Annotated in this window: 36 protein-coding genes, 3 tRNA genes, 9 rRNA genes and 1 pseudogene (2 of these 49 only partly in view); 21 read left to right on the forward strand and 28 right to left on the reverse strand. The window is 49.4% G+C overall.

The features are described 5' to 3' along the window. Window positions 1-485 carry the 5' end (the start) of a diaminopimelate decarboxylase gene (gene lysA / locus ACZ5R2_RS01485; RefSeq protein WP_464900477.1) on the reverse strand. It extends 769 nt beyond the left edge of the window, so the window shows 485 of its 1,254 coding nt (coding positions 1-485); its start codon is at window positions 483-485; the stop codon falls past the left edge of the window. Between the two features lie 88 nt (window positions 486-573). Then, entirely contained in the window at window positions 574-690 is a 117-nt protein-coding gene (lptM, locus tag ACZ5R2_RS01490) for an LPS translocon maturation chaperone LptM (RefSeq protein ID WP_464900478.1), read from the reverse strand. 74 nt (window positions 691-764) lie between these two features. Between lptM and cyaY the strand changes: the two genes are divergently transcribed. Beyond that, entirely contained in the window at window positions 765-1,079 is a 315-nt protein-coding gene (gene cyaY / locus ACZ5R2_RS01495; protein WP_464900479.1) for an iron donor protein CyaY, read from the forward strand. A gap of 12 nt (window positions 1,080-1,091) precedes the next feature. Here the strand turns inward: cyaY and ACZ5R2_RS01500 are convergent, their stop codons facing one another. Then, window positions 1,092-3,623 (reverse strand): class I adenylate cyclase, encoded by a 2,532-nt coding sequence (locus ACZ5R2_RS01500; protein ID WP_464900480.1) that lies wholly within the window; start codon window positions 3,621-3,623, stop codon window positions 1,092-1,094. Between the two features lie 333 nt (window positions 3,624-3,956). Between ACZ5R2_RS01500 and hemC the strand changes: the two genes are divergently transcribed. From hemC to ACZ5R2_RS01520, 4 genes are read left to right on the forward strand one after another with little or no spacing between them, the layout of a single operon-like run. After that, on the forward strand, window positions 3,957-4,892 hold the full coding sequence (gene hemC / locus ACZ5R2_RS01505; protein WP_464900481.1) for a hydroxymethylbilane synthase: 936 nt from the start codon (window positions 3,957-3,959) through the stop codon (window positions 4,890-4,892). After that, entirely contained in the window at window positions 4,892-5,638 is a 747-nt protein-coding gene (locus ACZ5R2_RS01510) for a uroporphyrinogen-III synthase (RefSeq protein WP_464900482.1), read from the forward strand. The genes hemC and ACZ5R2_RS01510 overlap by 1 nt, the downstream gene beginning before the upstream one ends. Beyond that, entirely contained in the window at window positions 5,631-6,863 is a 1,233-nt protein-coding gene (locus ACZ5R2_RS01515; RefSeq protein WP_464900483.1) for a uroporphyrinogen-III C-methyltransferase, read from the forward strand. Before ACZ5R2_RS01510 ends, ACZ5R2_RS01515 begins: the two co-directional genes overlap by 8 nt. Continuing rightward, a complete protein-coding gene (locus tag ACZ5R2_RS01520; RefSeq protein WP_464900484.1) occupies window positions 6,863-8,041 on the forward strand; it encodes a heme biosynthesis HemY N-terminal domain-containing protein in 1,179 nt (392 codons plus the stop codon). The genes ACZ5R2_RS01515 and ACZ5R2_RS01520 overlap by 1 nt, the downstream gene beginning before the upstream one ends. A 128-nt stretch (window positions 8,042-8,169) precedes the next feature. On the opposite strand, the gene ACZ5R2_RS01525 is transcribed toward ACZ5R2_RS01520, so the two are convergent. Further along, complete coding sequence (locus tag ACZ5R2_RS01525) at window positions 8,170-9,177, reverse strand: glycosyltransferase family 2 protein (protein ID WP_464900485.1); 1,008 nt, start codon at window positions 9,175-9,177, stop codon at window positions 8,170-8,172. 83 nt (window positions 9,178-9,260) lie between these two features. Between ACZ5R2_RS01525 and ACZ5R2_RS01530 the strand changes: the two genes are divergently transcribed. The 3 genes from ACZ5R2_RS01530 to ACZ5R2_RS01540 are packed head-to-tail and all read left to right on the forward strand — an operon-like array spanning window position 9,261 to window position 12,321. Beyond that, window positions 9,261-10,175 carry a lysylphosphatidylglycerol synthase transmembrane domain-containing protein gene (locus ACZ5R2_RS01530; RefSeq protein WP_464900486.1) on the forward strand — a complete coding sequence of 305 codons (915 nt, stop codon included), beginning with the start codon at window positions 9,261-9,263 and terminating at the stop codon, window positions 10,173-10,175. Between the two features lie 6 nt (window positions 10,176-10,181). Further along, window positions 10,182-11,639, forward strand: coding sequence for an ArnT family glycosyltransferase (locus tag ACZ5R2_RS01535; protein ID WP_464900487.1), 1,458 nt, complete (start codon window positions 10,182-10,184; stop codon window positions 11,637-11,639). Next, the gene (locus ACZ5R2_RS01540) at window positions 11,623-12,321 is read left to right on the forward strand and encodes a phosphatase PAP2 family protein (protein ID WP_464900488.1); all 699 of its coding nucleotides are present in this window, start codon (window positions 11,623-11,625) and stop codon (window positions 12,319-12,321) included. The genes ACZ5R2_RS01535 and ACZ5R2_RS01540 overlap by 17 nt, the downstream gene beginning before the upstream one ends. Before the next feature lie 767 nt (window positions 12,322-13,088). Here the strand turns inward: ACZ5R2_RS01540 and ACZ5R2_RS01545 are convergent. From ACZ5R2_RS01545 to trxA, 19 genes and pseudogenes are all read right to left on the reverse strand, one after another. Continuing rightward, window positions 13,089-13,165: transfer RNA gene (locus tag ACZ5R2_RS01545), tRNA-Asp, on the reverse strand. A gap of 56 nt (window positions 13,166-13,221) precedes the next feature. Then, a 5S ribosomal RNA gene (gene rrf, locus ACZ5R2_RS01550) occupies window positions 13,222-13,338 on the reverse strand. A gap of 128 nt (window positions 13,339-13,466) precedes the next feature. Further along, a 23S ribosomal RNA gene (locus tag ACZ5R2_RS01555) occupies window positions 13,467-16,353 on the reverse strand. A gap of 309 nt (window positions 16,354-16,662) precedes the next feature. After that, a tRNA-Glu gene (locus tag ACZ5R2_RS01560) sits at window positions 16,663-16,738 on the reverse strand. A 62-nt stretch (window positions 16,739-16,800) separates the two neighbouring features. Further along, window positions 16,801-18,352: ribosomal RNA gene (locus ACZ5R2_RS01565) — 16S ribosomal RNA — on the reverse strand. A gap of 397 nt (window positions 18,353-18,749) precedes the next feature. Further along, a 5S ribosomal RNA gene (gene rrf / locus ACZ5R2_RS01570) occupies window positions 18,750-18,865 on the reverse strand. Window positions 18,866-18,989: 124 nt separating this feature from the next. Further along, window positions 18,990-21,877: ribosomal RNA gene (locus tag ACZ5R2_RS01575) — 23S ribosomal RNA — on the reverse strand. Window positions 21,878-22,222: 345 nt separating this feature from the next. Then, window positions 22,223-23,790 (reverse strand): 16S ribosomal RNA (locus ACZ5R2_RS01580). Between the two features lie 419 nt (window positions 23,791-24,209). After that, window positions 24,210-24,326 (reverse strand): 5S ribosomal RNA (gene rrf / locus ACZ5R2_RS01585). A gap of 124 nt (window positions 24,327-24,450) precedes the next feature. After that, window positions 24,451-27,338: ribosomal RNA gene (locus tag ACZ5R2_RS01590) — 23S ribosomal RNA — on the reverse strand. Window positions 27,339-27,722: 384 nt separating this feature from the next. Then, a tRNA-Val gene (locus tag ACZ5R2_RS01595) sits at window positions 27,723-27,798 on the reverse strand. 112 nt (window positions 27,799-27,910) lie between these two features. Beyond that, window positions 27,911-29,462 (reverse strand): 16S ribosomal RNA (locus ACZ5R2_RS01600). The 16S, 23S and 5S rRNA genes sit together here with 3 tRNA genes alongside, the layout of an rRNA operon. 499 nt (window positions 29,463-29,961) lie before the next feature. Beyond that, window positions 29,962-30,675 carry an NAD(P)H-flavin reductase gene (gene fre / locus ACZ5R2_RS01605; protein ID WP_464900489.1) on the reverse strand — a complete coding sequence of 238 codons (714 nt, stop codon included), beginning with the start codon at window positions 30,673-30,675 and terminating at the stop codon, window positions 29,962-29,964. 29 nt (window positions 30,676-30,704) lie between these two features. Then, window positions 30,705-30,911: a 2Fe-2S iron-sulfur cluster-binding protein gene (locus ACZ5R2_RS01610; RefSeq protein ID WP_464900490.1), complete on the reverse strand. Its 207-nt coding sequence runs from the start codon at window positions 30,909-30,911 to the stop codon at window positions 30,705-30,707. A gap of 59 nt (window positions 30,912-30,970) precedes the next feature. Beyond that, window positions 30,971-31,408 (reverse strand): hypothetical protein, encoded by a 438-nt coding sequence (locus ACZ5R2_RS01615; protein WP_464902403.1) that lies wholly within the window; start codon window positions 31,406-31,408, stop codon window positions 30,971-30,973. Between the two features lie 24 nt (window positions 31,409-31,432). Next, window positions 31,433-32,815, reverse strand: a pseudogene (gene ubiD / locus ACZ5R2_RS01620) (4-hydroxy-3-polyprenylbenzoate decarboxylase); the annotation flags it as partial. A gap of 61 nt (window positions 32,816-32,876) precedes the next feature. Continuing rightward, window positions 32,877-33,869, reverse strand: coding sequence for a hypothetical protein (locus ACZ5R2_RS01625; protein WP_464900491.1), 993 nt, complete (start codon window positions 33,867-33,869; stop codon window positions 32,877-32,879). A gap of 108 nt (window positions 33,870-33,977) precedes the next feature. Further along, window positions 33,978-35,237, reverse strand: coding sequence for a transcription termination factor Rho (rho, locus tag ACZ5R2_RS01630; RefSeq protein WP_438461222.1), 1,260 nt, complete (start codon window positions 35,235-35,237; stop codon window positions 33,978-33,980). 202 nt (window positions 35,238-35,439) lie between these two features. Further along, window positions 35,440-35,766 (reverse strand): thioredoxin TrxA, encoded by a 327-nt coding sequence (trxA, locus tag ACZ5R2_RS01635; RefSeq protein WP_438461223.1) that lies wholly within the window; start codon window positions 35,764-35,766, stop codon window positions 35,440-35,442. Between the two features lie 109 nt (window positions 35,767-35,875). On the opposite strand from trxA, the gene rhlB reads away from it, so the two are divergent. Together rhlB and gppA are read left to right on the forward strand one after the other, a co-directional pair. Continuing rightward, on the forward strand, window positions 35,876-37,201 hold the full coding sequence (gene rhlB / locus ACZ5R2_RS01640) for an ATP-dependent RNA helicase RhlB (protein WP_464900492.1): 1,326 nt from the start codon (window positions 35,876-35,878) through the stop codon (window positions 37,199-37,201). Between the two features lies 1 nt (window position 37,202). Then, window positions 37,203-38,699 (forward strand): guanosine-5'-triphosphate,3'-diphosphate diphosphatase, encoded by a 1,497-nt coding sequence (gene gppA, locus ACZ5R2_RS01645; RefSeq protein ID WP_464900493.1) that lies wholly within the window; start codon window positions 37,203-37,205, stop codon window positions 38,697-38,699. A gap of 71 nt (window positions 38,700-38,770) precedes the next feature. Here the strand turns inward: gppA and ACZ5R2_RS01650 are convergent, their stop codons facing one another. The 3 genes from ACZ5R2_RS01650 to recQ form a co-directional block, all read right to left on the reverse strand. Beyond that, entirely contained in the window at window positions 38,771-39,442 is a 672-nt protein-coding gene (locus tag ACZ5R2_RS01650) for a 7-cyano-7-deazaguanine/7-aminomethyl-7-deazaguanine transporter (RefSeq protein WP_464900494.1), read from the reverse strand. Window positions 39,443-39,634: 192 nt separating this feature from the next. Further along, window positions 39,635-39,958, reverse strand: a complete 324-nt coding sequence (locus tag ACZ5R2_RS01655; protein ID WP_464900495.1) for a DUF3630 family protein — start codon at window positions 39,956-39,958, stop codon at window positions 39,635-39,637. Beyond that, window positions 39,951-41,786, reverse strand: coding sequence for an ATP-dependent DNA helicase RecQ (recQ, locus tag ACZ5R2_RS01660; RefSeq protein WP_464900496.1), 1,836 nt, complete (start codon window positions 41,784-41,786; stop codon window positions 39,951-39,953). The genes ACZ5R2_RS01655 and recQ overlap by 8 nt, the downstream gene beginning before the upstream one ends. Before the next feature lie 167 nt (window positions 41,787-41,953). Here recQ and rarD point away from each other — a divergent pair, with 167 nt between their 5' ends. Then, complete coding sequence (gene rarD / locus ACZ5R2_RS01665; RefSeq protein ID WP_464900497.1) at window positions 41,954-42,856, forward strand: EamA family transporter RarD; 903 nt, start codon at window positions 41,954-41,956, stop codon at window positions 42,854-42,856. Then, window positions 42,853-43,515: a LysE family translocator gene (locus ACZ5R2_RS01670; RefSeq protein ID WP_464900498.1), complete on the forward strand. Its 663-nt coding sequence runs from the start codon at window positions 42,853-42,855 to the stop codon at window positions 43,513-43,515. Before rarD ends, ACZ5R2_RS01670 begins: the two co-directional genes overlap by 4 nt. 669 nt (window positions 43,516-44,184) lie before the next feature. Here the strand turns inward: ACZ5R2_RS01670 and uvrD are convergent. Next, window positions 44,185-46,359 carry a DNA helicase II gene (uvrD, locus tag ACZ5R2_RS01675; protein ID WP_464900499.1) on the reverse strand — a complete coding sequence of 725 codons (2,175 nt, stop codon included), beginning with the start codon at window positions 46,357-46,359 and terminating at the stop codon, window positions 44,185-44,187. Window positions 46,360-46,622: 263 nt separating this feature from the next. Here uvrD and ACZ5R2_RS01680 point away from each other — a divergent pair, with 263 nt between their 5' ends. From ACZ5R2_RS01680 to ACZ5R2_RS01695, 4 genes are all read left to right on the forward strand, one after another. Then, a complete protein-coding gene (locus tag ACZ5R2_RS01680; protein ID WP_438461232.1) occupies window positions 46,623-46,883 on the forward strand; it encodes a BufA1 family periplasmic bufferin-type metallophore in 261 nt (86 codons plus the stop codon). A gap of 88 nt (window positions 46,884-46,971) precedes the next feature. Beyond that, window positions 46,972-47,865 carry an MNIO family bufferin maturase gene (gene bufB / locus ACZ5R2_RS01685; protein WP_464900500.1) on the forward strand — a complete coding sequence of 298 codons (894 nt, stop codon included), beginning with the start codon at window positions 46,972-46,974 and terminating at the stop codon, window positions 47,863-47,865. A gap of 1 nt (window position 47,866) precedes the next feature. After that, a complete protein-coding gene (locus ACZ5R2_RS01690; RefSeq protein ID WP_464900501.1) occupies window positions 47,867-48,622 on the forward strand; it encodes an HvfC/BufC N-terminal domain-containing protein in 756 nt (251 codons plus the stop codon). 11 nt (window positions 48,623-48,633) lie between these two features. Then, window positions 48,634-49,089 carry a DoxX family protein gene (locus ACZ5R2_RS01695; protein ID WP_464900502.1) on the forward strand — a complete coding sequence of 152 codons (456 nt, stop codon included), beginning with the start codon at window positions 48,634-48,636 and terminating at the stop codon, window positions 49,087-49,089. A 146-nt stretch (window positions 49,090-49,235) separates the two neighbouring features. Here the strand turns inward: ACZ5R2_RS01695 and prlC are convergent, their stop codons facing one another. Beyond that, entirely contained in the window at window positions 49,236-51,278 is a 2,043-nt protein-coding gene (prlC, locus tag ACZ5R2_RS01700) for an oligopeptidase A (protein WP_464900503.1), read from the reverse strand. 193 nt (window positions 51,279-51,471) lie between these two features. On the opposite strand from prlC, the gene ACZ5R2_RS01705 reads away from it, so the two are divergent. The 5 genes from ACZ5R2_RS01705 to ACZ5R2_RS01725 all read left to right on the forward strand — a co-directional run. Next, complete coding sequence (locus ACZ5R2_RS01705; protein WP_464900504.1) at window positions 51,472-52,311, forward strand: 23S rRNA (adenine(2030)-N(6))-methyltransferase RlmJ; 840 nt, start codon at window positions 51,472-51,474, stop codon at window positions 52,309-52,311. Window positions 52,312-52,650: 339 nt separating this feature from the next. Continuing rightward, the gene (gene gorA, locus ACZ5R2_RS01710) at window positions 52,651-54,009 is read left to right on the forward strand and encodes a glutathione-disulfide reductase (RefSeq protein WP_464900505.1); all 1,359 of its coding nucleotides are present in this window, start codon (window positions 52,651-52,653) and stop codon (window positions 54,007-54,009) included. Window positions 54,010-54,104: 95 nt separating this feature from the next. Beyond that, entirely contained in the window at window positions 54,105-55,424 is a 1,320-nt protein-coding gene (locus tag ACZ5R2_RS01715) for a tyrosine-type recombinase/integrase (RefSeq protein WP_464900506.1), read from the forward strand. Next, entirely contained in the window at window positions 55,417-57,153 is a 1,737-nt protein-coding gene (locus ACZ5R2_RS01720) for a hypothetical protein (protein WP_464900507.1), read from the forward strand. The genes ACZ5R2_RS01715 and ACZ5R2_RS01720 overlap by 8 nt, the downstream gene beginning before the upstream one ends. Continuing rightward, window positions 57,153-57,671 carry the 5' end (the start) of a hypothetical protein gene (locus tag ACZ5R2_RS01725; RefSeq protein ID WP_464900508.1) on the forward strand. Its footprint extends 1,542 nt past the window's final position, so only the first 519 of its 2,061 coding nucleotides appear in the window; its start codon is at window positions 57,153-57,155; the stop codon falls past the right edge of the window. Before ACZ5R2_RS01720 ends, ACZ5R2_RS01725 begins: the two co-directional genes overlap by 1 nt.

The following is a 57,671-nucleotide window of genomic DNA, read 5'->3' on the forward strand; positions in this document are numbered from 1 at the left end:
TACGGGTGAGTATTGGCATCGACATCAGGGTTAATCCGCAGCGAGATCGGCGCAATCAGAGACAGCTCTCCCGCCACTTTGTTCAGTCGCTCCAGCTCTGGCTCGGATTCAACATTAAAACACTTGATCCCAAGTTCTAATGCGCGCTTCATCTCGGCTTCTGTCTTACCGACACCAGAGAACACGACCTTTTTAGGATCACCGCCCGCTGCGACCACACGCTCTAGCTCACCACCAGAGACGATATCAAAGCCTGAGCCAAGGCGTGCCAGCACGTTCAAAACACCTAAGTTAGAGTTGGCTTTAACCGCATAACAGACCAAGTGTGGGTGATCGCCCACCGATTTATCAAACGCATTCCAATGGCGCTCGAGAGTGGCGCGTGAGTATACGTATAGAGGGGTTCCGTGTTGCTCTGCGAGAGAAGTCAATGCGACATCTTCTGCCCAAAGCTGGCCATCTCCCTGATAGTTGAAGTAATCCAAGTTTGTTTCCCTTAATCTGACCGATGGTTTTATCCTGGTGTTTTCACATCCAGAGCATCTAAGTGCGTGTTGTGCAATTATCCAGTGATTATTGCGCTTGTTCGTTTTGCGTATCGTCTTGTGGCAATGTTAGCGCGCCAGATTGACCGCACCCAACAAGAGCCAGAGACGAGAGCATAAAAATAACTGCCAAGAAGTTTTTCATAATGCTTGTCGTGATTATTTTTTCGATGCCCCCTATAATCGCACCACAATTAAGAAAAGCAATAGGATGGACCGATGAACGAGACTGAATTTCATCAACTCGCCGATATTCAAATGGAAACCATTGAGGAGATGATTGACGACTCTGGTGCTGACATCGACTACGAGACGTCAGGCAATGTCATGACATTGGAATTTGAAGACCGCAGCCAGATCATTATTAATCGCCAAGAGCCAATGCGCGAGATATGGTTAGCCTCAAAATCTGGAGGGTTTCACTTCCAGTGGTCAGGTGAGGCCTGGATGTGCTCTAAGACAGGCCAAGAGCTAATTGCAATGGTCAAAGCCGAGTGCGAAAAGCACGCTGGCGAAGATATCGACTGGGATTAAGACAGCACGCTTCTAAGCGCTGGCCACTTTGCGTGAGCGCTTGGAATCGCTGTTACGATACGGTATGACGTAGCTTTCACCCTCAGTTGGGTGCACCACTTCATAGTACTGCGGCAGATTAAAGTTGATCAGCTTAGAAGAGATCGAACGCTCATCTTTGACCGAGGTGTAGAAGCTGTTCACACTGGCGATCAACTCATCTTTTTCACCGACCAGCTTTTGATAAACCTCTACCTGATTCGACTCATCTAAGACATAGATATTAAAGCCACTAGACGCGGTATCCTCAAAGAAGAACTGCACCAAGCCTTCACTTGCGTAACTATCGATGATGTTAGGCATCTGATAATCACGCTCTTTATCCAGCTTAAGCAGAGGCGAGCCCTTGAGCTTGTTGCTCGATATAGTGCGGTAAAAGTCGATCGAGTTCTCGAGCTTCTCTACCGACACACCACGTCGTTCAAAAAACAGGCCGTACATCTGATCAGCGATACGCAACCCTTTAAAACTACGACGCTTTTGTTGCTCGGTTGGCTTGAGGCGCATATCAATACACTCCGCCAACAACTGATAGACTGAATTACGGATCACGCCGCGCAGATGCTTACTGTAACAGAACACATCGATTGACTTAGGTCGAATCGCATCATGATGCATCTTGCCGAGCATGGTCTTAAGGGCTTCGAGCATCGCCATCTTACCTTTGAAGTGCAAGGTACGAACCTCGTGCCAAGAGTTGCGGTACACCAAATCAACACTGCCGACCAAACACTCATGCTGCTGACCAAAGCTGAACACATTCATGTTCTTGAAGTCATTACGGAAGGTGCGGTTACCTAACGTCGCCGTTGGATCTTGCTCAAAATTAATGAACATCGCGAGCTGATTGATTTCACACGGGCTCGCCAGCGCATCCATCGATGGTCTGGTGGCATTGAGTGAGAAGGTGTTACGCAGATCGCCCACCATTTGATAAAACTTGTCGATATCAATGTCGGCTTCGCGCACCACGGCATTAAGACGAGTAGACTCAGTGATCAAGCCGTTAAAGAACGACCAAGCCACCAGCTTACTAAGGTATTGGTTGTGCTCAAGCTTCGGCTGACCTATCAAGCGATGCGCCACCAGCGGCTGTTTGTACAGATACCAGCCCTCAGGATTACTCTGGCCCGGACAGACCTCAATAAAAGTGAGATCAGACTCGTGCAAGTCCGGAGAGATCTGCGGATTCAACAGGGTGACCTTACCCGGCAATACCTCAAATGCGGCGTAAAGTTTACGCGCCAAGATACTGATGTCTTGTGGGCTAATAGCCGACGTGATGTTGTTACGGCGGGCAAACTGGATAAGATTGCGGTAACTTTGCATCAAGGCATCAAGCAGCGAGTGGTGCACGACTTTAACCTGTTCAACCTTCCAATTACGGCGATCGTCCAGCTCTTGGATTTTATCCTGTGGCCACTCCCAAGCGTTGACCATCTCAGCCAGCGCCTCTCGACGCCAGGGCACCGATGCCGCACCTACTCCAGGCTCTCTAGAGAGCTTTTCGTGGGTTTTTAGGTAGAAACAACGACGTACGAGATCTAGACGGTCGTGATCGCCAATCCGCTCAAGATAGCGTGTTACCTTCTCGAGCATCAGATAATACGAATCCATCCCATAGAGATCGGGATCTTGGGCAAAGAAACGACGCTTGCTGTCCAAACTCAAGAGCTGAGTATGTGGATACTCCCATGAGTACGCCTCAAGCAAGATCGACTTAAGAACCGATTTGTATGGGGAATCAATACTTTTATACAACTGCCACAGATTAGCACCAAAGTACTCTTCGGCAGGAATGCCATTAAGCTGACCAAAATCAATCCACTCTCGGCAGTCAATGTATTTTTGAACGCAGAGCTGTTTGACATACTCGTCATAACAGTCTTCCATCTCCGGAGGCACAATCTGCCACAACAGGCGTTTACCGGCGAGCCTAACTGCTGAACGATAAAACTCATCAAGTAGTAGCATATGTTGCGACGAACCACAGTTGTCCCCGGTCATCTCCTCCGAATGGTTATGGAGAAAACGCTGTTCGTCCATCAAGAAGAAGTTCGCTTCTACCCCTTGGCCTTTTGCCCACTCGGTGATCAGCAAACACTTGTTGGTCAGAGATTCACGCTCTGTTGCCGACATCGTCGACGAAATACACACCCAAATATCGAGATCACTTGAGGTACTTTGACCAATCGATGAGGTACTGCCCATCGTATACAAAGCCTCAATCGCCGGCTCAATGGCGTTGGTCAACGAGTGACCCAGCTCAAGCTCTGTACGCTCAACGTACTTCTGTTGATTCTCATCGAGAGTAAGCCCGAATATACCGCAAGGTGTGTGGTCTGAATAGAAGCCAGGGAGAATAGGGTGGTTAAAATGCAGGAGAGTCGGAATGAGGTTAAAAACTTGCTGACAAGGCACATTCATTAACGACAGCGCACGCTCGATGCGTTGCTGGTTGAGGAGATCCAGTCTGTTAATCAGCTTGGTGGTGTATGCCTGCAAGGGACTGTCCTTGGTTAGTAATTTGATTTCTCACTTTGTCGGACTTTTGAACAAAAGAACCTTCAAAACGTGATCAATCTAACACTTTTTTCCGTTTAGGTAAAGAATATCGCCAGCTAATGCAGCGTTTCATATGAAATTTAGCCGTCGCCCACTCTGGCATCTCAGGTCTCAGTTGCCAATTATTTTTCGTTTCCTGCACGTGATCTTGGTCACGTAATTTAATTGATCCAACCTATGAGCAACATTTCACCTTTTTTGATGACATTCAAAGCGGTCACATTGTAGCGATTAATGATAGGATAAACCACATCTAAGCTAATGAGAACACAGATGAATACCAACACCCCGATTCGAATTGCAACGCGCAAGAGTCCGCTTGCGCTATGGCAAGCGCACTATGTGAAAGAGGCGTTAGAGGCTGCACACCCTGGTCTGGTAGTGGAGCTGGTCACTATGGTGACCAAAGGTGACGTGATTCTCGATACCCCATTGGCCAAAGTGGGGGGCAAAGGGCTATTTGTCAAAGAGCTTGAGGTCGCGATGCTTGAAGGTCGTGCCGACCTCGCCGTTCACTCAATGAAAGACGTCCCGGTTGACTTCCCACCAGGCCTGGGCTTGGTGACGATCTGTGAGCGTGAAGACCCACGTGATGCCTTTGTCTCCAACCACTATGAATCAATAGAGCAACTGCCCGCCGGTGCCACTGTTGGAACCTGTAGTCTACGTCGTCAATGTCAGCTTCAAGAAGCGCGCCCTGATTTAATCATCAAGGAGCTGCGCGGCAATGTCGGCACTCGTTTGGGCAAACTGGACGCCGGTGACTATGATGCGATCATTCTTGCCGCAGCAGGCCTGAAAAGACTCGAGCTTGAATCGAGAATTCGTGCCTACATCGAACCGGAGCAATCGCTTCCAGCCGTTGGGCAAGGTGCTGTTGGCATCGAATGCCGCCTGGATGATGAGCGCCTCCTAGGCCTGCTCGAACCACTCAATCATGCCGATACTCACACACGAGTGGCTGCAGAGCGCGCGATGAACCTCACGCTCGAGGGTGGCTGCCAAGTCCCAATTGGCAGTTATGCTCTATTGGAGGGCGATCAATTGTGGCTCAGGGCCCTAGTCGGCGAGCCGGATGGGTCTAAGATTGTGCGTGGTGAGATTCGCGGTCATCGCAGTGAGGCTACCCAACTGGGCACGACCCTCGCCAAACAATTGCTGGATGATGGCGCGAAAGCAATCTTAGAGCGCTTGTATCAGGAGAGTTGATGGAATCTGTGCTCATTACCCGGCCCGATAAACCTGGGCGAGCATTAACAGCACACCTCAATCAGTTGGGCATTTGTGCCCAACACTTCCCCCTGATCGCGATTCAAGCCCGAGACCTCGCTGAGCCTCTTGAGCCTGCGCTTCATCGTGCAGACATCATTATCGCCGTCAGCCAGTACGCCGTTCACTTTAGTGCCCCCCACATCCAGCAATGGCCAGCAAGTTGTGAGTATCTTGCTGTGGGAACAAGCACGGCAAAACAACTCGCTCGAGTTTGTCACTGCTCTGTGACCACTCCAGATATTCATGATAGCGAGCACTTACTTGCACTGGCAAATCTTTCTCAATCACAAGTCAGCGGTAAGAATATTATTATTTTGCGTGGTAACGGCGGACGAGAACTATTATTTCAACAGCTAGCAAGTCGAGGGGCTGTTGTAGAATATCGAGAAGTTTATCAGCGTAAACTTCTCTATTTTGATGCAGAATTAACCATCACAGAGTGGAAAGATAATCAAATACAACATGTAGTTATCACAAGCACCGAACAGCTAAACCATCTATTATCTATGTGCAAGGGACACAAAGTCTGGTTGCAGCAGCGTCACCTCTATGTACCCAGTGAGCGCATTGCAACGCAAGCATCACAGCTGGGCTTTCGCTCGGTAACCTGTACCCATGGTGCATCCAATAGTGTCATCAGCCGTGCTCTTCAAGCTCAGATTAAGGAAAATGACAATGACTAAGAAAAACAATGAGCCATCAGAAGCAGGAAAGAAGTCATCCCCACTCGACTCCGCTTCGACTGACTCCCCAAAAGACACTGAAACCATGCAAGACAGTGTGGCAAAGAGCAGCGACAGCTCAAGCAAGGCAGCGCCACAGCCCGAGCCTGAAGCAAGCGTAGAGTATGTGCAGCCATCGACACCACCATCCGATAAACCGAAGAAATCTGGCAATACTCTGGCCGTCCTAGCAATCATTATTGCCTTGGGCGTGGGCGCCGCTGGTTTTTATAAGTTGCAGCAGCAAGGTGAAAACTACCAGGCTGAGATCGCCGCATTGCGAGCGCAACTGGACGCCAAACAAGGCGAGCTGTCTCGAACCCTAGAGGCAACCAAAGCCAGCACACTTGAACAAGCCGCTGAGCTGAGTAACCGTGCCGACGTAGCCATTGAACAGCAACAAAATAGTATTGAGAGCCTTCAAGTAGCGCTTGCCGATGTCAAAGGCCGTCGGCCCAATGACTGGCTGCTCGCTGAGGCTGACCACCTAGTCAAGCTAGCCGGACGCAAGCTGTTTCTAGAAAAAGACGTCAACACTGCTACTCGATTGATGGAAACCGCCGATCAGCGCATTGCTGCGCTCAACGATCCAAGCCTAGTCCCGCTTCGCCAGCAGCTTGCGACGGATATCACCGAGCTTAAGGGGATCCCACTGATCGACCGAGATGGTCTGGTCTTGCGCCTTACTGCACTGCAGCAACAAGTCGACGGATTGCCACTCGCCAACGCCATCTTGCCAGAAGCGCCCATTGAGGAACCGCTGACTGTTTCAACCGATATCAATGACTGGCAAGAGAACCTGAAAAACTCACTTAAATCATTCAGCGAAAACTTTATCACCTTCCGCAGTCGAGATGGCAGCGTGATCCCACTGCTCTCACCACAGCAGCACTTTTACCTAAGTGAGAACATCAAAGGCAAGCTCGAAACCGCGATTCGTGCGGTGTACCTAGAGCAAGGTGAGGTCTATCAGATCTCGCTTGAGAACGCCCGTGAGTGGAGCGCGACCTTCTTCGATCAAGAAAATCACCAAGTCAAGCAATTCCGCCAGTCCCTAGCAGAGCTAGCAGAGCAAGAGGTGAGTGTCGACTACCCCACCAAGCTTGCCTCACAACAGCCATTGGAAGACATCATCCGCGATCGCCTGCGTCGTGAAGTAAGTGGTATCGGTGAGGAGGAGAAGTAATGTTTAGAATGGTGTTTCTATTTGTTATCCTCGGCGCTGGCCTATTTGTTGGTACTCAGTACGCGGGCCATCAAGGCTATGTATTGATCTCATTTGCGAATAAAACCATCGAGATGAGTGTCACCACCTTGGTGGTGTTTATGGTGATTGCGCTTGCGGCGCTATTTTTTACCGAGTACGTATTAAAGCGTGCCTTGCGCGCAACATCCAATACCTGGAACTGGTTTAGCTTACGTAAACTCAAGCGCTCTCGTCGCTACACCAATGAGGGCATCATCAAGCTGCTTGAAGGGGATTTTAAACTCGCCGAAAAGAAAGTCCTGCGCTGGGCCAGTCACCACGATATGCCGATGCTCTGCTACCTCGTCGCGGCAGAGGCTGCGTTCAATCAAGGCCTGACAGAGAAAAGCCAACAGTACCTTGCCAAAGCCGCTGAGCAAGAAGAGTCTGATTTAGCGGTTGGTCTCACCCGTGCCAAGCAGAATATTCGCAGCAAACACTTTGAGCAGGCTTTCGATACCCTGAGTTCGCTAAAAGCTCAGTATCCTAACAATGCTATGGTGTTGGATCTACTCAAGTCGGCCTACGTGGAGCTGAAGTTATGGCAGCCACTGATCGACATCATCCCAAGCCTAACCAAGGTCAACGCCATCTCTAGCCAAGATGCTCATCATTACACCATCATGGCGCAATCAGGCCTGATTGAAGATGTGGCTCAGCAGCAGGGCAGCGAAGGCTTATTGGCGCACTGGCAAGGGCTGGCGAAGAAGACCAAAACCGAGGTTGAATTGGTTGTCGCCATGGTCAAGCAACTCATTGAGCGCAAAGCCGACTATGAAGCGTTTGGACTGGTTAAAGACACGCTGAAAAAGCAATCGAGCCCAGAGCTGTACCAGCTTATTGCTGATATGAACCTGAGTGATCGCCACCCGGCTCGCCAATTCCTAAGTGGCATTGTCAAAAAGCAGCCGGAGAATGCCGACGCTCACAGTGCGCTTGGCCAACTCTACCTGCATGATCAACAGTGGGCTGAAGCGCAGAAACACTTTGAACTTGCACTCGCCAAGCGCTCCAGTGTTTCCGATTATGCCTATCTTGCCGAAGCTCTTGACCAGCAAGACCTCAATCAAGCTGCGCGTGATGTCTCACGCAAGGCGCTGACCTTAGTCAAGGCATAAGAAGCCCACCGCTCCATTAAGCAAAAAGCCGATATCATTCTAGATATCGGCTTTTTTCAGCTCACTCTATTGCGACGTACCGGCAGTGATTAACGCGGTACTCGGCACTAGAGCAACGTCATAGACAATTATTCTTGAGTTGGCTGCTCACGCTCAACTTGAATCTCAGTAAACTCATACGTCGATTTGTCTGAAGACTCATAATAGGTGCGACTCAAGATCTCAGCAAGCACACCGGTAGTCACAAATTGAATCGCCATCATGATCAGTAGTACTGCGACAGTCAGCATTGGACGGTCGCCGATCGCTTCACCTAGGATAAACTTATCCCACGCCAGCACCATCATCATCAAGCTACCAATGGTACCAAAGCCGAGTCCGATAGGACCGAAGAAGTGCGCCGGGCGCGCGCGAAAGCGCATAAAGAAAACCACTGACAACAAATCTAGGATCACGCGGTAGACGCGTGAGATGGTGTACTTCGACTCACCAAATTGACGCTCATGGTGGTTAACTTCCACCTCTTCGATTCGGTCAACAGGCACATGACACGCAACCCAAGCAGGAATGAATCGGTGCATCTCACCATACAGTTTCACCTGACGGATCACGCTGCCACGATAAACCTTTAGGCTACAACCGTAGTCGTTCAGCTTAACGCCGGTTACTTTACCAATCAGCCAGTTCGCGACTTTCGATGGGAACTTACGCATCAATAGCTTATCTTTGCGATCTTTACGCCAGCCGACCAAAAGGTCGAGATCTCGCTCAATCAAACGCTCAACCATGCGCGGAATATCCGCAGGGTCGTTTTGCAGGTCACCATCAAGGGTCACAATGTAATCGCCCGTTGATTGCTCAATACCCGCTTGCATTGCAGCCGTCTGACCAAAGTTGCGCTGAAGCGCGATAATACGCAAGTGATCTGGGTTGTTTTTCTGCTCTTCGATCGCAACTTGCAGAGTTCGGTCTGAACTGCCGTCATTGACTAAAAGTAACTCCCAGTCGAACGGAACCTCAGCCAATGCCTCATTCATTGCTTCAACCAGTGGGCCAACACTCTCTTCTTCATTGTAGATAGGTACAACCACACTCACCTTATAGCGGCTCTGGGTCAGCGAATTAGTCTCGTGCATAATAGTCTGCTCTCAATACGAAAATCTGGTATCATCCGAAAAGTTTTGGCTACTATAACCCAAATAGGCGTGTGAGCATACCTATGATAAAACGATCGACTTTACTATCAGTAGCGACCTTTGTTTCGGTTGCTATCGTGGTACAGCTGGTTTGGGGATGGGATACTTTGTTATCGTCGTGGCAAGCCATACCAATGGGTCACCTTGCTGCTTTTATCTCCCTCTACTGGTTTACCTACCTTCTTCGAGCCTATCGCATCCGCATCTACTTCGCGAAATCAAACTTAACTCTCTCTCTAAGTGGTCTCTGTTCACTGGTAGTGAAACAGACCTTCTGGGCTAACCTGCTACCGGCAAAAACCGGCGAAGTGTCCTTCCCACTATTAATGAAAAGAAAGTTTTCTGTCGCTTATACCGACTCAGTGCCCGCGCTGATTGTGCTACGGTTGTTTGATGCGTATGTACTTGGCTCCATTGCAGCAAGCCTTGCCCTTTGGCTGTGGTCACCATGGCTGGTGTTAATCTGGCTGCCAGTGGCATTTGTACTGCCTTTTATCTCGATAAAACTCTATCGATTTATGGTGGGAATTTTATACCGCTATCGCAGTCATAAGTACGCGCGTCTGGGGTGGAAGTTATTGAGAAACATCCCTCAATCACCAGTGACACTTATGCAAATGAACTTGCTATCTTGGGCTAACTGGGCAGTTAAAGTAGTACTGTTTGCCGGTATTCTTGCCAGCATGACATTTTTGTCCATCGATCAGACGTTGCTAGCCTCATTGATTGGTGAGGTATCAGGAATGCTGCCAGGCTTACCGGCAGGTTTCGGCAATTATGAAGCGGCGGTTTCGGTTGGACTCATGCCATACATGGATGGTGCTAGCACCAGTGACATGGTGGCTGCTGCTGTGAACGCTCATTTATTCATTCTTTTCAATTCGGTTTTTGGTGCAATGGTCGCTTATTCCATGCCCTCGAAGCCTTCCCATGGGTAATTTATAATGAAACAGGATCTGTTCTCTCCAGATGCCAAACCGGGTGATCTTATTAAGCCCCTTTGGGCGATTCTTATAGTGATCTCCATTATTCGCGCTGGATTACTGTCTCTGAGTTCTCTCGACTTGTATGTCGATGAGATCCAGTACTGGTGGTGGTCACAAGAGCTTGATTGGGGCTACTATTCCAAACCGCCAGGCGTGGCAGCACTGATTTACGCCGTGACATCGATATTTGGCAGCTCGGTTTACACCATCAAGCTTGGAGCTATCTTAGTGTATCCACTCTCAAGCTATGTAATTTACCTTCTTGGCCGCAAACTGGTCTCTGAGAGCGTGGGGTTTTGGTCTGGGGTCTTGTTTATCACCCTACCAGGTATCGCCCTGTCTTCGACCATCACCTCAACGGACGTACTGCTGTTCCTTTTCTGGAGCAGCGCTATGTTGTTTTTCATCCGTAGTATTGAGACCAACCAATGGCGAGACTGGCTGCTCTGTGCCGTGGTGTGCGGGCTTGGCCTACTGACTAAGTACAATATGGCCATCTTTGCCCTCTCCGCGCTTGGCTATATGTTGTTCTTTGGTCATATTAAAACACTTAAAAATCCACGCCTGTGGATCATGGCTGCCATTGCCTTGCTGATTTTGGCACCAAATATGGTTTGGAACTACCATCATGATTTCCCGACCTTCTCCCACACCGCTGAGTATGTCGACAAGCAAGGGCTTTACCCGGGTAAGATGTTTAGCTTTTTGCTCGAGCAAGCCGGTATCTTAGGGCCAGTCGGTTATGTCGTATTTTGGTGGTGGATGGCTAAAGGCCAGCAACCGCGCAATCTTCTGATTAACTTTGGCCTCCCTATGCTGGCGATCATCTCACTGGTTGCCCTGCAGGGTAAATACAATGCAAATTGGGCCGCACCTGCCTATGTGGCGTTTATCATTGGTATTGCTCATTTCTTGCAAAACAAACGCAAGTGGCTGCTGGCGATGCTGATCAGTAACCTTGCACTCGGCCTGCTAGTGCAATTGGTCGACCCTATTCTGCAAGCAACCAATACTGAGCTCAACGCCAAGCAAGATCCTTTCCGTCGTGTTCGCGGCTGGCAGGACTGGGGAGAGCAGCTTCAGACCTATATTAAGGCCTATCCAGAGGCAGACTTTGTCACCAATGGCCGCAGTGAAATAACCGAAGCCATGTTTTACGGCTTTGGTGAGCCAAGTGACAAAATCCGTGCTTGGGCGCCAGGTCCAGTGATAAAGAGTCACTTTGAGTTAACTCGCCCTCTGACCGAAGAGCACCGACAGCCTATGCTGTTCCTCACACGTATGCCTCAAGAGCGCCTTGAGCAATATTTTGATTCCGTTGAACTATTAGGAGAGATAACTCGCCAAAGTGCCTCGGATCGTCAATCTCATTACCAAGTTTATTATGTAGAAGGATTTAATGGATATGACCTTTGAGGATTACTCAACTAAGCTGAAAGGCCCTCTAATTGCAACAGGAGTGATTGCCTTAATCACTGTGGCAACTCGCCTTCTTAATCTCGACCTGATGGTAAGTGGATGGTTTTATTCAGTTGAAGAAGGGTTCTTCTTGCGTGGTGCCCTGCTTGAGCAACTGTTTTATAACAGCATCCCTTGGGCGGTAACGGCGAGCCTCTTATTCTTCATTGGCTTTGCGATTGCAAGTCTGTTGTTCAAGAAAGGACGTCAGCATAATCGTTTAGTCCTGGCCCTATTTATTGCCTTAGTTGTCGGCCCAGGGCTTATCGTAAACTCAGTGTTCAAAGATAACTGGGGCCGACCACGTCCAGTTCAAAGCGAAGAGTTTGGCGGCAAGCATCCGCATCGTGCTGTACTTGAATACAATTGGGGGAACTATGGTAAGTCCTTCCCATCCGGTCACGCTGCCGTACCTCTTGCCTTCCTGGTTCTGGCGTTCGCTGCACACAAGCGAGGCAAACTAAAGCTCGCTAAACGCTTAGCCATCGGGATCGTTGCATGGTATCTAGCAACCAGCGTTGCACGCATTGTCGCAGGCGGTCACCACTTTAGCGACGTCGCCTGGGCAGGATACTTTGCCTACCTCAGCGCCTGGCTTTGCTATCGCTATATCTACTTACCCGGAGAGAAGCAAGCCTAGCCTATCTTACCCGCAGCGCCTTGTAAGGCGCTGCTAACTCCCTCTTGTCCATATCTTAACTCCCTCCTTCCCCTTTGCGACTTTCCTCTCCCTATCTCTACAACTAAACGCTCTCTCTATCTAGCATCTAATGCTTACACCAACCTAAATAACCACAGCTAACACTCTATAAATGTAAATTGAGTACCGACAAATAAGCAGATTATTTGTGGTTAGATTATCAGTTTCGCTCTGTGTCGGTCTTGCAAATCATTTACTTAACCTGATTTAAGGACACAGACAGAAGAACATACGGTGATATTGAAAAGGTAAATGACCGAAGGTTTTAAGTTGAGATGAAGACTCGCGAATCTCTAATCTAGAGCTCTTGCAGCAACTTTGTCGAACACTAGGCGCTGTAGATTATGAAGGTAAGTATTCTTGGCTCTGACTCAGCATCGCCATCAGCGCCTCTTATCAGGTATCTTAATAACTCATGCCACAGTCATGTTGAAGAGCATCACGTTGAGGAACATGGCGTCAGAGAAGAAAGGTAAACAAGAATAGGATAACCAATTGGCTCGACATTAGACGCTCCACTAGGCTAGTCACGGGAAGTAATACATGTAGCACAACGAGCAAAAAACCACTCGCTCCTCGAAGCGCTAGCGTCCCCGAAGTGCAACGTCCCCGCCCCTCGACTCTCGTTTCTCGTTTCTCGCAACGAAGTGATCTCGCCTCTGAAGAACGAAAAAAGCCCAAGTCTTTCGACTTGGGCTTAATATAAGTGGCGGAGTGGACGGGACTCGAACCCGCGACCCCCGGCGTGACAGGCCGGTATTCTAACCAACTGAACTACCACTCCGCAGTGGTCTATTTAAAGTCTTATCTCTAGAGTGCTTTAAACAGATAATGTTCAAAGCCTGGCGATGTCCTACTCTCACATGGGGAAGCCCCACACTACCATCGGCGCTAATTCGTTTCACTTCTGAGTTCGGCATGGAAATCAGGTGGGTCCAAATCGCTATGGTCGCCAAGCAAATTCTTGCTTTGGTTTTCAGCTTTTTAAAAAAGCTAAAAGCCAAAATATTCGGAAAGCTGTTAAAGTTCTTAATACACATTCAAAGTTCTTAGCTTTGAGTCCATCAAAACCCTTTGGGTGTTGTATGGTTAAGCCTCACGGGCAATTAGTACAGGTTAGCTCAACGCCTCACAACGCTTACACACCCTGCCTATCAACGTTCTAGTCTCGAACAACCCTTAAGGATACTTAAAGTATCAGGGAAGACTCATCTCAGGGCTCGCTTCCCGCTTAGATGCTTTCAGCGGTTATCGATTCCGAACTTAGCTACCGGGCAATGCGATTGGCATCACAACCCGAACACCAGAGGTTCGTCCACTCCGGTCCTCTCGTACTAGGAGCAGCCCCCTTCAATCTTCCAACGCCCACGGCAGATAGGGACCGAACTGTCTCACGACGTTCTAAACCCAGCTCGCGTACCACTTTAAATGGCGAACAGCCATACCCTTGGGACCGACTTCAGCCCCAGGATGTGATGAGCCGACATCGAGGTGCCAAACACCGCCGTCGATATGAACTCTTGGGCGGTATCAGCCTGTTATCCCCGGAGTACCTTTTATCCGTTGAGCGATGGCCCTTCCATACAGAACCACCGGATCACTATGACCTGCTTTCGCACCTGCTCGAATTGTCATTCTCGCAGTCAAGCGGGCTTATGCCATTGCACTAACCTCACGATGTCCAACCGTGATTAGCCCACCTTCGTGCTCCTCCGTTACTCTTTGGGAGGAGACCGCCCCAGTCAAACTACCCACCAGGCACTGTCCTCAACCCCGATAAGGGGTCTAAGTTAGAACATCAAACATACAAGGGTGGTATTTCAAGGATGGCTCCACAGATACTGGCGTACCTGCTTCAAAGCCTCCCACCTATCCTACACATGTAGGCTCAATGTTCAGTGCCAAGCTGTAGTAAAGGTTCACGGGGTCTTTCCGTCTAGCCGCGGGTACACTGCATCTTCACAGCGATTTCAATTTCACTGAGTCTCGGGTGGAGACAGCGTGGCCATCATTACGCCATTCGTGCAGGTCGGAACTTACCCGACAAGGAATTTCGCTACCTTAGGACCGTTATAGTTACGGCCGCCGTTTACCGGGGCTTCGATCAAGAGCTTCGACCTAAGTCTAACCCCATCAATTAACCTTCCGGCACCGGGCAGGCGTCACACCGTATACGTCATCTTACGATTTTGCACAGTGCTGTGTTTTTAATAAACAGTTGCAGCCACCTGGTATCTGCGACTCCCCATAGCTCCATCCGCAAGGGACTTCACCGCGAGGAGCGTACCTTCTCCCGAAGTTACGGTACCATTTTGCCTAGTTCCTTCACCCGAGTTCTCTCAAGCGCCTTGGTATTCTCTACCCGACCACCTGTGTCGGTTTGGGGTACGATTCCTTACAATCTGAAGCTTAGAGGCTTTTCCTGGAAGCATGGCATCAATGACTTCACATCCGTAGATGCTCGACATCGTGTCTCAGCCTTAAAAAGAGCCGGATTTACCTAACTCTTAAGCCTACGCACTTGAACCTGGACAACCATCGCCAAGCCCACCTAGCCTTCTCCGTCCCCCCATCGCAATTGTAAGAAGTACGGGAATATTAACCCGTTTCCCATCGACTACGCCTTTCGGCCTCGCCTTAGGGGTCGACTTACCCTGCCCCGATTAACGTTGGACAGGAACCCTTGGTCTTCCGGCGAGGAGGTTTTTCACCCCCTTTATCGTTACTCATGTCAGCATTCGCACTTCTGATACCTCCAGCAAACCTTACAGTTCACCTTCGACGGCTTACAGAACGCTCCCCTACCCAATACATAAAATGTATTGCCGCAGCTTCGGTGTATAGCTTAGCCCCGTTACATCTTCCGCGCAGGCCGACTCGACTAGTGAGCTATTACGCTTTCTTTAAATGATGGCTGCTTCTAAGCCAACATCCTAGCTGTCTAAGCCTTCCCACATCGTTTCCCACTTAGCTATACTTTGGGACCTTAGCTGGCGGTCTGGGTTGTTTCCCTCTCCACGACGGACGTTAGCACCCGCCGTGTGTCTCCCGGATAGTACTTACTGGTATTCGGAGTTTGCAAAGGGTTGGTAAGTCGGGATGACCCCCTAGCCTTAACAGTGCTCTACCCCCAGTAGTATTCGTCCGAGGCTCTACCTAAATAGATTTCGGGGAGAACCAGCTATCTCCAGGTTTGATTGGCCTTTCACCCCTAGCCACAAGTCATCCGCTAATTTTTCAACATTAGTCGGTTCGGTCCTCCAGTTGATGTTACTCAACCTTCAACCTGCCCATGGCTAGATCACCTGGTTTCGGGTCTATATCCAGCAACTCGACGCCCAGTTAAGACTCGATTTCTCTACGGCTCCCCTAGATGGTTAACCTCGCTACTGAATATAAGTCGCTGACCCATTATACAAAAGGTACGCAGTCACACTTTGAGGTGCTCCTACTGCTTGTACGTACACGGTTTCAGGTTCTATTTCACTCCCCTCACAGGGGTTCTTTTCGCCTTTCCCTCACGGTACTGGTTCACTATCGGTCAGTCAGTAGTATTTAGCCTTGGAGGATGGTCCCCCCATATTCAGACAGGATATCACGTGTCCCGCCCTACTCGATTTCACTGATTATGATATGTCGGTTACGGGGCTATCACCCGGTATCGCGCCACTTTCCAGAGGCTTCACCTGTATCATTAAAAGCTTAAGGGCTAATCCAATTTCGCTCGCCGCTACTTTCGGAATCTCGGTTGATTTCTTTTCCTCGGGGTACTTAGATGTTTCAGTTCCCCCGGTTCGCCTCACTAACCTATGTATTCAGTTAGTGATACTCTCTTATGAGAGTGGGTTTCCCCATTCAGAAATCCCAGACTCACAGGTTGTTACTACCTAATCTGGGCTTATCGCAAGTTACTACGTCTTTCATCGCCTCTGACTGCCAAGGCATCCACCGTGTACGCTTAGTCACTTAACCATACAACCCCAAAGAGTTTCGGAGTTGTCGTTAAACAACCAAAGTTGTCTGCAATTTTTATACATGATGCAGACTCGATTTTGCCGGACTCAAATATTAAGTAGCTTTCGCTACTTCCAAGAACACTTGAATGTGTGTTGGTACCTACATCTTTCGATATAGGATTTGAGAACTTTTATTTGAATAACAACGCTTATCTAAAAGATAAGGGGATTGTTGTTATTCGTCAGCTTTCCAAATTTTTAAAGAGCAAATCACTTCAAATGAAGTAATCATTTTTAAGAACACTTAAGCAAATGTGCTTAAAGATGGTATCCCGTAGGGGAGTCGAACCCCTGTTACCGCCGTGAAAGGGCGGTGTCCTAGGCCTCTAGACGAACGGGACACTAGGTGAGCTCAATATAACCATATCAATCTGTGTGAACACTCATCGCAATAATCATCGTATAAGGAGGTGATCCAGCCCCAGGTTCCCCTAGGGCTACCTTGTTACGACTTCACCCCAGTCATGAACCACAAAGTGGTGAGCGTCCTCCCGAAGGTTAAACTACCCACTTCTTTTGCAGCCCACTCCCATGGTGTGACGGGCGGTGTGTACAAGGCCCGGGAACGTATTCACCGTAGCATTCTGATCTACGATTACTAGCGATTCCGACTTCATGGAGTCGAGTTGCAGACTCCAATCCGGACTACGACGCACTTTTTGGGATTCGCTCACTCTCGCGAGTTGGCTGCCCTCTGTATGCGCCATTGTAGCACGTGTGTAGCCCTACTCGTAAGGGCCATGATGACTTGACGTCGTCCCCACCTTCCTCCGGTTTATCACCGGCAGTCTCCCTGGAGTTCCCACCCGAAGTGCTGGCAAACAAGGATAAGGGTTGCGCTCGTTGCGGGACTTAACCCAACATTTCACAACACGAGCTGACGACAGCCATGCAGCACCTGTCTCATAGTTCCCGAAGGCACCAAAGCATCTCTGCTAAGTTCTATGGATGTCAAGAGTAGGTAAGGTTCTTCGCGTTGCATCGAATTAAACCACATGCTCCACCGCTTGTGCGGGCCCCCGTCAATTCATTTGAGTTTTAATCTTGCGACCGTACTCCCCAGGCGGTCTACTTAACGCGTTAGCTCCGAAAGCCACGGCTCAAGGCCACAACCTCCAAGTAGACATCGTTTACGGCGTGGACTACCAGGGTATCTAATCCTGTTTGCTCCCCACGCTTTCGCATCTGAGTGTCAGTATCTGTCCAGGGGGCCGCCTTCGCCACCGGTATTCCTTCAGATCTCTACGCATTTCACCGCTACACCTGAAATTCTACCCCCCTCTACAGTACTCTAGATGACCAGTTTCAAATGCTGTTCCGAGGTTGAGCCCCGGGCTTTCACATCTGACTTAATCATCCACCTGCATGCGCTTTACGCCCAGTAATTCCGATTAACGCTCGCACCCTCCGTATTACCGCGGCTGCTGGCACGGAGTTAGCCGGTGCTTCTTCTGCAGCTAACGTCAAATACCGCAGCTATTAACTACGATACCTTCCTCACTGCTGAAAGTGCTTTACAACCCGAAGGCCTTCTTCACACACGCGGCATGGCTGCATCAGGCTTGCGCCCATTGTGCAATATTCCCCACTGCTGCCTCCCGTAGGAGTCTGGACCGTGTCTCAGTTCCAGTGTGGCTGATCATCCTCTCAGACCAGCTAGGGATCGTTGCCTTGGTGAGCCATTACCTCACCAACTAGCTAATCCCACCTGGGCTAATCTTGACGCGAGAGGCCCGAAGGTCCCCCTCTTTGGCCCGAAGGCATTATGCGGTATTAGCTATCGTTTCCAATAGTTATCCCCCACATCAAGGCATATTCCCAGGCATTACTCACCCGTCCGCCGCTCGCCGCCCAACAAATCCCCCGAAGGTTCAATGTTGTCACTGCCGCTCGACTTGCATGTGTTAGGCCTGCCGCCAGCGTTCAATCTGAGCCATGATCAAACTCTTCAATTTAAGATTTTGATGTCCCGAAGGACTGACTCAACGAATACTGACTTCAAAACTCTTTCTTACTCGAAAGTAAGAAGTAATTTTAAAGCTATTACCATTCCAACAGAATGATAATGAATTGACTGTGCTGATACCGAAGTATCAATTGGTCACTCAGTTCATTGAAATCTAAGTTGAAGCCTAAGCTTCATTTTTGATTATCATCAACGAGTGCCCACACAGATTGATAGGTTTATATTGTTAAAGAGCTTCCTCTAAAAAGAGAAGTGCTTTCAAGGCCTTAACCCCGAAGCGGATGCGTATAATACGCTATTGACTTTGTAAGTCAACATAAAATTTTAAGTTATTTCTCAAAACTTTATGGTGACTAGTTTCTGTACAGAAACTGGTCAAAATTAAAGCCTGGCGATGTCCTACTCTCACATGGGGAAGCCCCACACTACCATCGGCGCTATTGTGTTTCACTTCTGAGTTCGGCATGGAATCAGGTGGGTCCACAATGCTATGGTCGCCAAGCAAATTTTTAAATTCGGAAAGCTGTAAGCTTAAAACTCGTCTCTCGACTCTCGTTTCTCGCTTCTATTCTCTTACACATTCAAAGTTCTTAGCTTTGAGTCCATCAAAACCCTTTGGGTGTTGTATGGTTAAGCCTCACGGGCAATTAGTACAGGTTAGCTCAACGCCTCACAACGCTTACACACCCTGCCTATCAACGTTCTAGTCTCGAACAACCCTTAAGGATACTTAAAGTATCAGGGAAGACTCATCTCAGGGCTCGCTTCCCGCTTAGATGCTTTCAGCGGTTATCGATTCCGAACTTAGCTACCGGGCAATGCGATTGGCATCACAACCCGAACACCAGAGGTTCGTCCACTCCGGTCCTCTCGTACTAGGAGCAGCCCCCTTCAATCTTCCAACGCCCACGGCAGATAGGGACCGAACTGTCTCACGACGTTCTAAACCCAGCTCGCGTACCACTTTAAATGGCGAACAGCCATACCCTTGGGACCGACTTCAGCCCCAGGATGTGATGAGCCGACATCGAGGTGCCAAACACCGCCGTCGATATGAACTCTTGGGCGGTATCAGCCTGTTATCCCCGGAGTACCTTTTATCCGTTGAGCGATGGCCCTTCCATACAGAACCACCGGATCACTATGACCTGCTTTCGCACCTGCTCGAATTGTCATTCTCGCAGTCAAGCGGGCTTATGCCATTGCACTAACCTCACGATGTCCAACCGTGATTAGCCCACCTTCGTGCTCCTCCGTTACTCTTTGGGAGGAGACCGCCCCAGTCAAACTACCCACCAGGCACTGTCCTCAACCCCGATAAGGGGTCTAAGTTAGAACATCAAACATACAAGGGTGGTATTTCAAGGATGGCTCCACAAATACTGGCGTACCTGCTTCAAAGCCTCCCACCTATCCTACACATGTAGGCTCAATGTTCAGTGCCAAGCTGTAGTAAAGGTTCACGGGGTCTTTCCGTCTAGCCGCGGGTACACTGCATCTTCACAGCGATTTCAATTTCACTGAGTCTCGGGTGGAGACAGCGTGGCCATCATTACGCCATTCGTGCAGGTCGGAACTTACCCGACAAGGAATTTCGCTACCTTAGGACCGTTATAGTTACGGCCGCCGTTTACCGGGGCTTCGATCAAGAGCTTCGACCTAAGTCTAACCCCATCAATTAACCTTCCGGCACCGGGCAGGCGTCACACCGTATACGTCATCTTACGATTTTGCACAGTGCTGTGTTTTTAATAAACAGTTGCAGCCACCTGGTATCTGCGACTCCCCATAGCTCCATCCGCAAGGGACTTCACCGCGAGGAGCGTACCTTCTCCCGAAGTTACGGTACCATTTTGCCTAGTTCCTTCACCCGAGTTCTCTCAAGCGCCTTGGTATTCTCTACCCGACCACCTGTGTCGGTTTGGGGTACGATTCCTTACAATCTGAAGCTTAGAGGCTTTTCCTGGAAGCATGGCATCAATGACTTCACATCCGTAGATGCTCGACATCGTGTCTCAGCCTTAAAGAGAGCCGGATTTACCTAACTCTCAAGCCTACGCACTTGAACCTGGACAACCGTCGCCAGGCCCACCTAGCCTTCTCCGTCCCCCCATCGCAATTGTAAGAAGTACGGGAATATTAACCCGTTTCCCATCGACTACGCCTTTCGGCCTCGCCTTAGGGGTCGACTTACCCTGCCCCGATTAACGTTGGACAGGAACCCTTGGTCTTCCGGCGAGGAGGTTTTTCACCCCCTTTATCGTTACTCATGTCAGCATTCGCACTTCTGATACCTCCAGCAAGCCTTACAGCTCACCTTCAACGGCTTACAGAACGCTCCCCTACCCAATAACTAAAAGTTATTGCCGCAGCTTCGGTGTATAGCTTAGCCCCGTTACATCTTCCGCGCAGGCCGACTCGACTAGTGAGCTATTACGCTTTCTTTAAATGATGGCTGCTTCTAAGCCAACATCCTAGCTGTCTAAGCCTTCCCACATCGTTTCCCACTTAGCTATACTTTGGGACCTTAGCTGGCGGTCTGGGTTGTTTCCCTCTCCACGACGGACGTTAGCACCCGCCGTGTGTCTCCCGGATAGTACTTACTGGTATTCGGAGTTTGCAAAGGGTTGGTAAGTCGGGATGACCCCCTAGCCTTAACAGTGCTCTACCCCCAGTAGTATTCGTCCGAGGCTCTACCTAAATAGATTTCGGGGAGAACCAGCTATCTCCAGGTTTGATTGGCCTTTCACCCCTAGCCACAAGTCATCCGCTAATTTTTCAACATTAGTCGGTTCGGTCCTCCAGTTGATGTTACTCAACCTTCAACCTGCCCATGGCTAGATCACCTGGTTTCGGGTCTATATCCAGCAACTCGACGCCCAGTTAAGACTCGATTTCTCTACGGCTCCCCTAGATGGTTAACCTCGCTACTGAATATAAGTCGCTGACCCATTATACAAAAGGTACGCAGTCACACCACGAAGGTGCTCCTACTGCTTGTACGTACACGGTTTCAGGTTCTATTTCACTCCCCTCACAGGGGTTCTTTTCGCCTTTCCCTCACGGTACTGGTTCACTATCGGTCAGTCAGTAGTATTTAGCCTTGGAGGATGGTCCCCCCATATTCAGACAGGATATCACGTGTCCCGCCCTACTCGATTTCACTGATTATGATATGTCGGTTACGGGGCTATCACCCGGTATCGCGCCACTTTCCAGAGGCTTCACCTGTATCATTAAAAGCTTAAGGGCTAGTCCAATTTCGCTCGCCGCTACTTTCGGAATCTCGGTTGATTTCTTTTCCTCGGGGTACTTAGATGTTTCAGTTCCCCCGGTTCGCCTCACTAACCTATGTATTCAGTTAGTGATACTCTCTTATGAGAGTGGGTTTCCCCATTCAGAAATCCCAGACTCACAGGTTGTTACTACCTAATCTGGGCTTATCGCAAGTTACTACGTCTTTCATCGCCTCTGACTGCCAAGGCATCCACCGTGTACGCTTAGTCACTTAACCATACAACCCCAAAGAGTTTCAAAGAAACCTCGAGATTGTCATTAAACAACCAAAGTTGCTATCTCATTATTGAATGAGCGAGATAGCTTTCGATTTTGCCGGACTCAAATATTAAACAAACACAACCGAAGTCATGTTGTTTCCAAGAACACTTGAATGTGTGTTGGTACCCAAATCTTAAAGATTTAGGATTTGAGAACTTTTATTTGAATAACAACACTTATCTAAAAGATAAGGGGATTGTTGTTATTCGTCAGCTTTCCAAATTTTTAAAGAGCAAATAGCTCGAAGCTTTCGCTTCAAAACCATCAATCTGTGTGAACACTCATCGCAATAATCATCGTATAAGGAGGTGATCCAGCCCCAGGTTCCCCTAGGGCTACCTTGTTACGACTTCACCCCAGTCATGAACCACAAAGTGGTGAGCGTCCTCCCGAAGGTTAAACTACCCACTTCTTTTGCAGCCCACTCCCATGGTGTGACGGGCGGTGTGTACAAGGCCCGGGAACGTATTCACCGTAGCATTCTGATCTACGATTACTAGCGATTCCGACTTCATGGAGTCGAGTTGCAGACTCCAATCCGGACTACGACGCACTTTTTGGGATTCGCTCACTCTCGCGAGTTGGCTGCCCTCTGTATGCGCCATTGTAGCACGTGTGTAGCCCTACTCGTAAGGGCCATGATGACTTGACGTCGTCCCCACCTTCCTCCGGTTTATCACCGGCAGTCTCCCTGGAGTTCCCGACATTACTCGCTGGCAAACAAGGATAAGGGTTGCGCTCGTTGCGGGACTTAACCCAACATTTCACAACACGAGCTGACGACAGCCATGCAGCACCTGTCTCAGAGTTCCCGAAGGCACCAATTCATCTCTGAAAAGTTCTCTGGATGTCAAGAGTAGGTAAGGTTCTTCGCGTTGCATCGAATTAAACCACATGCTCCACCGCTTGTGCGGGCCCCCGTCAATTCATTTGAGTTTTAATCTTGCGACCGTACTCCCCAGGCGGTCTACTTAACGCGTTAGCTCCGAAAGCCACGGCTCAAGGCCACAACCTCCAAGTAGACATCGTTTACGGCGTGGACTACCAGGGTATCTAATCCTGTTTGCTCCCCACGCTTTCGCATCTGAGTGTCAGTATCTGTCCAGGGGGCCGCCTTCGCCACCGGTATTCCTTCAGATCTCTACGCATTTCACCGCTACACCTGAAATTCTACCCCCCTCTACAGTACTCTAGATGACCAGTTTCAAATGCTGTTCCGAGGTTGAGCCCCGGGCTTTCACATCTGACTTAATCATCCACCTGCATGCGCTTTACGCCCAGTAATTCCGATTAACGCTCGCACCCTCCGTATTACCGCGGCTGCTGGCACGGAGTTAGCCGGTGCTTCTTCTGTCGCTAACGTCAAATACCGCAGCTATTAACTACGACACCTTCCTCACGACTGAAAGTGCTTTACAACCCGAAGGCCTTCTTCACACACGCGGCATGGCTGCATCAGGCTTGCGCCCATTGTGCAATATTCCCCACTGCTGCCTCCCGTAGGAGTCTGGACCGTGTCTCAGTTCCAGTGTGGCTGATCATCCTCTCAGACCAGCTAGGGATCGTTGCCTTGGTGAGCCATTACCTCACCAACTAGCTAATCCCACCTGGGCTAATCTTGACGCGAGAGGCCCGAAGGTCCCCCTCTTTGGCTCCTGTTCGTTATAAACAAGGGCATTATGCGGTATTAGCTATCGTTTCCAATAGTTATCCCCCACATCAAGGCATATTCCCAGGCATTACTCACCCGTCCGCCGCTCGCCGCCCAGAAACGCACCCGAAGGATTGTAACTGTCGCTGCCGCTCGACTTGCATGTGTTAGGCCTGCCGCCAGCGTTCAATCTGAGCCATGATCAAACTCTTCAATTTAAGATTTTGATGTCCCGAAGGACTGACTCAACGAATACTGACTTCAAAACTCATCCTTACCCGAAAGTAAGAAGTAATTTTAAAGCTATTATCGTTCCAACAGAACGATAATGAATTGACTGTGCTCGAATGATTGCTCATTCAAATTGGTCACTCAGTTCATTGATAGTCATTTGATTCCGAAGAATCAGTTTTTGATTTTACTTTTATAAAAAAGTGAAAACCAAAATTGGATTATCATCAACGAGTGCCCACACAGATTGATAGGTTTATATTTTTAAAGAGCTTTGCTTCTAGGCCTTAACCTTGAAGCGGACGCGAATAATACGCTATTGACTCTGTAAGTCAACATAAAATTCTAAGAAAAATCTCAAAACCTTATGGTGACTAGTTTCCGTACAGAAACTGGTCAAAATCAAGCCTGGCGATGTCCTACTCTCACATGGGGAAGCCCCACACTACCATCGGCGCTAATTCGTTTCACTTCTGAGTTCGGCATGGAAATCAGGTGGGTCCAAATCGCTATGGTCGCCAAGCAAATTTTTAAATTCGGAAAGCTGTAAGCTTAAAACTCGTCTCTCGACTCTCGTTTCTCGCTTCTATTCTCTTACACATTCAAAGTTCTTAGCTTTGAGTCCATCAAAACCCTTTGGGTGTTGTATGGTTAAGCCTCACGGGCAATTAGTACAGGTTAGCTCAACGCCTCACAACGCTTACACACCCTGCCTATCAACGTTCTAGTCTCGAACAACCCTTAAGGATACTTAAAGTATCAGGGAAGACTCATCTCAGGGCTCGCTTCCCGCTTAGATGCTTTCAGCGGTTATCGATTCCGAACTTAGCTACCGGGCAATGCGATTGGCATCACAACCCGAACACCAGAGGTTCGTCCACTCCGGTCCTCTCGTACTAGGAGCAGCCCCCTTCAATCTTCCAACGCCCACGGCAGATAGGGACCGAACTGTCTCACGACGTTCTAAACCCAGCTCGCGTACCACTTTAAATGGCGAACAGCCATACCCTTGGGACCGACTTCAGCCCCAGGATGTGATGAGCCGACATCGAGGTGCCAAACACCGCCGTCGATATGAACTCTTGGGCGGTATCAGCCTGTTATCCCCGGAGTACCTTTTATCCGTTGAGCGATGGCCCTTCCATACAGAACCACCGGATCACTATGACCTGCTTTCGCACCTGCTCGAATTGTCATTCTCGCAGTCAAGCGGGCTTATGCCATTGCACTAACCTCACGATGTCCAACCGTGATTAGCCCACCTTCGTGCTCCTCCGTTACTCTTTGGGAGGAGACCGCCCCAGTCAAACTACCCACCAGGCACTGTCCTCAACCCCGATAAGGGGTCTAAGTTAGAACATCAAACATACAAGGGTGGTATTTCAAGGATGGCTCCACAAATACTGGCGTACTTGCTTCAAAGCCTCCCACCTATCCTACACATGTAGGCTCAATGTTCAGTGCCAAGCTGTAGTAAAGGTTCACGGGGTCTTTCCGTCTAGCCGCGGGTACACTGCATCTTCACAGCGATTTCAATTTCACTGAGTCTCGGGTGGAGACAGCGTGGCCATCATTACGCCATTCGTGCAGGTCGGAACTTACCCGACAAGGAATTTCGCTACCTTAGGACCGTTATAGTTACGGCCGCCGTTTACCGGGGCTTCGATCAAGAGCTTCGACCTAAGTCTAACCCCATCAATTAACCTTCCGGCACCGGGCAGGCGTCACACCGTATACGTCATCTTACGATTTTGCACAGTGCTGTGTTTTTAATAAACAGTTGCAGCCACCTGGTATCTGCGACTCCCCATAGCTCCATCCGCAAGGGACTTCACCGCGAGGAGCGTACCTTCTCCCGAAGTTACGGTACCATTTTGCCTAGTTCCTTCACCCGAGTTCTCTCAAGCGCCTTGGTATTCTCTACCCGACCACCTGTGTCGGTTTGGGGTACGATTCCTTACAATCTGAAGCTTAGAGGCTTTTCCTGGAAGCATGGCATCAATGACTTCACATCCGTAGATGCTCGACATCGTGTCTCAGCCTTAAAGAGAGCCGGATTTACCTAACTCTCAAGCCTACGCACTTGAACCTGGACAACCGTCGCCAGGCCCACCTAGCCTTCTCCGTCCCCCCATCGCAATTGTAAGAAGTACGGGAATATTAACCCGTTTCCCATCGACTACGCCTTTCGGCCTCGCCTTAGGGGTCGACTTACCCTGCCCCGATTAACGTTGGACAGGAACCCTTGGTCTTCCGGCGAGGAGGTTTTTCACCCCCTTTATCGTTACTCATGTCAGCATTCGCACTTCTGATACCTCCAGCAAGCCTTACAGCTCACCTTCAACGGCTTACAGAACGCTCCCCTACCCAATGACTAAAAGTCATTGCCGCAGCTTCGGTGTATAGCTTAGCCCCGTTACATCTTCCGCGCAGGCCGACTCGACTAGTGAGCTATTACGCTTTCTTTAAATGATGGCTGCTTCTAAGCCAACATCCTAGCTGTCTAAGCCTTCCCACATCGTTTCCCACTTAGCTATACTTTGGGACCTTAGCTGGCGGTCTGGGTTGTTTCCCTCTCCACGACGGACGTTAGCACCCGCCGTGTGTCTCCCGGATAGTACTTACTGGTATTCGGAGTTTGCAAAGGGTTGGTAAGTCGGGATGACCCCCTAGCCTTAACAGTGCTCTACCCCCAGTAGTATTCGTCCGAGGCTCTACCTAAATAGATTTCGGGGAGAACCAGCTATCTCCAGGTTTGATTGGCCTTTCACCCCTAGCCACAAGTCATCCGCTAATTTTTCAACATTAGTCGGTTCGGTCCTCCAGTTGATGTTACTCAACCTTCAACCTGCCCATGGCTAGATCACCTGGTTTCGGGTCTATATCCAGCAACTCGACGCCCAGTTAAGACTCGATTTCTCTACGGCTCCCCTAGATGGTTAACCTCGCTACTGAATATAAGTCGCTGACCCATTATACAAAAGGTACGCAGTCACACCACGAAGGTGCTCCTACTGCTTGTACGTACACGGTTTCAGGTTCTATTTCACTCCCCTCACAGGGGTTCTTTTCGCCTTTCCCTCACGGTACTGGTTCACTATCGGTCAGTCAGTAGTATTTAGCCTTGGAGGATGGTCCCCCCATATTCAGACAGGATATCACGTGTCCCGCCCTACTCGATTTCACTGATTATGATATGTCGGTTACGGGGCTATCACCCGGTATCGCGCCACTTTCCAGAGGCTTCACCTGTATCATTAAAAGCTTAAGGGCTAGTCCAATTTCGCTCGCCGCTACTTTCGGAATCTCGGTTGATTTCTTTTCCTCGGGGTACTTAGATGTTTCAGTTCCCCCGGTTCGCCTCACTAACCTATGTATTCAGTTAGTGATACTCTCTTATGAGAGTGGGTTTCCCCATTCAGAAATCCCAGACTCACAGGTTGTTACTACCTAATCTGGGCTTATCGCAAGTTACTACGTCTTTCATCGCCTCTGACTGCCAAGGCATCCACCGTGTACGCTTAGTCACTTAACCATACAACCCCAAAGAGTTTCAAAGAAACCTTGAGATTGTCGTCTCTTTGCTTTCACTTTTGAAAAGTGAAGACAAATAAGCAACCAAAGTTGTCTGCAATTTTTATACATGATGCAGACTCGATTTTGCCGGACTCAAATATTAAGTAGCTTTCGCTACTTCCAAGAACACTTGAATGTGTGTTGGTACCTATATGTTCCCTTAATAAAAAGGTTCGATATAGGATTTGAGAACTTTTATTTGAATAACAACGCTTATCTAAAAGATAAGGGGATTGTTGTTATTCGTCAGCTTTCCAAATTTTTAAAGAACAAATCACTTCGTATGAAGTAACCATTTTTAAGAACACTTAAGACCTTCTATTTAAAGAAGTGTGCTTAAAGATGGTGGGCGATACCGGGCTCGAACCAGTGACCCCCTGCTTGTAAGGCAGGTGCTCTCCCAACTGAGCTAATCGCCCTTGCCTACGCAAGGTAGCGTGCTCTTAAAATAAAACCATCAATCTGTGTGAACACTCATCGCGACTTATTTGTCTTCACTTTAAAAAGTGAAAGCAAACTATCCGTTTCGTATAAGGAGGTGATCCAGCCCCAGGTTCCCCTAGGGCTACCTTGTTACGACTTCACCCCAGTCATGAACCACAAAGTGGTGAGCGTCCTCCCGAAGGTTAAACTACCCACTTCTTTTGCAGCCCACTCCCATGGTGTGACGGGCGGTGTGTACAAGGCCCGGGAACGTATTCACCGTAGCATTCTGATCTACGATTACTAGCGATTCCGACTTCATGGAGTCGAGTTGCAGACTCCAATCCGGACTACGACGCACTTTTTGGGATTCGCTCACTCTCGCAAGTTGGCTGCCCTCTGTATGCGCCATTGTAGCACGTGTGTAGCCCTACTCGTAAGGGCCATGATGACTTGACGTCGTCCCCACCTTCCTCCGGTTTATCACCGGCAGTCTCCCTGGAGTTCCCACCCGAAGTGCTGGCAAACAAGGATAAGGGTTGCGCTCGTTGCGGGACTTAACCCAACATTTCACAACACGAGCTGACGACAGCCATGCAGCACCTGTCTCATAGTTCCCGAAGGCACCAAAGCATCTCTGCTAAGTTCTATGGATGTCAAGAGTAGGTAAGGTTCTTCGCGTTGCATCGAATTAAACCACATGCTCCACCGCTTGTGCGGGCCCCCGTCAATTCATTTGAGTTTTAATCTTGCGACCGTACTCCCCAGGCGGTCTACTTAACGCGTTAGCTCCGAAAGCCACGGCTCAAGGCCACAACCTCCAAGTAGACATCGTTTACGGCGTGGACTACCAGGGTATCTAATCCTGTTTGCTCCCCACGCTTTCGCATCTGAGTGTCAGTATCTGTCCAGGGGGCCGCCTTCGCCACCGGTATTCCTTCAGATCTCTACGCATTTCACCGCTACACCTGAAATTCTACCCCCCTCTACAGTACTCTAGATGACCAGTTTCAAATGCTGTTCCGAGGTTGAGCCCCGGGCTTTCACATCTGACTTAATCATCCACCTGCATGCGCTTTACGCCCAGTAATTCCGATTAACGCTCGCACCCTCCGTATTACCGCGGCTGCTGGCACGGAGTTAGCCGGTGCTTCTTCTGCAGCTAACGTCAAATACCGCAGCTATTAACTACGATACCTTCCTCACTGCTGAAAGTGCTTTACAACCCGAAGGCCTTCTTCACACACGCGGCATGGCTGCATCAGGCTTGCGCCCATTGTGCAATATTCCCCACTGCTGCCTCCCGTAGGAGTCTGGACCGTGTCTCAGTTCCAGTGTGGCTGATCATCCTCTCAGACCAGCTAGGGATCGTTGCCTTGGTGAGCCATTACCTCACCAACTAGCTAATCCCACCTGGGCTAATCTTGACGCGAGAGGCCCGAAGGTCCCCCTCTTTGCTCCGAAGAGATTATGCGGTATTAGCTATCGTTTCCAATAGTTATCCCCCACATCAAGGCATATTCCCAGGCATTACTCACCCGTCCGCCGCTCGCCGCCCAGAAACGCCCCCGAAGGATTGTAACTGTCGCTGCCGCTCGACTTGCATGTGTTAGGCCTGCCGCCAGCGTTCAATCTGAGCCATGATCAAACTCTTCAATTTAAGATTTTGTCGGCTCAATGAATACTGAATTCATATCTAACGATATGTGAATTGACTGTGCTCGAATGATTGCTCATTCAAATTGGTCACTCAGTTCATTGAAACCTAATTTGAAGCCTAAGCTTCTAATTGGATTATCATCAACGAGTGCCCACACAGATTGATAGGTTTATATTTTTAAAGAGCTTCTCTTCTTTGTGACGCGAATCACTTCGGAAGAGGCGGCTATTCTAGTCATTTAAACTCTAGTGTCAAACACTTTTTTGAATTTTTATTTTGTTCCGCCTGGAACAAGTTTTGACTGATTGCCTAACTGACAATTATCGCTGAAGCCTTATGGGCTCTGCCGTGTCAGTGGAGGCGCATTATAGGCGGCTTATTCTGTGGCACAAGTGTTTTTTTAAAAAAAGTGCATTTTTCTCTTCAATTGATGGATAAACCATCAAAACAACAAAAAAGGAGGCATTTTGCCTCCTTTTTTCTCACCTTTTATGCTGTCTTATATAAAAGCAAACGCATCTGAGTACATATGATCGGTCAGAGCTTGTTTATTTTGGGTAAACATCTCTCTCGCAGCACCTGCCATCTCAAATCGGCCCGCTATATAGATATCGTATGCCTCTAGCGTCTCGAAGTCTTGCTCTACGGCCTGAAGCACATTACCGACCTTGCCGTGCCAGTTTGCCTGATTGCCTTCTATTACTGGAACAAAGTGAACATTGTTTTGCTCTTGAGCAATTTGTTCTAACTCTGACTGCGCATATAGCTGACAAGAATCCTTTGCTCCCCAGTATAGGTAGATAGGTACCGTAATTGACTGAGCGATACAGTGGTCAAGGATAGAACGTACGTAACTAAACCCTGTACCACCTGCTATCAATAGTAGTGGGCGCTGGCTTTGCTCTCGTACCCAAGCCTCACCAAAAGGCGCCTCAATCATGATATCACCACCCACTTCCAATGCTGCCTGCATGGCTTCAACTACTTCTATAGCATACGCATTGTGCTCAGCAGCACCGATATGAAGCTCTAGCTCCCCTTCATGACGGCAAGGGCTGCTTGCAATAGAGAATGGGCGCTTGTCTTTTTCACCCATCACCACAGTAAGGTATTGCCCCGCCTTAAAGGCCACTGGCGCCTCTGGGTGAAGCAAGATCTGGTAGGTATTACAAGCCAAAGGCTCAATCGACTTTACTTTACATTTAATTGTCATCTTGGTTTTTCTTTCCTATTCAGGAGTGATTACTCCGAGAACGTTATTTCTATATCTGTTTGGGCAATCGCTTGGCAGGCAAATATCCAGCCTTGCGCTTTTTCTCTCTCGGTCAAAAGGGGCTCGAGTTGGTAGGTGACTCGTCCCGATACCAAACGGCACAGGCACGCTGCACACGCACCAACCTGACAGCGATTTGGGAGGCTTATATTATTGTTGAGCGCTGCCTCCAGCACTGTCTAGCCCTCTTGAGCGACAAAACTCAAACCATCAGGTACTAATGAGACTTTGTAGGTCATAGTATATTCAAGTCTTGCCAAAGATCGTCAATCTTCGCGACTAGTTGTGGTGATTTTTTAATTGGGTGTCCCCACTCACGAGTGATCTCACTGCCAGACTTATTGGTCGCATCCAAACCGATGACTTTTGAGGTCTGATTTGGCACGGAGATAAAGTGGCTGTCGCGAGAAGGATCCATACGGGTGGTAATTGCCCAGATAATGTCATTCCAATCCGTGACATTCACATCATCATCGCAAACAATGATGAACTTTGCCGTTGTATGCTGAGCGACAATCGCTGCTGCCTGCTCGATTGCCTGCTGACCTTGCCCGATCTGCTGCTTGGCGATATCAAGCACAACGATAGCACCGTTTGCTGCTTGGGGGACAAAACAGGCTTTTAGATCATGGGTGTCCTTTTGCAGTTGAAGCTCTAACGATTCCAGGTCCACAGGCTCAGTTTTCGCAAACTCTTCCCCCAACTCTGCCTGCCATTTGACTGTGGCATCAAGGCCCATTTTTGAACCTAGACCAGCCACCGGTGAGGCAAAATCAAGTGAGTCAATTGGCGTATTGTCCATCATCACAATATCGCGCTCCGGCAGCATGTGCTCACTTATCGCAGCCGACACACTGTTCCAGTCTCGGGCATCGACACTTTCATCACACACAACTACAAACTTGGTATACATAAACTGGCGCAAGAAAGACCAAACACCCATCATCACGCGTTTGGCATGACCTGGGTATTGCTTCTTGAGCGTCACCACCGCCATCCGATAGGAGCACCCCTCAGGTGGCAGATAAAAGTCAGCGATCTCTGGGAACTGCTTTTGCAAGATAGGAACAAACACCTCATTTAGCGCCACGCCAAGCACTGCAGGCTCATCTGGCGGGCGACCAGTATAGGTGCTGTGATAGATAGGCTTATTACGCATCGTGATATGAGTGATGGTAAACACATGATGCTGCTCTTTCTCATTATAGTAGCCAGTGTGATCACCATAAGGCCCCTCATCGGCAAACTCCGTCGGGTCGATATAGCCCTCCATCACAATCTCTGCACTCGCCGGAACATCGAGATCGTTACTAAGAGACTTAACCACCTCAGTGCGCTTGCCTCTGAGCAACCCAGCAAAAGCATACTCTGATAGAGTATCTGGCACCGGAGTGACTGCCCCTAAAATAGTGGCGGGATCAGCACCAAAGGCGACTGAAACAGGGAAAGGCTTACCGGGATGCGTTGCCATCCAGTCTTGCAGATCTAAGGCGCCACCGCGATGGGCTAGCCAACGCATAATCACTTTGTTCTTGGCAATCTTCTGCTGACGATAGATACCCAAGTTCTGACGCTTCTTATGTGGCCCCTTAGTAATGGTTAAACCCCAAGTGAGAAGAGGCGCGACATCCTCAGGCCAACAACTCATCACCGGCACCTTGTCTAGGTCCACCTCATCCCCTTGCCACACGACTTGCTGACACGGTGCACTGCGCAGACGTTTAGCGGGCATATTGAGAACCTGACGAAACACCGGTAATTTGGCTATTGCATCTTTAAAACCTTTAGGAGGCTCAGGCTCTTTAAGAAAAGCTAATAGCTTACCGACTTCTCGCAGGGCTTGAACATTGTCTTGCCCCATGCCAAGCGCAACCCGTTCAGGCGTGCCAAATAAATTGGTCAGTACCGGCATGTCATAGCCAATCGGGTTTTCAAACAGCAGGGCGGGGCCACCTTGGCGTAAGGTGCGGTCGCTGATCTCGGTCATTTCATAATCGGGATCAACTGGGTGGGAGATTCTTTTAAGTAGACCTCTGTGCTCCAGATGGTCGATAAAGTCGCGTAAGTCCTTAAAGCTCATAAGCCTTCTACTGGCAGATTGATATCTGTCGAGTATACCAAATGCCCTAAGCGCGAAACACTTACTTTGCCAGGATGCTATTGATCTCTTTGACGCGAATATCGCGATTCTCGAGTACCAACTCAGTCAGCCACTGGCGATAGCCTTGAGCGACTAATTCACCCGCCACGATGGGCGCTTCCTCTTCGATACTCATACGAGCGATCAAAAAAGAACGTACCTCTTCTGGCATTGGCTTACTGCGGGCTAATTGACGCAGGGCCTGCTCAGTCAAAGCGGGATTGCTCGCTGCTATCATGGTTTGCTGATAAGCGAATTCGCTATCCATATCAGCTAATCGAAGCAGCTCCTGCTTGGTATTACTGTCCGCGCGCATTTTCCACAGCAAATCATAGATACCCTGCTCCTGCGATACTTGAGCAAGACTGACCATCACTTTGGAGCTAGGAAGCCAAGTAGTGAGGCGTTGTCCTAGGAGTTGGTCGGTCAAAGAGGAAAGTGCGTGAACGGATAGGTTGGGGAGCTCTTTAATCAACAACTCTTCCCGCTGACCCACTTGCAAATCATCACCACTTAGGTAGTCGCGAAGAACCAAGTTCTCCTGCTCTGCTTGCTCCGCTAAGTTGAGGGTGTCGCGCTCGGATTCCCAACGTTTAATGATTCTGCTTGCTGTTGCCGGGTAATTAAATGCCGGGGCGATAAACTCGTAGCCGTCCCCTACCTCGAGCACGTGATAAGTGGGTTGCATCTCGCGATGGAGATCAACGAACAAAGCCTGTTGCTCAGAGAGCACCACCTCACTCTGCTCTATCTCCGTCATGAGCATATACCTAACAACTTCTTGTTGAGGCATGGCAAATCGCTCAAGAGCAAACCTTACCGAATCTACCTGATTATCGGTAAGCTGACTAAGCAACTCCTGGCTTCTGTCTTGCAGTCGAGTATCAACTAACCACTCTTCTACTTGTTCAGGTGACAGCTCAAGCGCCTGGGCAACAGACGACGTCACAAAAAGTGAACTGAGCAAGAGAGTCTTTAACCATTGGCGGCGCATTGGGATTTCCTGAAAAACTTTAGGGTTAAGTGTGGAAGGAGTTAGTTAATTACGCAATAAAAAAGCGCTGCCAGTAGGCAGCGCTCTTAAATATCGAATGGAATAAGTTTATTGACGACGCATTGCGTCAAAGAACTCATCGTTGGTTTTGGTCATCGCCAACTTATCGATCAAGAACTCCATTGCGTCGGTCTCGCCCATTGGGTGAACAATCTTACGCAAGATCCACATCTTCTGTAGCTCGTCGTTCTTGGTCAGAAGCTCCTCACGGCGAGTACCTGAGCGGTTGAAGTCAATCGCAGGGAAGACACGCTTCTCAGCGATCTTACGGTTCAGGTGCAGTTCCATGTTACCGGTACCCTTGAACTCTTCGTAGATAACTTCATCCATCTTAGAGCCGGTATCCACAAGCGCTGTTGCGATGATGGTCAAGCTACCACCCTCTTCAACGTTACGTGCCGCACCAAAGAAGCGCTTAGGACGATGTAGTGCGTTGGCATCTACACCACCGGTCAGTACTTTACCTGATGAAGGGACAACGGTGTTGTAAGCACGCGCTAGACGCGTGATTGAGTCAAGCAGGATAACCACATCTTTCTTGTGCTCTACCAGACGCTTGGCCTTTTCAATCACCATTTCAGCCACTTGAACGTGACGTGATGCTGGCTCGTCGAACGTTGATGCAACCACTTCACCTTTTACTAGGCGCTGCATCTCGGTCACTTCTTCTGGACGCTCGTCGATAAGCAATACCATCAACTCACACTCTGGGTGGTTGTAAGCAATGCTTTGAGCAATATTCTGTAGCAACATGGTTTTACCCGCTTTTGGCGGAGCAACAATCAAACCACGCTGACCTTTACCGATAGGAGATGCAAGGTCGAGGATACGAGCAGTGATATCTTCTGTCGCACCATTACCGCGCTCCATCACCATACGCTCATTGGCGTGCAGTGGGGTCAGGTTTTCAAATAGGATCTTATTTCGCGCATTGTCAGGCTTGTCATGGTTAACCGTGTTCACCTTAAGCAACGCGAAGTAACGCTCACCGTCTTTCGGTGGACGGATCTTACCGGCAATCGAATCGCCTGTTCTCAGGTTGAAACGACGAATCTGACTTGGAGAAACATAGATATCGTCTGGACCTGCAAGGTAAGAACTGTCTGCACTACGCAGGAAACCAAAACCGTCTTGAAGAATCTCTAGAACACCGTCACCAAAAATGTCCTCGCCGCTTTTCGCGTGTGCTTTAAGGATGGCGAAGATAATGTCTTGTTTTCTTAGACGAGCAAGGTTTTCCAAACCTAAGCTTTCGCCCAGCTTAACAAGCTCAGACACAGGTCTGTTCTTCAGTTCTGTAAGATTCATTGTAGTGGATACTTTTTTAGTCAAAATAGGATCTGTTTGTTAGTTAAGATAGATTTGGTCACAGGATCGACCAAGAAATGAACGTTTGTCTAATTAACGTGCGATAAATTAGCACTAAATATCAGACTAGTCTAGATCTAGTTGAGATACAAAAACAAAACCGCGCTTTAAATTAGCGCGGTTTAGCAAGGACTTGCAAAGATTAAAGGTTTGCCTCTAAGAACTCTTTCAATTGAGTCTTAGAAAGTGCGCCAACTTTAGTCGCCGCAACAGCACCATCTTTAAACAGAAGCAGAGTTGGGATGCCGCGAATACCGAACTTAGGTGGCGTGCCTGCATTCTGATCGATATTCAGTTTACCAACCGTTAGCTTGCCTTCGTACTCGCCGGCGATCTCATCAAGAATCGGCGCGATCATTTTACACGGACCACACCATTCAGCCCAAAAGTCTACTAGAACTGGGCCGGCAGCGTTGATTACATCGTTTTCAAAACCGTCATCGGTTAGCTGCAAAATCTTGTCGCTCATTATTCACTCCAATATTTTTTCAAACTGGTGGGGTAGTAACCAGTAATTTAATTCCCTATTGGAATGTATTTACTTCCGTATTGCAAGCTTAAGCTGATATTCTATAGGAATGAAAAAGACGCATATCACAGAGCAAAAGTTCGCCGACTTGGGTTTACACCCTCAAGTTACTGAAGGTTTGGAAAAAAAAGGGTTTGATTATTGTACCCCTATCCAAGCTTTGGCGTTGCCGGTCTTGCTCACCGGCCGTGACATTGCAGGCCAGGCCCAAACGGGTACTGGTAAAACGCTAGCGTTTCTTACTGCTACTTTTAATCACCTTATCAATACACCAGAGCATGAAGGTCGCAAACCAAGCCAACCGCGAGCGATCATCATGGCGCCAACGCGTGAGCTGGCGATCCAGATCTACAACGATGCAGCGCCTCTGATCGAGTCAACGGGCATCAAGGCAGGTCTTGCTTACGGTGGTGAAAGCTACGACAAACAGCTAGGCAAGCTTGAGCAGGGAGTCGATATCCTGATTGGTACCACCGGTCGTATTATCGATTTTTACAAGCAACGCGTCTTCAACCTTAATCACATCCAAGCCGTGGTTCTGGACGAAGCAGACCGTATGTTTGACCTTGGCTTTATTAAAGATATCCGCTTCTTGTTCCGCCGTATGCCGGAGCCTAAAGAGCGTCTCAACATGCTATTCTCGGCAACGCTATCGTACCGCGTGCAAGAGCTGGCGTTTGAGCACATGCACAACCCAGAGCACGTTGTGGTTGAGCCTGAGCAAAAAACCGGGCACCGCATTCAAGAAGAGCTGTTCTACCCATCGAACGAACACAAGATGGCGCTGCTACAAACATTGATTGAAGAAGAGTGGCCAGACCGCGCGATTATCTTTGCCAACACCAAGCACAAGTGTGAGTCTATTTGGGGCCACTTGGCGGCCGATGGTCACCGTGTCGGTCTTTTGACTGGTGATGTACCGCAGAAGAAGCGTGAAAAAATCCTTGAGCAATTTACCCGCGGTGAAGTGGATATCCTAGTGGCAACCGATGTGGCGGCACGTGGTCTACATATCCCTCAAGTGACCCACGTATTCAACTTTGACCTGCCTGATGACTGTGAAGACTACGTACACCGTATTGGCCGTACTGGTCGCGCGGGCGCAAGCGGTCACTCGATTAGCTTTGCCTGTGAAGATTACGCGATTAACCTTCCAGCGATTGAAGAGTACATCGAGCACAGCATCCCAGTATCGGACTACGACGCTGATGCCTTGATCCAAGACTTACCGGCACCACTGCGCATGCGTTCTAACTCGCGTACTCAGTCTCGTTCAGGTAACTCTCAATCACGTCGCACCAACACTGGTGGCTCTCGCAACAGCAACCGTAAGCCACAGCGCCGTCCTCGCCAGCGTCAACAAAGGGAATCATAAGTTGTTTTCAAGCCAAGCCGTACCTTCTCCGCTCTATGCTGCTATCGACCTCGGGTCGAACAGTTTTCATATGCTCGTTGTGCGTCATATCGATGGCAGCATACAAACCATGGCCAAAATTAAGCGCAAGGTTCGCCTCGCCGCTGGGCTAGATGAAAACCAGATGCTCAGTAGCGAAGCGATGCAACGGGGTTGGGACTGCTTGAGCTTGTTTGCAGAACGACTACAAGATATCCCGGTAGAAAATATACGCATTGTCGGCACGGCAACACTGCGCACCGCGGGCAATGTGGATACTTTTCTTACCAAAGCCAAACAGATCCTGGGCCACCCTATCGAGGTGATCTCAGGAGAAGAGGAAGCAGCGACCATTTATCGTGGTGTCGCCCACACCTCTGGAGGAAGTGGACGTCGCCTCGTGGTGGATATCGGTGGCGCTAGCACCGAGTTGATCATTGGTGAAGGCTTCGAGGCGAAAGCACTAACCAGCCTCAAGATGGGCTGTGTCACTTGGCTCGAGCAACATTTTAAAGACCGCCTGCTCAATGCGCGCAACTTTGATAATGCCATCGAGGCTGCCAAGCAAACCCTGTCTCCCATTCTGGAGCGCTATAAACAGCTAGGTTGGGATGTCTGCGTGGGCGCTTCAGGCACCGTGCAAGCACTGCAAGAGATCATGCTAACCCAAGGTATGGATGAGGTGATCACCCACGCTAAACTCAAGCGCTTACAAAAGCAGGCCATGACCTCAGGTCACCTTGAAGAGCTTGAAATTGAGGGACTGACACTCGAGCGTGCCTTGGTCTTCCCGAGTGGGCTTACCATCCTTATCGCCATCTTCGAGCTGCTCGAAATCCAATCGATGACCCTCGCTGGAGGCGCTTTGCGTGAAGGCATGGTCTACGAGATGGTCGAGGAGTTGCGCCAAGACGACATTCGCGCACGCACCATCGCCAGTGTCCAGACTCGCTATCAAATTGATACCGACTACGCGACACAAGTGGCCGCTATGGCAGAAAAGCTGCTCTCTCAGGTTGGTGGTGACCAATGGCTAACCGAGCCACAAGCCTCGGTATTGCTTGATAGTGTCGCCAAGCTACATGAAGTCGGCCTCGCGATTGATTTCAAAAAAGGCGGCGAACACTCGGCATACCTACTCAGCAATCTCGACTTGCCTGGCTTTACCCGCGCGCAAAAACACTTCCTAGCGGAAGCGGCGCGCCGCTATCGCGAGCAGCTCACCTCACTACCCGAGCAGCATGCCCTATCTGGTGCCAATGCCAAACGGGTATTACGCCTATTGCGCCTTGCTGTCTTGCTGACTCACCGTCGTCGCAGCTCGCTTGAGCCGGATGTAGCGCTTAGTGCCGATGGCGAATCACTTAACTTAAAAGTCGATACTAACTGGTTGTCCTCTAACCCACTGACCGCCGCAGAGCTTGAGATTGAAGCCAACCGTCAAACCGATATTGGCTGGCCACTGACCATCAATGGCTAAGTCTGATCGAGAGTGACTGACAACAAAAAACGCGACTCATTGAGTCGCGTTTTTTATCTTTCCAACTTGGTTTATTGCGCCGCTGTGGTCGCTCCAAGCTCTTGCTTGACTGATGTTAGCTTCTTGGTCAGGTAGTTAAGCAGCACACCATACATAGGCACAAACAAGCCTAGGCTGATGGCAATCTTAAACACATAGTCGACCAGCGCAATCTCGACCCAGTGCTCAGCCATAAAGGCATCAGGGCTCTGGTAGAAGGCGATGGCAAAGAATGCCAGTGTATCAAGCGCATTACCAAATAAGGTCGAGCAAGTCGGTGCGACCCACCACTGCTTAAGCTCACGCAGACGGTTAAACACGTGAACATCGAGGATCTGGCCAAGCATATAAGCCATAAAGCTCGCTATCGCGATACGAGCAACGAACAGATTAAACTGGCCGAGCTGAGCGAAACCTTGGAACTGCCCTTCAAAGAACAATACCGATAAGCCATAAGAGACCGCCAGTGCAGGAAGCATCACCAAGAAAATGATACGACGCGCCAACTGAGCGCCAAAAATACGCACGGTTAAGTCTGTGGCAAGAAAAATAAATGGAAAGGTAAATGCACCCCAGGTGGTATGGAAGCCCATAATAGTAAATGGAAGCTGTACCAGGTAGTTACTGGATGCAATGATGCCTAGGTGAAATAGAACTAGGTAAATGAGGGCGTTGCGCTGCTGCGCGGGAGTAAATTGACTCATGCGATGCCTTTTTAGTTTGGTTTGGGGGTGAGGGAACCCAAATCGACTCACGCTAAGGTGAATCTCACCAACAATGTAAACCAACTTAAGCCTGAACAAACCGGGCCTAAGCAAACGGTCGGCGATTATACATTAACCACCTTGCTCTGCAAGTCGTGGCAAACAATATTCGATACGCAAACGTTTGGGCGCCTATTTAAGCAAAAAGCCACGCTCAAACAAGCTAGCCAAGAAGTCACACTCCTCGCGAGATTCGCTTGGCGTTAGCGCTTCTAGCCACAGGCTCTCTGTGTAATGCTCCGCCTTGAGCATCAAGCGACACCCTTCAAAATCGATCAGCCAAGAGTGGATATCCGCATCTTGCTGGCGCTCGACCACGCTGGCCGACAGCAGGCTCACCAATTGCTCACCCAGAGACGGAAAACTATCAAAATCAAAACTCGGTGAGCGCAGTATCAGTCTTCCCTGCTCTGGCTGGTAGTCCACCAGCCCAAAATCCGTTTCACTGTTAGCCATGATTAGTAATATGCTCCTGAATCAAATCAAGGAAAGGATCGGCGTATTTATCCAGCTTGCGCTGCCCCACACCATTAACGGCCAGCATCTCACCATAAGAGGTTGGTAAGATCTCCGCCATGTCAATCAAGGTGGCGTCACTGAAGACAACATATGGCGGCAAGCCATCCTCATCAGCGATCGACTTACGCAGTTTACGCAGCTTGGCAAATAGCTTCTTGTCATAGTGCTTGTTGGACAGTTTTTCCGATTTCGCCGCGCGGGCTGAGATATCCAGACGCGGCACTGCAAGCTCAAGCGGCTGCTCACCACGCAAGATAGGACGGGCTTCCTCAGTTAGCTGTAAGGTAGAATTGCGGGTGATGTTTTGAAACAGCAGGCCCTTGTGGATCAGCTGGCGAAAGATACTCACCCAATAATCGTGGCTGTTCTCTCGTCCGAGCCCGTAAGTCGACAGCTTGTCATGCCCCTGCTCGCGAATACGGATGTTCTGCATCCCACGCAACACCTCCACCACATAGCCGATACCAAAGCTTTGATTGACTCGGTAGACACACGACAGCGCTTTTTGTGCCTGCTCGGTGGCATCAAAGCGCTGCGGTGGATCAAGACAGATATCGCAGTTACCACACGGCTTTTCACGATATTCGCCAAAATAGTTGAGTAGTACCTGACGACGACAGGTCTGCGCCTCAGCAAAGGCACTCATCGCGTTGAGTTTATGCGCCTCGACCTGCTTTTGTGGCCCATCTTCCTTCTCATCAAGCATACGTCGCAGCCAACTGATGTCTGCTGGATCATAGAGCATCATCGCCTCAGCGGGCAGACCATCACGACCCGCGCGACCTGTCTCTTGGTAATAGGACTCGATATTGCGCGGAATATCAAAGTGAACCACAAAGCGGACGTTGGGTTTGTTGATGCCCATGCCGAATGCTACGGTGGCAACCACGATCTGGATATCGTCCTTTTGAAACGCCTCTTGAACATAGGCGCGCTCATCCGCGTCCATACCGGCATGATAGCCCGCTGCACGAATATGGTTGTTGCACAGCTTCTCAGTCAACATCTCTACCTTCTTGCGGCTACCACAATAGATGATGCCGCACTGGCCTTTTGGCTGATCCAAGAAGCGCACGATCTGCGATACCGGTTTGTGTTTCTCAACCAGCGTATAGCTGATATTAGGGCGATCAAAGCTGCCCAGGTACTCGGTATGGTCAATCAGAGCCAGGCGCTGAACAATATCACGGCGTGTGGCATCGTCGGCAGTCGCCGTCAGCGCCATCACTGGTACATTAGGGAAATAGTGTTTCAGCTGCCCAAGCGAGGCATATTCGGGACGAAAATCGTGTCCCCACTGTGAGATACAGTGCGCTTCATCCACCGCAATCATCGCAAGATTAAGCCCTTGCAGGCGCTCGATAAAATCGCGCATCAGCACCCGCTCTGGCGAGACATAAACCATCTTTAGCTGGCCAGAGTTCATGCGCTGATACACAGAGATCAGCTCCTCGCGCGGCATACTCGAGTTGATGCACTCAGCCGCAACACCATTGGCCTTGAGCTGATCCACTTGGTCTTTCATCAGCGAGATAAGTGGCGAAATCACGAGAGTCAGCCCATCTTTGACTAAGGCTGGCACCTGATAACACAGCGACTTACCACCACCCGTTGGCAGAATAACCAAGCTGTCTTTACTCTCCAGCGCCGCTTCGATCACCTCAAGCTGACCATCACGGAATGTCTGATAGCCAAATACCTGCTCTAATACATCTTGAGCACTATCAGCGTAGGTCGGTTGTTCAGCCTGTAGGATTGCGGTCATTTGCCCTCTCAGTTTTGGTGTTGCGATTTCGTGTAGCGATTTCGTGTCGCGATGAAGCAGCACATTGTAGTGGGGATCAGTGATGAATAAAACCGCAAAGTGTTAGGTGATTTTGTATGCCGCTTTTATACTCACAGCCTTCCTGCCAATACAGAGAGTTGTCACCCATGTCGTCAGACGAACAGCAGCGCACTCGCCAAGGCATTTTGCTGGCTATGGCTGCTTATACCATGTGGGGTATTGCCCCTATCTATTTCAAATCCATCAGTGAGGTTTCCCCACTTGAGATCCTCAGCCACCGCGTGATCTGGTCCGTGTTCCTTCTTGCCGGCCTGCTCCATCTTGGTCGACGCTGGCATGCCGTGCGCGATGCGTTTAAAACCAAAAAAACCATGGTTTATCTATGCACGACGGCGCTTTTGGTTGGGGTGAACTGGCTGCTGTTTATCTGGGCGGTAAACACCAACCGTATGCTGGACGCCAGTCTGGGTTACTACATCAACCCGCTGCTCAATGTCATCCTTGGCATGCTGTTTTTAGGGGAGCGACTGCGTAAGCTGCAGTGGTTCGCGGTCGCCCTCGCTGCCGCTGGCGTGATCATTCAGCTGATTGCGTTTGGCTCAGTACCGATTGTGGCCTTTGCCTTGGCATCGACCTTTGGTGTCTATGGCCTGCTGCGTAAAAAAATCGCACTCGAAGCGCAGGTTGGCCTGTTCATTGAAACCGTGATCATGTTGCCATTGGCGGCGTTCTATCTGTTGGTTATCTCAGACTCGCCAACCGCGGTCATGACCAATAACCCGGCCTCCCTTAACCTGCTACTGATCTGCGCAGGATTTGTCACCACCCTACCGCTGTTGTGTTTCACCGGTGCGGCAACAAGACTTAAACTGTCAACACTCGGCTTTTTCCAGTACATCGGTCCTAGCCTGATGTTTTTGCTAGCAGTCAGTGTCTATGGTGAGCAATTTACTACCGACAAAGTGCTTACCTTTACCTTTATCTGGAGCGCACTGGTTCTGTTTACCTTTGATGGTGTTAAGCAATCAAAGCGAGTTAAATCGCGATGAATGAGCTGCTAATTCTCGGAACCCTAACCACAGTGCACCTGATCGGCCTGATGAGCCCTGGACCGGACTTTGCCCTAGTCGTACAAAATGCCACTCGTTATGGTCGTCAAACCGGTGTCTATATTGCTTTAGGCCTGTCTATTGGCATATTACTGCACTCTATTTTGAGCCTAACGGGCGTGAGCTACCTGATCCACCAGCAGCCGCTTCTGTATACGCTCATCCAACTCGCAGGTGGCAGCTACCTTGCTTATCTTGGTCTTGACGCCCTGCATGCAACATGGAAAAACCGCCATTGCCGCGGGGAGACATCTGCACTGAGCCGCTCGACGCTCAAGATTGATAGTCTTGCTCAGGCGTTTAGACGCGGGTTTATCACCAACATTCTCAACCCAAAGGCGTTGGTGTTTTTTGTTAGCCTGATGTCGAGCTTGGTTCCAGCCGAGATGTCACTATCAGGGAAAACCGCTGCCTTGGTGCTGTTGTGGTTCATCTCTTTTGTCTGGTTTGGTAGCTTAGCTTGGCTGCTTTCAACACCACGACTACAGAAAAAATTGCTGGCAGTGACGCCTTTTATCGATAGTTTGTGTGGTTTGGTGTTCTCCAGCGTCGGTTTTACCATCATTTATCACAGTTTGAGCACCTGGCTTGGTAGCTAAAAGGGAAGATGGCGTGTGAGAGATCTCTCACAAAACACTACGGAGATCTCCATTTAAGCTTAGTTATATTTACCACACCAAATCATAAGTCATTGTAATTAAAGAACCTAGTCAGATAACTCGAGCTTGAGGGGTAAGAAAAAGTTCCAGCGTGAATTGCGAGAAAACGGAAAGGGCGTAATATTGAACTCGTCGGAAGGAAACCGACATGGAACAGGAAGCTGCCAAGGATTTGGTAATCTTCAGGATGAAGATACGGTTGCTTAGGAAGAGCAGTCGGCATGGAAAGCAAATTGGACATTGAACGGACGCAATAGTTACTAGGATGGTAGCTACTAAGGATGGGAAATGGACACCTCTGGACGAGGCAAGGAACGATCATCAGGATGATGAAAGGGACACCGCTCAGGGAACAAGTGAAGTGAGCTAACGAGGATTGTTAGCGGACCAGGATAAGGTCGAGGACACCGCTAGGACGGCGATGAAAGGATTAAGCTGACGGATTCAGCCTACTATCAAGGATTTGATGCAGGGAGCACTTTTAGTAGCCGGATTGCTGCGAGTAAGACCATAACCCCGATGGGCGCAAGCCCTCGGGGTTTTTCTTTGTCTGCATACCGTGCTCAAAGGCAATAGAGGGAAAAAGCCCCCCTCTATCAGGCTAGAAACCTACAGCTTTTCTAGGCGGGCATAAGCCGTTACCAACCACTTAATACCCTCACCGTTAAACGCGACCTGGACACGACTTTGTGGACCACTACCCTCAAAGTTAATAATCGTGCCCTCACCAAACTTGGGATGGTTCACTCGTGCGCCAAGCGTAAAACCGGTCTCATTAAAGTTCTCTTTTACCGCCGTCTGGCTAAAGCGTCCGCTGCTGGCCGGGCGACTGACTTTGGCCTTCATTCGCACTTCATCTAAACACTTCTCTGGCAGCTCACGAATAAAGCGCGACGGCTTGTGGTACTTGTCTTGACCATACAGGCGACGCATCTCAGCATAGGTGATGTAGAGCTTTTCCATCGCTCGCGTCATACCCACATAACACAGGCGACGCTCCTCTTCGAGGCGGCCCGCTTCTTCAGCTGACATCTGACTAGGGAACATGCCCTCTTCAACGCCGACCATAAACACCAACGGGAACTCAAGACCCTTGGCACTGTGCAGCGTCATCAGTTGTACCGCATCCTCAAACTCGTCCGCTTGACCTTCACCGGCTTCAAGCGCGGCATGGGTCAAGAAGGCGGTCAGTAGCGTCATCTCTTCAGCTTCTTCCGGTTTTTCAAACTGACGCGTCGCAGTCACCAGCTCTTCCAAGTTCTCAATGCGTGCCTTAGACTTCTCGCCCTTCTCTTGCTCATACATGGCAAATAGACCCGAGAACTTAATCACGTGGTCGGTTTGCGAGTGCAGTGCTAACTCATCAGTATCGTCCTCAAGCGCATCAATCAACTCAATAAAACGACTCAGTGCCCCTGAGGCGCGACCGGCCAATACCTTCTCATCCAACAGCGCCTTACTCGCATCCCACATGGTGCAGCCACGCTCACGAGCCGCCAAGCGGATCGTCTCGAGGGTTTTGTCGCCCAAGCCACGAGTCGGAGTATTCACCACACGCTCAAACGCGGCATCATCATTACGGTTGGCCATCAAACGTAGGTAACTCAGCGCATCTTTGATCTCTTGACGCTCGAAGAAGCGCATGCCGCCATAAATACGGTAAGGCAAGCCAGCTTGAATCAAGGCTTCTTCCAGCACACGCGACTGGGCATTGTTTCGATACAGCATCGCGGCATCGTTCAGGCTGCCGCCCTTGTCTTGCCACTCTTTGATCTTATTGACCGCAAAGCGCGCCTCATCAAGCTCGTTGTAAGCGGAGTAAACCGAGATCGGCTCACCCTCGCTGCCATCGGTCCACAACTCTTTACCCATCCGCTCAGTGTTATTCGCGATCAGGGTGTTGGATGCCTCAAGAATGGTCTTGGTTGAGCGGTAGTTCTGCTCAAGGCGAATCGTGTTCACGCTCGGAAACTCGAGAGTAAACTTCTCGATATTCTCAATCTTGGCACCACGCCAGCCATAGATCGACTGATCGTCATCACCAACAATCATCACATAACTGTCCTTACCCGCCATCATGCGCAGCCAGGCATATTGGATGTTGTTGGTATCTTGAAACTCGTCCACCAGAATGTGTTTAAAGCGCGCTTGATAGTGCTCTCGGATGTGCTTTTTATCTCGCAGCAATTCGTGGGCGCGCAGCAAAATTTCGGCAAAGTCCACCAGCCCCGCGCGATCACACGCCTCTTGGTAAGCTGAGTAAAGCTGCAAGTAAGTCTGGGTGATCGGGTCATGGTAGGCATCAATATGGCTTGGGCGCAGACCCTCGTCTTTTTTGCCATTAATCCACCACGAAACCTGACGAGCTGGCCACTGCTTTTCATCCAAATTCTGCGCTTTAATCAAACGCTTGATTAGACGCTGCTGATCATCGCTATCGATGATCTGAAAATCCTCTGGCAGCTTGGCATCGAGATAGTGAGCGCGCAAGATGCGGTGACAGATACCATGGAAGGTACCATTCCACATCCCCGAGGCACTGCCCATCATCAACTCTTCAATACGACCGCGCATCTCAGCGGCCGCTTTGTTGGTAAAGGTCACTGACATGATGGAGAACGGAGATGATTGCTCTACTGACATCAGCCATGCAATGCGGTGAACAAGCACTCGGGTTTTACCACTGCCCGCGCCAGCGAGGACAAGTAAATTTTCAAGGGGAGCGGCAACGGCTTCACGCTGCTTGTCATTAAGGCCATCGAGCAATAGGGAGGGATCCATCATGTCTACTTACTGGTTATTTATACATAAAGTCAGATTATAACGTAATCAGACGCTTAATTTCAGTTCAGCAACAGAGAATTTTTCTGAGATTTTTTCACCATAAATTTCATCAACTTAATAAAAAGATCACTTTGGAATGTAGATTTTTTGTTAAAAGGACGAAATTTTTACCCGCCTGCATCTATCTTGTTCAGTAAGCAATTTGGGCAATCTTTAACCCGCTTGCTACTACAACGTAAAGGAAACTATGTGAGGAATCGATGATGAAAAAGTCTAATCTAGCTGTTACTGCTGCTGTTACTGGTCTACTGGCTCTAGGCGGCACTATGCTGACTGCGACTCAAGCCGTCGCAATGGATAAAGAGAAGTGCTACGGCGTAGCTAAAGCTGGGCAAAACGACTGCGCAACCAAATCTAGCTCGTGTGCTGGGACATCAAAAGAAGACAACCAAGCCGATGCCTTCGTGGTGGTACCAAAAGGTCTTTGTGGCAAGCTTACTGGCGGCAGTACTGAGTCGGCGTAATCCGCTCCAGACAACAAAAGGGGGAGTGGTCAGCCTGTGATGACAACTCCCCCTCTTCTTTGCCCATCAAGCATGCCAAGGAGCCACTATGCCGTCACCAAGCCCAACACACACGCAGCCTAACCTTGAACCGATGCAAGCGGTCGGCGTAGGATTACGCCAGCCCCATATTGACTATTTTGCTCAAGAGTTACCCTCAATGGGTTGGTTGGAGATCCACAGCGAAAACTACTTTGAGCCCAACTCAGTGGCGCGCCAGCAGTTACGTCAAATCGCTCACCATTACCCTATCAGTTGTCATGGGATTGGATTGTCTCTTGGCAGTGTTGAGCGTATCAACCCAACCCATCTAACCCAGCTCAAACAGCTGATCACTGAAGTCGACCCTATCTTGATCTCTGACCACCTCAGCTGGAGTCAACATGGTGGGCACTACTTCAATGATTTGTTGCCACTGCCTTATACCGAAGAGGCGTTAGCGGTTTTCTGTCGCAATGTGCTAGAGGTGCAAGACACCCTCGCCAGACCGATGCTGATTGAAAACCCATCGAGCTATCTCGCGTTCAACCACTCCACTATCAGTGAGTGGGAATTTCTCGCTGAGGTGCAGCGCCGAACGGACTGTCGCTTACTGCTCGATTTAAATAACATCCATGTGTCGGCGTTTAACCACCGCTTTGATAGCCGCCATTATATTGACCAGATCCCGGCTCATGCCGTGGACGAGATCCACCTTGCTGGCTTTACTGTCAAACACCTTGAGCAAGGCGAGATCTGGATAGATACCCACAGCCGCCCAGTCAGCGATGAGGTCTGGCAGCTCTATCGTTACTGGCTTGAGCAGCATGGTCCGCGTCACACCCTTATCGAGTGGGATCTCGATATCCCAGAGCCAAATGTCCTATTGGCTGAAGCAGATAAAGCCCGCACCCTGCTTAGTCAGGTCTTCCGTCATCCTACAACTCAAGCAATGGGAGGTTAAGATGGAGCTGGCTCAACTGCAAAATCAGTTTGCCAAGGCATTACGCTACCAAGCCAATGGCGAGGATTGCGATATCGTCAGCAACCATTTTAGTGCCGATGATCGTATTCAAATCTACCGTAACAACTTTGTGATTAGCCTTAGTGAAGTCCTCTCGGCCACCTATCCAATGGTTGAGTTGCTGGTTGGAGAAGAGTGCTTTACTCAGATGGCGCGTCAACATGTTTTGCAGCACCCACTGACCAAAGCGGATGTCAGCTTCTATGGCGACAAATTTGACCAAACCATCGCGCAATTTCCCAAGGTGGTCGAGGCCGCCCCTTACCTTGAGGACGTTGCCCGCTTTGAATGGCAAATGGACCTCGCCCTGCATCTCGCCAATCAACCGCTTGAGAGCCATATTCTGCCGATTGGCCAGTTGGCGAATATCGCCCCTGAGCAACAGGCGCAGATAGTACTTGAGCTGTACCCATGGGTGCGGGTGATCGCCAGCCCGTTTGCCGTGTTTGACCTATTTGATGCCATGCAAAGCAACTGTTTTGACAACCTAGACATCCACTGCCCACAACAAGGGGTGATCCACACCCTGCCCAACGGGCACCGAACCCCGATTGCACTAGAACCCGATGTCCATCAGTTACTGGTTTGCCTGCGCTCGCAGCAAGCCATGGGGGAGATTGAGCCTGCACTGCTAAGCCATCTCAACACCTTGATGGAAAAAGCCTTGATCGCTGGGTTTACGCTAAAAAATAACTAGAGGACGCCGCCATGACAAACAATATAAAGGGAAGTATTGAGCTGTATGACCGTATAATTGAGCAGACCCAACAGGTCTTTGTGCCACTGCTGTTGCTATTTTGCCGCTTATGGGTCGCTTGGGTCTTTTTCAATTCAGGATTGGTAAAAATAGCTTCATGGGACAGTACATTATTCCTGTTCGAGTACGAGTATCAGGTACCGATCCTACCGTGGGAGATGGCAGCCTATATGGGCACAGCCGCAGAGCTGATCCTGCCAGTCTTTCTCGCGATCGGCTTTATTACCCGCCCAATGGCCGCGATTCTATTTGTGTTCAATATTATCGCCGTGGTGTCCTACCCACTGCTGTGGGAGAAAGGCTTTTATGACCACCAGCTATGGGGACTGATGATTCTAATCGTGATCGTCTGGGGACCCGGCCCCCTATCCGCCGACGGCCAAGTCCGCCGAGTCATGGCGCGCTAACGCGCAGGGGCGAGGTGCGGGGACGCTGCGCTTCGGGTAGCGAGGAATAAGGCCTCATTGGCTGCTTATTCCCCGATCCCAATCGACACTGGGAAACTCCTCGCTCCCCGTAGGGCGAAGCCCACCCCCGAACCTCGCCCCTGGCTTTACGCCGAGATGCCTGCGTGACGCAGTAGGGCGTCGATTTGTGGCTCGCGGCCGCGGAAGCGCTTGAATAGCTCCATTGGCTCTTCACTACCGCCCATCTCAAGGATGTTATTCAGGAAGCTTTGACCGGTCTCTTGGTTAAAGATCCCCTCTTCCTCAAAGCGTGAGAAGGCATCCGAAGACAAGACTTCCGCCCATAGGTAGCTGTAGTAGCCTGCACTATAACCGCCAGCAAAGATGTGGCTGAAACTGTGCGAGAAGCGGTTCCACTCAACGCTTGGCAGCACGGCAACTTTGCTCTTCACCTGCGCTAATGTCTCGAGCACTCGCGGGCCTACCTCAGGGTCGAACTCGGTGTGCAGGGTGAAATCAAACAAGCCGAACTCAAGCTGACGCAGGATAAACATCGCTGACTGGAAGTTCTTCGCTGCCAGCATCTTCTCAAGCATCTCTTTCGGTAGTGCCTCACCCGATTGATAATGGCCAGAGATAAACGCTAGCGCCTCCTCTTCCCAGCACCAGTTTTCCAAGAACTGGCTTGGCAGCTCAACCGCATCCCAAGGTACGCCATTGATGCCCGATACGGCCCCCGTCTCAACTTGAGTCAGCATATGGTGGATGCCATGACCAAACTCATGGAACAAGGTCACCACCTCATCATGGGTGAACAGCGCAGGCTTATCACCTACTGGACGATTGAAGTTGCAGGTCAGGTAGGCCACTGGCGATTGCAGCTCACCATCGGCACTAATGCGGCGCACGCGGCACTCATCCATCCATGCTCCACCACGCTTGTGCTCACGAGCGTACAGGTCTAGATAAAAGCTTCCACGCAGCGCGTCTTGCGCATCAAAGATATCGAAGAAACGTACTGACTCATGCCAGGTGTCGACACCTTGACGCTCTTCCACGCGCATACCAAATACACGCTTGAGCACCTCAAACAGACCACTCACCACCTTCTGCTCAGGGAAGTATGGGCGCAGCTCTTCATCCGAGATCTGGAATAGATGCTGCTTTTGTTTCTCGCTGTAGTAAGCGATATCCCATAGCTCTAGGCTATCAACACCAAACTCTTTGCTAGCAAACTGGCGCAGCTCTTCTACTTCGCGCTCGCCTTGCGCCTTAGCTTTGGTTGCCAGATCATTCAAAAAGCCCAGTACCTGATCTGGCGTCTCTGCCATCTTGGTCGCGAGTGATTTCTCACTAAAGGTATTGAAACCAAGCATACGTGCGATCTCATGACGCAGCTTAAGTTGCTCATTGATGATCTCGCTATTATCCCAATTGCCGGCATTCGGGCCGCGATCAGAAGCGCGAGTCACGTACGCCTCGTACAGCTCTTTACGCAGCGCTTGATTATCACAATAGGTCATCACCGGCAGGTAAGATGGGATGTCTAGGGTGATCAAATAACCTTCAAGCTCTTTGGCTTGCGCAGCCGCTTGTGCTGCTGCCATCGCCGATTCAGGCATGCCCGCAAGCTCTGCAGGGTCGGTGATCTGCTTGGTCCAGCCCATAGTGGCATCAAGGACATTATTCGAAAATTGCGAGCCTAGCTCAGACATGCGCTTACTGATCTCGCCATAACGATGCTGCTCGTCAGCCGGAAGGCCGATACCCGAGAGCTCAAAATCACGCAGCGAATCTGTGATGGTTTTCTTTTGTGCCTGAGTGAGCGTATCGAACTCATCGCTAGCCTTGATTGCCTTGTAAGCCTCGAACAAACCTTTGTGTTGCCCAACCCAAGTGCCGTATTCAGACAGCAGTGGCAAACAGCTCTCGTAGGCCTCGCGCAGCTCTTCACTGTTCACTACCGAGTTCATATGGCTCACAGGTGACCAAATGCGGCTTAAGCGATCATCCACTTGCTCAATCGGTGCCACTAGGCTCTGCCAATTCGGTTGGTCAATGTCTGCCAAAAGTGCATCAATCTTGGTACGACAATCAGAAATTGCCTGCTCGACAGCAGGTTTTACATGCTCAGGTTTGATCTGAGAAAACGGCGGTAAATCGGTAAACGTCAACAATGGATTAGACATAATCATTCCTTGTGGTGCAAAGCACATAATGGGCCAGCGCGCTGGCGGTGCTAAGTAGCGTATTCGTCAGTCTTTTTTTATTTCGTTCCTATCTAAATATAGGTAGGTTCAGCAAATTTCAATAGTGACGTATAATCAAGGCTAACTGTTTTATTCACCTTATACGCTCTAGACAGCGTTTTGAGAGTCCACTTTGCTAAGTTATCGTCATAGTTTTCACGCCGGCAACCACGCTGATGTTGTGAAGCACATTGTTCAAAGCCTGATCCTTGATGCCCTCAAGCAGAAAGATAAGCCATTTGTCTATCACGACACCCACTCTGGCGTTGGCCGCTATGACTTGACCCACGAGTGGTCAGAAAAGACCAGCGAGTACAAGCAAGGCATCGCACGCGTATGGCAGCAAAGCGATATCCCTGAAGAGATTGCCAGCTACCTAGACTCGATCAAGGTGCTCAATAACGGCGACACCCTGCGCTACTACCCTGGCTCACCACGTGTGGCTCGTGCACAACTGCGCGAGCAAGACCGCATGGTTCTCACTGAGCTCCACCCAAGTGATTACCCACTGCTTGAGCAAGAGTTTCATCGCGACCGCCAGGTCAAAATCTTTAAAGAAGATGGTTTCAAGCGTCTTAAAGCAAGCCTACCGCCAAAAGAGCGCCGTGGCCTAGTGCTGATTGACCCGCCATATGAGCTAGCCAAAGAGTATCGTGATGTAGTCTCGGCTATCGCTCAAAGCCACAAGCGCTGGGCGACTGGCATCTACGCGATCTGGTATCCGGTGGTAAACCGTCATGATATTGACGATATGCTTGAAGGACTAGAAAGCCTAGGGATCAAAAAGATCCTGCAGATCGAGCTTGGCGTGTCACCGGATACCAACGAGCGTGGCATGACAGCCTCAGGTATGATTGTGATTAACCCGCCGTGGAAGCTTGAGAGTCAGATGAACGCCATTCTGCCGTTTCTTAAGCAAGCCATCGCGCCTGCCACGGGCCACTTTAAGGTTGAGTGGGTCGTACCTGAATAACTCATCTAGGGGCGAGGTTCGAGGACGGGCTGTCGCCCTGCGGGGAGCAAGTATTCAGCGCGCTGGAATACCTCGCTCCTTGTGAAGACCGTCCCCACTTCTTAGAATTAAATTCTTGTCCTTTTGTGCGAAATATCGCCACCGCTCATGAAGCCAACAACTCTCCAACACGATTAAGTCGAGCTGGCTTGACGGCTATTATTCAATGATTAATCGTTATTAGTCATAATCAAAGCCGCTTTTTCCCATTAGCGAAAGTTGCTAGACTCGTTTTATGATTAGGCCTATCTGTGGTCGGTCTGATCCACAAACAATTTTAATAAGCTCTCGGAGAAAGTAATGGCAACGCATTTTGACTATATCTGTATCGGTGGTGGCAGCGGCGGTATCGCGTCAGCAAATCGCGCAGCGATGTACGGCGCAAAGGTCGCTCTAATTGAAGCCCAAGACCTAGGTGGTACCTGTGTCAACGTCGGCTGTGTGCCGAAAAAAGTGATGTGGCACGGTGCGCAAGTCGCAGAGGCGATCAACCTTTACGCTCCAGACTACGGATTTGATGTCGATGTAAAAGGCTTCGATTGGGCAAAACTAGTAGAAAGCCGCCAGGCATACATCGGTCGTATCCACCAGTCATACGATCGCGTACTTGGCAACAACAAGGTTAACGTCATCAAAGGCTTTGCTAAGTTTGTTGACGCGAACACGGTAGAAGTCAACGGTGAGCACTACACTGCGGATCATATCCTTATTGCTGTTGGTGGTCGTCCAAGTATCCCTAGCATTCCGGGTGCCGAGTACGGTATTGATTCGAACGGCTTCTTTGAGCTAAGCGCGCAGCCAAAGCGCGTTGCCGTAATTGGTGCAGGCTACATCGCGGTTGAGATTGCTGGCGTATTGCACGCGCTTGGCACTGAGACTCACCTGTTCTGCCGTAAAGAGACCCCGATTCGCAGCTTCGACCCAATGATCATTGAGACCTTGGTTGAAGTCATGGCAGCGGAAGGTCCAACCCTGCACAACCACTCAACGCCAAAAGAGATCGTAAAAGAGGCAGACGGTAGCCTGACGCTGCACCTAGAGAACGGCAACAGCCAAAATGTTGATCAGGTGATCTGGGCTATCGGTCGCCACCCGGCAACTGATGCCATCAACCTAGAAGCGACAGGGGTTGCAACCAACGATCGTGGCTACATCAAGGTAGACGAGTACCAACAAACCAATGTCGAAGGCATCTACTGTGTCGGTGATATCATGGAAGGTGGTATCGAGCTGACTCCTGTAGCGGTGAAAGCGGGACGTCAGCTGTCTGAGCGCCTGTTCAACAACAAGCCAGACGCTAAGATGGACTACGACCTAGTTCCAACCGTGGTCTTTAGCCACCCGCCAATCGGTACTATCGGTCTGACAACTGAGCAAGCTGAGGAGCAATATGGTAAGGACAACGTTAAGGTCTACACCTCAGGCTTTACCGCCATGTACACCGCCGTCACTCAACATCGCCAGCCATGTAAGATGAAACTAGTCTGCGCGGGTGAAGACGAGAAGGTTGTCGGTCTACACGGTATCGGCTTTACCATCGACGAGATGATCCAAGGCTTTGCTGTCGCGATGAAGATGGGCGCCACCAAAGCTGACTTCGATGCGGTTGTCGCGATCCACCCAACAGGGTCTGAAGAATTTGTTACCATGACGGGTTGATGTAGGAAAAGCATCTTACACACATAAATAAATCTGGAAAAAAACCAATCACTGACTATGCTGTATGTATGGTCAGTGTTTTTCTAGGTGAATTTATGTACCTCATACAATCAAGCAATGTCTATAAACAGACAGAACTATCAATCAGTGACAACACCTACCAATGCTCTCCTGAGAAAGGGAATATTGGCTCTCTCCCAACTCTGTTCAATGGTGATGGTTCATTCAACCATGAAGCCAATAGTTACCTCTTTTACCAAAAAACGGTTAAGGATGCTAAAGACCTTAGTCCCTGCTCCCAAGCTCTTTATGCCTATTATCAATTCCTTGAAGATGAGAACTTAGCGTGGGATACATTCCCTCCCGTCAAAAGACTAAAACCGACTTATCTATTTCGCTCTCACCTACTAAAGCAGATTAAAAAGGGTGACTTGGCGCATAGCACTGCCAGCGTTCGCATGAACCAAATCGTCAATTACTATAAGTGGTTGATGCATGACGGTTATCTAAAGATAAAGAACGAGAAAGAAGCGCCATTCAAAATGGAATTTGTTTCTGTTCAGAGCTCGGGAATGTTAGCTCACGTTTCACCCACTTTTACCGTAGAAACAAGTGACCTACGCATTAAAGTCCCCAAAGATGCCGACAGTAGCAACATCCGGCCTCTCACTCCACTGAGCCAAGAGTCACTGAGTATTCTCACTCAATATCTACCCAAGGCTTCAGAGGAGCTGCGCTTACAGGTGCTTATTTCTCTTGATACGGGAATGCGTATCCAAGAGATAGCCACTTTATCCACTAAAGCTATCGAGACAGCGACGCCTGTTGCTGAAAGTAAGCACCGTTTTGAGTTGTCGCTATCACCTAAAGCAACAGGTGTGATGACCAAATACCTCAAATCTCGCCAAGTAGAAATCTCTGCCGAGTTATTATCGACATTGAATGAATATCGCGTTTCAGAGCGAAGAATCAAACGTGCAAACAAGCTTGACCAAAAACTTGAAGCACTACCAGAAATGGCTGACACCCTAAAGAAAGAGGCGCTTGAGCGATTGGAGTTATCTGAGCGCCACGAACCTTTGTTCGTCAGTGAGCAAGGCAACCCCGTAACCGCTAAGTCGATAGAGGCTCGCTGGACAGAGCTTAGAGCCGAGATTAAACAGACCCATCCTACATTCACACACCGCTTTCATGACTTGCGTTCGACTTATGGCACCTATCGGCTCAATGACATGCTTGAAGCAGGGCTATCTTCATCAGAAAGTTTGGGACTACTGATGGGATGGATGGGGCACAGAAACGAATCCACCACTTGGAAATACTTGCGCTACTTGAAGCGCAAAGAAGCTTTCAAAGTTAAATTCGGCATTTTAGACGGCATCATGCATGAAGCGTTAGGCGGTGAAAATGAGTAATGTCGCTTATTTGTGCGGCTGGAAGCCAGAGCTTTGTATTCAATTAGATGACGAAGAAAACAGTTTGGCCGACTTTAATCGCTTTATGGTCAAGGGGTTTCCTTCAATAACCTCATTACAGCGGGGAGGTCGCTTTGAAGATGCCAATAGGGAAGGCTTTATCCTTCAAATGAAGTCTCGCTTTGAAGATTTCATGGGCGAAGGCAAAAGCCACGCCTCACTGTACACCACCTACCGGGAATGCTCTCAATATCTTCGTTGGTGCGATGAGCATAATGAAGAGGCGTTCACACAACACGCCACGGAATCTTATTTTAAGTCTCTTTATCAGGACGTGTTACTTGGAGAAATAAAGCGCTCTACCTACAAAAACAAACGCTCTCAAATGCTGCGTTTATTTTGCGATTCCTTAGACCTGCCAAGTGCGTATTTCGACAACATCACCGTCACGGATAATAGTGATGAGGAGCCCTTTGAAGCTTATACTCGCAGTGACCTCAAGCAATTACTGCCTTTTTTGCGCAGTCTATTTAAGCAAACTGCCAAGCAGTTTATTGAGGGCCCTGAGAAGCATATAGATGCCTATAAGGGCACCTCAACCATGACGTTTAACTGGAAGAGAGAGCAGTACAAACTATGTGGTGGCATCAGCAAAATGATGTGTGCTGGAACGTACCTACTGGCTTACTACACCTACGCTAATACAAGTGATTTATTCCACCTACAGCAACCAAATAACGCCTCTACATCAGTCGGTGAAATTTGGTACACCATGCCCGCATTTAAGCGCCGAGCATTTAAAACCATCCACGTTGAGATGGGCGGTCATGAACTGGATATTCCTAAGTACGCAATGAGCTTCTTTGATACGTTGCTCGAAGCCTCACGCCTGATTTCCACAGACCCCAACGCGACATTATTGCAAACGGTCACCTCAAAACAACGCGCGCCGCTCAAGGGCGCCACCTTGCAGGCTTTCTTAGAGTGGGTCGAAAAGCACTTTACTTTTACCGACCAAGCGGGTCGTCGCTTGCGCCCTGTCATCAGTCGCTTTCGAAAAACAGGCACACAAATCACGACTTACCATCAAGGTGAGTTGGTGAACGACATTATGCTCAACAACACTTCTAACACGAGAAAGAGAAGCTACAGCAAGGGTAACCGAACTACCAATAATGGGATGATGCAAGATGCGATGTCCTTGAGAGAGCAAGAGATTAAGCAAGGTGAAAGCACAAATGAAGCCAAAGAAAGTTTAGGCATTGATATGTTGGTTATCGAGGCAGAAAACAAAATTAACCTTCCTAACTTGAGTCGCACTCCGAACGGAGGAAGTTGCTCTGAGCCTTTTGGTGAAAAGTCAGAAAAGTACACAAGAAAAGCCCTCAAACATGGATTGATTAAAGACGGTGAGAGATTGGCGTGTGCCGACTTACTTGGTTGTTTCGGCTGTCCAGGCCAGGTCATTGTTCAATCTCTCTCAGATATTTGGTGCCTAATAAGCTTCAAAAGCTGTATTGAAGAATCCCTATATCGCCACCTTGATGCTCAACACTACAAGCAAAACTTTGAAGACATTATTGTGTTTATTGATACCAAGATTCTACCAAACATTAAGACCTCTTTGCTTAGAGCGGCAGAAGAAAAATTGGACGATGAGGGCTTACACCCGAATTGGGATGATGCCGAATCAGTACTTAGCCTCATTCCATCACAGGAGGCATCCTAATGAGCAACGATAAATTCAATACTGACCACTTGTATCGTGCTGACTTCCCTGTTGAGCATAAAGTCCAGCCTGCCGATATTATCACCTTGTACCATGAGCAGCGGTTCGACGAATTGGATGCCGTGGTGGTTTGCCGAGATAAGGACGGTAACGTCACCGCCACCTTCGGCCAAAACAATTGGGGTTGCTTTGCTTTTTCACGCAAAAAAGAAAGGAACAATCTTACATTTTCGACAATAGATGCCCACCCAGAACTACAGCGAGAGTTGAAGCTCTTCACTTACGGTTGGTTATTTAATCTCTCTCCACAAGAAAGGAAGTCTGCAAAGTTTTCAACCGTTCACGGTCGACTTAGGAACGCTATGACAACCTACCAATTTCTCGCTCAAGAAAATGCGCACACACTCTCTGCCCTTTCATCGACTAATATGCGTCAGAAGCTCGATGAGTACCTTATCGAACGTGATTTGAGCGTTGGCACACTTGAGAAAACATTCACAACCATCAACAAAGCCATT

This window comes from Vibrio sabulosilitoris (genome assembly GCF_055391395.1).

Excerpts from the sequence above, each read along its gene's own strand:
- lptM (WP_464900478.1), bottom strand. The coding sequence starts at position 690 with ATGAAAAACTTCTTGGCAGTTATTTTTATGCTCTCGTCTCTGGCTCTT.
- cyaY (WP_464900479.1), top strand. The coding sequence starts at position 765 with ATGAACGAGACTGAATTTCATCAACTCGCCGATATTCAAATGGAAACC.
- hemC (WP_464900481.1), top strand. The coding sequence starts at position 3,957 with ATGAATACCAACACCCCGATTCGAATTGCAACGCGCAAGAGTCCGCTT.
- ACZ5R2_RS01510 (WP_464900482.1), top strand. The coding sequence starts at position 4,892 with ATGGAATCTGTGCTCATTACCCGGCCCGATAAACCTGGGCGAGCATTA.
- ACZ5R2_RS01515 (WP_464900483.1), top strand. The coding sequence starts at position 5,631 with ATGACTAAGAAAAACAATGAGCCATCAGAAGCAGGAAAGAAGTCATCC.
- ACZ5R2_RS01520 (WP_464900484.1), top strand. The coding sequence starts at position 6,863 with ATGTTTAGAATGGTGTTTCTATTTGTTATCCTCGGCGCTGGCCTATTT.
- ACZ5R2_RS01525 (WP_464900485.1), bottom strand. The coding sequence starts at position 9,177 with ATGCACGAGACTAATTCGCTGACCCAGAGCCGCTATAAGGTGAGTGTG.
- ACZ5R2_RS01530 (WP_464900486.1), top strand. The coding sequence starts at position 9,261 with ATGATAAAACGATCGACTTTACTATCAGTAGCGACCTTTGTTTCGGTT.
- ACZ5R2_RS01535 (WP_464900487.1), top strand. The coding sequence starts at position 10,182 with ATGAAACAGGATCTGTTCTCTCCAGATGCCAAACCGGGTGATCTTATT.
- ACZ5R2_RS01540 (WP_464900488.1), top strand. The coding sequence starts at position 11,623 with ATGGATATGACCTTTGAGGATTACTCAACTAAGCTGAAAGGCCCTCTA.
- fre (WP_464900489.1), bottom strand. The coding sequence starts at position 30,675 with ATGACAATTAAATGTAAAGTAAAGTCGATTGAGCCTTTGGCTTGTAAT.
- ACZ5R2_RS01625 (WP_464900491.1), bottom strand. The coding sequence starts at position 33,869 with ATGCGCCGCCAATGGTTAAAGACTCTCTTGCTCAGTTCACTTTTTGTG.
- rho (WP_438461222.1), bottom strand. The coding sequence starts at position 35,237 with ATGAATCTTACAGAACTGAAGAACAGACCTGTGTCTGAGCTTGTTAAG.
- trxA (WP_438461223.1), bottom strand. The coding sequence starts at position 35,766 with ATGAGCGACAAGATTTTGCAGCTAACCGATGACGGTTTTGAAAACGAT.
- rhlB (WP_464900492.1), top strand. The coding sequence starts at position 35,876 with ATGAAAAAGACGCATATCACAGAGCAAAAGTTCGCCGACTTGGGTTTA.
- ACZ5R2_RS01650 (WP_464900494.1), bottom strand. The coding sequence starts at position 39,442 with ATGAGTCAATTTACTCCCGCGCAGCAGCGCAACGCCCTCATTTACCTA.
- ACZ5R2_RS01655 (WP_464900495.1), bottom strand. The coding sequence starts at position 39,958 with ATGGCTAACAGTGAAACGGATTTTGGGCTGGTGGACTACCAGCCAGAG.
- recQ (WP_464900496.1), bottom strand. The coding sequence starts at position 41,786 with ATGACCGCAATCCTACAGGCTGAACAACCGACCTACGCTGATAGTGCT.
- rarD (WP_464900497.1), top strand. The coding sequence starts at position 41,954 with ATGTCGTCAGACGAACAGCAGCGCACTCGCCAAGGCATTTTGCTGGCT.
- ACZ5R2_RS01670 (WP_464900498.1), top strand. The coding sequence starts at position 42,853 with ATGAATGAGCTGCTAATTCTCGGAACCCTAACCACAGTGCACCTGATC.
- uvrD (WP_464900499.1), bottom strand. The coding sequence starts at position 46,359 with ATGATGGATCCCTCCCTATTGCTCGATGGCCTTAATGACAAGCAGCGT.
- ACZ5R2_RS01680 (WP_438461232.1), top strand. The coding sequence starts at position 46,623 with ATGAAAAAGTCTAATCTAGCTGTTACTGCTGCTGTTACTGGTCTACTG.
- bufB (WP_464900500.1), top strand. The coding sequence starts at position 46,972 with ATGCCGTCACCAAGCCCAACACACACGCAGCCTAACCTTGAACCGATG.
- ACZ5R2_RS01690 (WP_464900501.1), top strand. The coding sequence starts at position 47,867 with ATGGAGCTGGCTCAACTGCAAAATCAGTTTGCCAAGGCATTACGCTAC.
- ACZ5R2_RS01695 (WP_464900502.1), top strand. The coding sequence starts at position 48,634 with ATGACAAACAATATAAAGGGAAGTATTGAGCTGTATGACCGTATAATT.
- prlC (WP_464900503.1), bottom strand. The coding sequence starts at position 51,278 with ATGTCTAATCCATTGTTGACGTTTACCGATTTACCGCCGTTTTCTCAG.
- gorA (WP_464900505.1), top strand. The coding sequence starts at position 52,651 with ATGGCAACGCATTTTGACTATATCTGTATCGGTGGTGGCAGCGGCGGT.
- ACZ5R2_RS01715 (WP_464900506.1), top strand. The coding sequence starts at position 54,105 with ATGTACCTCATACAATCAAGCAATGTCTATAAACAGACAGAACTATCA.
- ACZ5R2_RS01720 (WP_464900507.1), top strand. The coding sequence starts at position 55,417 with ATGAGTAATGTCGCTTATTTGTGCGGCTGGAAGCCAGAGCTTTGTATT.